Annotated in this window: 40 protein-coding genes; 3 read left to right on the forward strand and 37 right to left on the reverse strand. The window is 43.7% G+C overall.

Annotated elements, in window-relative coordinates; all coding sequences use genetic code 11:
* The 15 genes from rpsB to QZL69_RS06195 all read right to left on the reverse strand — a co-directional run.
* A partial coding sequence (gene rpsB / locus QZL69_RS06125) for a 30S ribosomal protein S2 (RefSeq protein WP_291518619.1) occupies positions 1 to 598 on the reverse strand: 598 nt, incomplete at its 3' end.
* Positions 599 to 810: 212 nt separating this feature from the next.
* A complete protein-coding gene (locus QZL69_RS06130) occupies positions 811 to 1,602 on the reverse strand; it encodes a pseudouridine synthase (protein WP_022214348.1) in 792 nt (263 codons plus the stop codon).
* Positions 1,603 to 1,621: 19 nt separating this feature from the next.
* Positions 1,622 to 3,823: a DUF6449 domain-containing protein gene (locus QZL69_RS06135; RefSeq protein WP_022214349.1), complete on the reverse strand. Its 2,202-nt coding sequence runs from the start codon at positions 3,821 to 3,823 to the stop codon at positions 1,622 to 1,624.
* On the reverse strand, positions 3,798 to 4,700 hold the full coding sequence (locus tag QZL69_RS06140; RefSeq protein WP_022214350.1) for an ABC transporter ATP-binding protein: 903 nt from the start codon (positions 4,698 to 4,700) through the stop codon (positions 3,798 to 3,800). Before QZL69_RS06140 ends, QZL69_RS06135 begins: the two co-directional genes overlap by 26 nt.
* The gene (locus QZL69_RS06145) at positions 4,697 to 5,068 is read right to left on the reverse strand and encodes a GntR family transcriptional regulator (RefSeq protein WP_022214351.1); all 372 of its coding nucleotides are present in this window, start codon (positions 5,066 to 5,068) and stop codon (positions 4,697 to 4,699) included. The genes QZL69_RS06140 and QZL69_RS06145 overlap by 4 nt, the downstream gene beginning before the upstream one ends.
* Positions 5,069 to 5,253: 185 nt before the next feature.
* Positions 5,254 to 6,018: a CPBP family intramembrane glutamic endopeptidase gene (locus QZL69_RS06150; protein ID WP_291518624.1), complete on the reverse strand. Its 765-nt coding sequence runs from the start codon at positions 6,016 to 6,018 to the stop codon at positions 5,254 to 5,256.
* Positions 6,019 to 6,086: 68 nt separating this feature from the next.
* Complete coding sequence (locus tag QZL69_RS06155) at positions 6,087 to 6,734, reverse strand: HAD-IA family hydrolase (RefSeq protein ID WP_022214353.1); 648 nt, start codon at positions 6,732 to 6,734, stop codon at positions 6,087 to 6,089.
* A 15-nt stretch (positions 6,735 to 6,749) separates the two neighbouring features.
* Complete coding sequence (locus QZL69_RS06160; protein ID WP_022214354.1) at positions 6,750 to 7,595, reverse strand: hypothetical protein; 846 nt, start codon at positions 7,593 to 7,595, stop codon at positions 6,750 to 6,752.
* Between the two features lie 29 nt (positions 7,596 to 7,624).
* A complete protein-coding gene (locus QZL69_RS06165; protein WP_330361750.1) occupies positions 7,625 to 8,866 on the reverse strand; it encodes a serine/threonine protein kinase in 1,242 nt (413 codons plus the stop codon).
* 147 nt (positions 8,867 to 9,013) lie between these two features.
* On the reverse strand, positions 9,014 to 10,780 hold the full coding sequence (argS, locus tag QZL69_RS06170; protein WP_022214356.1) for an arginine--tRNA ligase: 1,767 nt from the start codon (positions 10,778 to 10,780) through the stop codon (positions 9,014 to 9,016).
* Positions 10,781 to 10,792: 12 nt separating this feature from the next.
* A complete protein-coding gene (locus QZL69_RS06175) occupies positions 10,793 to 11,665 on the reverse strand; it encodes a DegV family protein (RefSeq protein WP_022214357.1) in 873 nt (290 codons plus the stop codon).
* Positions 11,666 to 11,934: 269 nt separating this feature from the next.
* Entirely contained in the window at positions 11,935 to 13,191 is a 1,257-nt protein-coding gene (locus tag QZL69_RS06180; RefSeq protein WP_022214358.1) for an ABC transporter permease, read from the reverse strand.
* Positions 13,192 to 13,205: 14 nt separating this feature from the next.
* On the reverse strand, positions 13,206 to 15,170 hold the full coding sequence (locus QZL69_RS06185) for an efflux RND transporter periplasmic adaptor subunit (RefSeq protein ID WP_022214359.1): 1,965 nt from the start codon (positions 15,168 to 15,170) through the stop codon (positions 13,206 to 13,208).
* Positions 15,167 to 15,847 carry an ABC transporter ATP-binding protein gene (locus tag QZL69_RS06190; protein WP_022214360.1) on the reverse strand — a complete coding sequence of 227 codons (681 nt, stop codon included), beginning with the start codon at positions 15,845 to 15,847 and terminating at the stop codon, positions 15,167 to 15,169. Before QZL69_RS06190 ends, QZL69_RS06185 begins: the two co-directional genes overlap by 4 nt.
* Positions 15,847 to 17,292, reverse strand: coding sequence for an efflux RND transporter periplasmic adaptor subunit (locus tag QZL69_RS06195; protein ID WP_022214361.1), 1,446 nt, complete (start codon positions 17,290 to 17,292; stop codon positions 15,847 to 15,849). Before QZL69_RS06195 ends, QZL69_RS06190 begins: the two co-directional genes overlap by 1 nt.
* A gap of 299 nt (positions 17,293 to 17,591) precedes the next feature.
* Between QZL69_RS06195 and QZL69_RS06200 the strand changes: the two genes are divergently transcribed.
* Positions 17,592 to 18,890, forward strand: a complete 1,299-nt coding sequence (locus tag QZL69_RS06200) for a hypothetical protein (RefSeq protein WP_022214362.1) — start codon at positions 17,592 to 17,594, stop codon at positions 18,888 to 18,890.
* 80 nt (positions 18,891 to 18,970) lie between these two features.
* Here QZL69_RS06200 and aspS read toward each other — a convergent pair whose 3' ends face one another.
* From aspS to QZL69_RS06305, 21 genes are all read right to left on the reverse strand, one after another.
* Positions 18,971 to 20,767, reverse strand: a complete 1,797-nt coding sequence (gene aspS / locus QZL69_RS06205) for an aspartate--tRNA ligase (protein ID WP_022214363.1) — start codon at positions 20,765 to 20,767, stop codon at positions 18,971 to 18,973.
* 27 nt (positions 20,768 to 20,794) lie between these two features.
* Positions 20,795 to 22,045, reverse strand: coding sequence for a histidine--tRNA ligase (hisS, locus tag QZL69_RS06210; protein ID WP_022214364.1), 1,251 nt, complete (start codon positions 22,043 to 22,045; stop codon positions 20,795 to 20,797).
* A 12-nt stretch (positions 22,046 to 22,057) separates the two neighbouring features.
* Positions 22,058 to 22,618, reverse strand: coding sequence for an HD-GYP domain-containing protein (locus QZL69_RS06215; protein WP_118252671.1), 561 nt, complete (start codon positions 22,616 to 22,618; stop codon positions 22,058 to 22,060).
* A gap of 22 nt (positions 22,619 to 22,640) precedes the next feature.
* Positions 22,641 to 24,191 carry a coproporphyrinogen dehydrogenase HemZ gene (gene hemZ, locus QZL69_RS06220; protein ID WP_118252654.1) on the reverse strand — a complete coding sequence of 517 codons (1,551 nt, stop codon included), beginning with the start codon at positions 24,189 to 24,191 and terminating at the stop codon, positions 22,641 to 22,643.
* Positions 24,163 to 24,792 carry an MBL fold metallo-hydrolase gene (locus QZL69_RS06225; protein ID WP_022214367.1) on the reverse strand — a complete coding sequence of 210 codons (630 nt, stop codon included), beginning with the start codon at positions 24,790 to 24,792 and terminating at the stop codon, positions 24,163 to 24,165. The genes hemZ and QZL69_RS06225 overlap by 29 nt, the downstream gene beginning before the upstream one ends.
* 26 nt (positions 24,793 to 24,818) lie before the next feature.
* Positions 24,819 to 27,152 carry a RelA/SpoT family protein gene (locus QZL69_RS06230; protein ID WP_022214368.1) on the reverse strand — a complete coding sequence of 778 codons (2,334 nt, stop codon included), beginning with the start codon at positions 27,150 to 27,152 and terminating at the stop codon, positions 24,819 to 24,821.
* Between the two features lie 65 nt (positions 27,153 to 27,217).
* The gene (locus tag QZL69_RS06235) at positions 27,218 to 27,742 is read right to left on the reverse strand and encodes an adenine phosphoribosyltransferase (RefSeq protein WP_022214369.1); all 525 of its coding nucleotides are present in this window, start codon (positions 27,740 to 27,742) and stop codon (positions 27,218 to 27,220) included.
* Between the two features lie 114 nt (positions 27,743 to 27,856).
* Positions 27,857 to 29,569, reverse strand: coding sequence for a single-stranded-DNA-specific exonuclease RecJ (recJ, locus tag QZL69_RS06240; protein WP_022214370.1), 1,713 nt, complete (start codon positions 29,567 to 29,569; stop codon positions 27,857 to 27,859).
* An 83-nt stretch (positions 29,570 to 29,652) separates the two neighbouring features.
* Positions 29,653 to 32,079, reverse strand: a complete 2,427-nt coding sequence (locus tag QZL69_RS06245; protein ID WP_022214371.1) for a protein translocase subunit SecDF — start codon at positions 32,077 to 32,079, stop codon at positions 29,653 to 29,655.
* Positions 32,080 to 32,103: 24 nt separating this feature from the next.
* Positions 32,104 to 33,468: a thioether cross-link-forming SCIFF peptide maturase gene (gene scfB, locus QZL69_RS06250; protein ID WP_022214372.1), complete on the reverse strand. Its 1,365-nt coding sequence runs from the start codon at positions 33,466 to 33,468 to the stop codon at positions 32,104 to 32,106.
* A 94-nt stretch (positions 33,469 to 33,562) separates the two neighbouring features.
* Positions 33,563 to 33,703, reverse strand: coding sequence for a six-cysteine ranthipeptide SCIFF (gene scfA, locus QZL69_RS06255; RefSeq protein WP_015541285.1), 141 nt, complete (start codon positions 33,701 to 33,703; stop codon positions 33,563 to 33,565).
* A 76-nt stretch (positions 33,704 to 33,779) separates the two neighbouring features.
* A complete protein-coding gene (locus QZL69_RS06260; RefSeq protein ID WP_022214373.1) occupies positions 33,780 to 34,130 on the reverse strand; it encodes a TIGR04086 family membrane protein in 351 nt (116 codons plus the stop codon).
* 64 nt (positions 34,131 to 34,194) lie between these two features.
* Positions 34,195 to 35,856: a hypothetical protein gene (locus QZL69_RS06265; RefSeq protein WP_022214374.1), complete on the reverse strand. Its 1,662-nt coding sequence runs from the start codon at positions 35,854 to 35,856 to the stop codon at positions 34,195 to 34,197.
* Positions 35,857 to 36,172: 316 nt separating this feature from the next.
* Positions 36,173 to 36,763, reverse strand: a complete 591-nt coding sequence (locus QZL69_RS06270; RefSeq protein ID WP_022214375.1) for a YdcF family protein — start codon at positions 36,761 to 36,763, stop codon at positions 36,173 to 36,175.
* 20 nt (positions 36,764 to 36,783) lie between these two features.
* On the reverse strand, positions 36,784 to 37,548 hold the full coding sequence (locus QZL69_RS06275) for an N-acetylmuramoyl-L-alanine amidase (protein ID WP_022214376.1): 765 nt from the start codon (positions 37,546 to 37,548) through the stop codon (positions 36,784 to 36,786).
* Between the two features lie 69 nt (positions 37,549 to 37,617).
* Complete coding sequence (locus tag QZL69_RS06280; protein WP_022214377.1) at positions 37,618 to 38,544, reverse strand: DUF5688 family protein; 927 nt, start codon at positions 38,542 to 38,544, stop codon at positions 37,618 to 37,620.
* A 249-nt stretch (positions 38,545 to 38,793) separates the two neighbouring features.
* Positions 38,794 to 39,270, reverse strand: coding sequence for a low molecular weight protein-tyrosine-phosphatase (locus QZL69_RS06285; RefSeq protein WP_022214378.1), 477 nt, complete (start codon positions 39,268 to 39,270; stop codon positions 38,794 to 38,796).
* Between the two features lie 215 nt (positions 39,271 to 39,485).
* Positions 39,486 to 40,700 carry a site-specific integrase gene (locus tag QZL69_RS06290; RefSeq protein ID WP_022214379.1) on the reverse strand — a complete coding sequence of 405 codons (1,215 nt, stop codon included), beginning with the start codon at positions 40,698 to 40,700 and terminating at the stop codon, positions 39,486 to 39,488.
* A 104-nt stretch (positions 40,701 to 40,804) separates the two neighbouring features.
* Positions 40,805 to 41,026 carry an excisionase gene (locus QZL69_RS06295; protein ID WP_021650362.1) on the reverse strand — a complete coding sequence of 74 codons (222 nt, stop codon included), beginning with the start codon at positions 41,024 to 41,026 and terminating at the stop codon, positions 40,805 to 40,807.
* A 424-nt stretch (positions 41,027 to 41,450) separates the two neighbouring features.
* Positions 41,451 to 41,723: a helix-turn-helix domain-containing protein gene (locus QZL69_RS06300; protein ID WP_015541278.1), complete on the reverse strand. Its 273-nt coding sequence runs from the start codon at positions 41,721 to 41,723 to the stop codon at positions 41,451 to 41,453.
* A complete protein-coding gene (locus tag QZL69_RS06305) occupies positions 41,710 to 42,147 on the reverse strand; it encodes an RNA polymerase sigma factor (protein WP_015541277.1) in 438 nt (145 codons plus the stop codon). Before QZL69_RS06305 ends, QZL69_RS06300 begins: the two co-directional genes overlap by 14 nt.
* A gap of 504 nt (positions 42,148 to 42,651) precedes the next feature.
* Here QZL69_RS06305 and QZL69_RS06310 point away from each other — a divergent pair.
* The gene (locus QZL69_RS06310) at positions 42,652 to 43,011 is read left to right on the forward strand and encodes a helix-turn-helix domain-containing protein (RefSeq protein ID WP_015524620.1); all 360 of its coding nucleotides are present in this window, start codon (positions 42,652 to 42,654) and stop codon (positions 43,009 to 43,011) included.
* 63 nt (positions 43,012 to 43,074) lie between these two features.
* On the opposite strand, the gene QZL69_RS06315 is transcribed toward QZL69_RS06310, so the two are convergent.
* Positions 43,075 to 43,410 carry a hypothetical protein gene (locus QZL69_RS06315; RefSeq protein ID WP_022214380.1) on the reverse strand — a complete coding sequence of 112 codons (336 nt, stop codon included), beginning with the start codon at positions 43,408 to 43,410 and terminating at the stop codon, positions 43,075 to 43,077.
* A gap of 171 nt (positions 43,411 to 43,581) precedes the next feature.
* On the opposite strand from QZL69_RS06315, the gene QZL69_RS06320 reads away from it, so the two are divergent.
* Complete coding sequence (locus tag QZL69_RS06320) at positions 43,582 to 43,845, forward strand: helix-turn-helix domain-containing protein (RefSeq protein WP_015541275.1); 264 nt, start codon at positions 43,582 to 43,584, stop codon at positions 43,843 to 43,845.
* Positions 43,846 to 43,906: the final 61 nt, after the last annotated feature.

Consider the following 43,906-nt stretch of genomic DNA (forward strand, 5'->3'; position numbering starts at 1 on the left):
TTACATAGTCAAGTTCTTCCGGATCACAGTTAGTATCGCAGATACCGATAAGCGGAATACCTAATGTATGAGCTTCCTGAACGCAGATTCTCTCTTTCTTAGGGTCAACGATGAAAATTGCATCTGGGAGACGTTTCATCTCTTTGATACCGCCAAGGTTCTTCTGCAGTTTAGCAAGTTCTTTTCTTAATTCAATAACTTCTTTCTTTGGAAGTACTTCGAAAGTTCCGTCAGCTTCCATAGCTTCGATCTGTTTCAGTCTTGCGATACGGCTCTGGATTGTCTTGAAGTTTGTAAGCATACCACCAAGCCATCTCTCGTTTACATAGTACTGTCCGCAACGCTCTGCTTCAACTCTGATAGCGTCCTGAGCCTGTTTCTTAGTACCAACGAAAAGGATGTTTCCGCCGTTAGCTACGATATCAGCTACTGCATTGTAAGCATCGTCAACCATACCTACAGACTGCTGAAGGTCGATGATATAGATACCATTTCTTTCTGTGTAGATGTACGGAGCCATTTTAGGGTTCCATCTTCTTGTCTGATGTCCGAAATGAACACCTGCTTCCAAAAGCTGTTTCATTGAAATAACGCTCATGATTTTTCTCCTTTTTGGTTAAATTCTTCCGCACAGATCACTTTCTATCCGGACCCAACCTCACACCGTAAGGGCACCATCCATCGGAATCTCTGTACGTGACTTTTTATTTGTGCGTCTTTACGCACATTGCAACTTCTAGAGTATAGCATAAGAAAACCCTCCGTGTAAAGAGGGTTTTCGCACTTTTTCTTATGAATTTTACTGATTCTTTAACATTTTACGCTTTCTTTCAGTTCTGTTACTTCTTTCTCTGTCAGCGGACGGCATTCGCCTTTTTTGAGATCATCCGGGAGGGTGAGAGTTCCCATGGAGATCCTTTTGAGGTAGATGACCGGTGTTCCGACTGCTTCCATCATCCGTTTGACCTGGTGGAATTTGCCCTCGTGGATCGTCAGATGGAGTTCTGTGTAGACTTCCGGGAGATTTTCTCTGCGGACACGTGCTGTCTGTCCGAAAGATCCGTCTGTCTCTTCAAAGCTTCCGCCTACGATTTCTGCTTTTGCCGGCATGGTCAGTTTCGCTTCTCCGATATCCACGCCTTCTTCAAGTTTCGCGACTGCTTCCGGTGTCACATTCCCCTCTACTCTGACAAAATAGGTCTTGTCCACATGTTTTCCCGGGGCAAGCAGTTCGTGCGCCAGCATTCCGTCGTCGGTGATCAGGAGAAGTCCTTCTGTATCTTTGTCAAGACGGCCTACCGGAAAAAGTCCCTTCCTGTCAGATGGTACATATTCCATGACAGTTCTGTCGTTTCTGTCTTCTGTTGCACTGACGCAGCCCGCCGGCTTATTCAGAAGATAATAGACAAACTCCGGTGCCGCACCAACCGTCTCACCTGCAAGCACGACTACGTCTTTGTCCTGATCGACTTTAAGCTCCGGTTTCTTCGCCGGTGTTCCGTTGACCTGAACCTGACCTTTCTGTATAAATTTCTTTACTTCACTTCTGGTTCCCTTCCCTGCATCCGCAAGAAATTTATCCAGTCTTACTGCTTTTGCCATAATCACTCCTCATTCTGTCTCACTTTCCAAACCAGGCGAGCCACCTGCCCGAACTGTTTATGGTCTTCTGGTAGGTTGTCATTGTATCTCCGTCATCGTCACTGTTATCAGAAAACTCCGGGCTGATTCCAAGTTCCTGCATTTTGTCCAGTACGAAATCTGGTACATCTGCTCTCTTTAGAAACAGGGAATTCATCATCTCCCCCTGTTCCATGTAAACGGCAACAGCTACATTGGAAACTGTCTCCGTATCACCGCCCGCATATGCATTCCGTTCCAGGACCAGTGCATTCTGGATTGCTTTTATTTCCTCTGGTTTCGTATAAAAAAACTCTTCCTGTTCGGAAATGTTTTCCTCTTCATAATAAGTCAGTGAGATCTTGTTGATATCCAGTTCTTCTATTGTCAGAGGATATCCTGTTTTCTTAAGAATTGCAAGTGTATTTTTGAAAGAAGGTGGAACTCCAAGGTTCCAGTCCACATACGTAACTTCTTCATTGTTCTTGCCCGGCACAAGACTGTTGATATTACTTCTGACCGGAAGTGCATAATTAAAGTCAAGCTGGATTATTATTTCTTCCATCATATCTTCTGCTGATGCGGACTCGATGTCTTTTTTCAGTGCATCGAGAAGTTCCTGTTTCTGTCTGTCATCATTCTGGAAGATACTGTACCCCATTCCACATGCATCTGTCATTCCTATGGTCGTCAGATATTTTTCATCCAGATCCAGAAATTCGTATTTTTTCTCTTTGAGATTTTCTTCTGCGTACAATCCTTTCATGAGAGTTCTCAGATTCTTCACATCAGCCCAGTAACCTCTGCATACAACACGCCCGGATTTCAATGTATATTTCACAGAGATAAAATAAGATCTCTTTTTTGCTTTATCAACATTCAGGCTGTCTTTCACGATATTTTCAAGAGCCTCGTATGTCTCGTCTCCGATCCCGTCTGCCCCTGTCAGAGCATTTGCCGGATCGTACCAGTTATAATTATCTGTCAGATCATAAAATTCTCCATCTGCTGCTTTCTCTATATGAGCATAATAATCCTGATCATATCCGTTACTGATATTCACAGATGCAAGCTCCTCCTGTTTCGGAAGATAGCTGTCAAAATGAAGAAGGTCTTTCTGATAGATCATCGCACATCCGAACACAAGCACTCCTGCCAGTACAAGCTGCATTTTTTTTGCAAAAAATTTCTGGAAGCTCATATGGTAGATAATTTCTATCATACCATGTGAAAGTACCGTTCCCAGGATCAGGCCGAACACCCACCAGATCAGTTTTGTCCTTCCATCTGCCTGCGGATAAAAGATCCAGCCCACTGCCAGTCCTGTCGGGATCACGACCATAAATTTCACCAGTACTGCTACCCATCTGTATACCATGGATCTTCCTGCTGCCTCAGAAGGTCTTTTTTCATAGGCGATCCAGGAAAGAACTGCCAGTACAACGATAAGGATCACAAGTGCCACAAGATATTTCGCCGCGTGTCCGGCTGAGTAGGCATCTGCCAGACTGAACGCAAATGCCGCAGGCGAAGCATCCTTCAAAAGAAATGCCATGATCCCATATCTCTTATCTATAAAAGTATCCAGAAAAGTAAGTCCGCATGCCGCCAGGACAAGTTCCAGTGCGATCCCGTACAGATATATTCCACCCAAAGTCAGGATTCCCATCAGCATATTTCCCGTTATACATAAGACCAGTACAACGCTGAAGTAGATCATCAGATAAACGAGCAGGTGAAGGCACAGCATTTTTACTGCCATTCCCATAAGTTCCAGGCTGAAAAGCCCCCTCGCTGCCCCAACACAGACTGTCAGAAATTCTATAACGATATATGACACCAGATAGTAGATCAGTCCCATTACTGCCTTTTCTGCAAAAAGTTCTGACCGTTTCATTGGAAGAGTGTGATAAAAATTCGTTTTCTTTCTGGAATACAGATACAGGAATCCATTTACTGCATTCATAAATCCTGCCGCCATCGCAACAGCCATTCCTGTCAGGACAAATCCATCCTTCCACAAACGATAATACAAAAGTGTGATCTGATCCTGCGTATATCCCAGATTTCTCCAGGATCCCAGTTTCTCCAGTCCTATCACCGGAAATGCCAGGATAAATCCAAGTGTCAGAAACGCCGGTATCCATGCCTGTCCTTTGGATACCGTTTTGATATATTTAGAAGAAAAGATTCTGGATCTCATAACCAGCCACCTCCGTTTCACTGATAAAAATTTCTTCCAGACTCAGTGGAAGTACCTCGCAGAACAGTGGATTTTTTTCCTGGATCCTGTGCATGATCTCTGTCCTTGTCCCCCTTGCAGTGATAAGCGTGAGGGATCCCTGATGATCGATTTTGAGGACATCCAGTTCTTTCCTGAGTGCGTCTTCCAGTTTCTTATCCTGTAATACACACTGGATCTTGTGGATATGGAATTTCATGTCTTCCAGATCTTTACTGAGGATCATGCCGCCCTTATGCAAAAGACCCACATGGTCACAGATATCCTCGAGTTCCCTCAAGTTATGTGATGCGAGGACCGGTGTGAATTCCCGGCTCAGGATCTCTGCTGCAAAAAGGCTCTTGACACCCTGCCGCACCACCGGATCCAGTCCGTCAAAAGTTTCATCGCAGAGAAGATATTTCGTTCCTGCACTGATTCCCAGAAGTACCATGAGCAGCTTCTTCATTCCTTTCGAAAAACTGCTGATCCGCTGTTTCTCATCAAGCCGGAACTGCCGCATCAGTTTGGAAAAACGCTGGATCTCAAACTTCGGATAATGAAGCCTGTAAAAAGCCGCCATATCTGCCGGTGTAAAATTTGTCGGAAAATAGCAGTCATCAGATATGTAAAAAAACAGCTCTTTCGCAGTTTCATTGTCATAGACTTCCATATCGTCAACGGTGATGCTGCCTTTATCTGGCTTCAGGATTCCTGCTACCATTCGAAGCAGGGTACTTTTTCCTGCTCCATTGCTTCCAACCAGTCCGAACACTTCCCTCTCTCCAATATCCATGGAAACGTTATTGACCGCCTGAAGTGCTCCAAATGCCTTGCTGCACTCTCTGATCTCTATCATTTCTGTTCCTCCTTGTACCCTCTCTGTACTAATGTGAGCAGTTCCTTTTCTTCAAATCCACTTCGACAGCCTCGCTTTACCAGTTCGAGAAATTCGCTGCGAAAATCTTCTTTGTATTTTTCCTGTATCTTCTGTGTGTCTGCCACGAAATTCCCCTTGCCTTTCACCGGGTAGATCAGTCCTTCCTGCTCCAGCGTCATATACGCTCTCTGGATCGTGTTTGGGTTGACCGACAGTTCTATTGCCAGCTGCCGTACAGATGGAAGTCTGGAATCAGCCGGCAGTGCGCCCTGATAGATCAGCGTCCGGAATTTCTCTGTTACCTGTTCGTACAACGGCCGCCTGTCCTGATAGTCTAAAACGATCATAGGTCCTCCTTTCCTGCATTTTCTATGTGTATATAGTGTACTAATTGTTTTAATACGCTCATTCTAGCATATCCATGCCTTTCAGACAATACTTTCAAATCTAAAATTTCCACAAAGCCGGTTTGAGCCGTTCGGGCAATAAAAAAACTCCCGGAATAAAATCTCATTCCAGAAGTTTCTTTTTCTTATATGATCCTTCGCTGTTCTGTATCCGTACGGTTTCGGAAATAGCTGATCCCGGCGCACATTCCAGTCAGAAGCAGAACCAGCATCACGGCAATTCCCATCGGATATCTATCAAGCAGCCATGCCGCCAGTTCAGGAAGGACCAGCGACCATATATTGGCACCCATGTGGAGCAGGACACTTGTCCACAGGCTGCCTGTCTGTTCAAGAAAATACGCGAAAAGACATCCGAGTATACTTGCATAGACACCCTGCACCAGATTTCCATGATAAATGCCAAAGAACAGACCGGAGATCACGATCGCCTCACCGGAGCGCATATAATCCCGGAGTCTCAGATAGATCAGCCAGCGGAACACGATCTCCTCCGCAAGTGGTGCTATGATTCCCATGCACACGATCAGGAAAAACATGCTCTTGCCATCCGTCAACTGGCTCATCGTCTCCTGATATTCCTCTGTATTGAGAAAGGAACCTATCATATTGACGAACATATTTGCAAACTGCGCAAAACCAGCTCCCATGACCAGGATCAGTCCGCATTCGCCAATGCTTAACCGATTCGGTTTCTGTCCTGTTACCAGCCCGCCAGCTATTCTCGCCCGACGGTCCTTCTTGTAAAAGTACAGACAGGGAATCATAGTGATAAGTCCGGTAAGCCCTGTGAGCAGGATCGCATTATTATAATAAGCCTCCGTTCCCCCTTCGCCCAAAAGCTGCATCGCAAGCCAGATTCCTGCATACCCTATGATCTGTGAGATCAAGAAATGGATTCCGCATGGATAAAGAACTCTCCATATCCGGCGGATGCGGCTTTGTTTACGCCGAGGGCTCAGTCGAAAAAATGAAGCAGTTCATCGACAGAATCAACGATCTTGAGAGGATTCGCCTCTGTCAGTTCTTCCTGTGTTCCATAACCATATGCAACTGCCACACAGTCAAGTCCTGCCGCACGCGCGCCAAGAACATCGTGCTCTTTGTCACCTACCATGAGAACTTCGTTTCGTTTATCGCTCATGTTGATGCGTTTCAATGCTTCCTCGATCACCTCTGATTTGCTTGTTCTGGCACCGTTCATTTCACTTCCTACAACCACATCAAAATAAGAACTCAGCTTGAAATAATCAAGGATCTGCGTTACATAGTACTCTGGTTTTGAGGAAGCGACTGCCAGAATGTAACCTTTGCGTTTCAGTTCCTGAAGCATCTCCTCCACACCCTCATATGGATGATTCTCGTAAATTCCCTTTACTTCATATCGTTCTCTGTAAAATTCTACTGCCTTGCGTCCAGTAGCCTCGTCCACACCGGCGTATTTCATGAACTGTTCCATGAGCGGCGGTCCGACAAAGACTTTCAGTTTCTCCAGGTCTTCTTCTGGTTTTCCGATCTTTTCCAGTGCATACTGAACGGATTTGGTGATTCCCTCGCCAGACTCTGTCAGTGTTCCATCCAGATCAAAAAAAATTGCTTTATACATAAATTTCCTCCATTGTCAAAAAATATTATACGTTAGTATAGCATTCTTTTTTGCTTCCGTCCACGACAATTCTTTCCTGCACATTATGGCTGTCTCGATTTCTGTCTGCATTTCCTGTGGGTTCAGTTTCAGCAGGATCCTGCTGCTCCTCCAGTGCCAGTCTGCTTCTTTTCCATTTATCCGGATCGAGACAACTGCGATCACACGTGATCGATCCGGGATGATTTCTGCCTCTGCTGCATTCCGGATCTCTTTTCTGCAGTAAATGAGCTGCATTTTCTGGCGGCATTCTTCTTCGGTAAGCTCTTCTTCTTTTTGTGGAACTGTCAGGATATTTTTCTGGATTTCTGAGACCGGGGTTGGAGTGGGACTGATGGATGGGATTGGTGTCATTGTTGGTGTGGGGGAAGGAATTGGTGTTGGAGATATGTCTGCGATCTGTTGTTCTGTATTTTCAATATTGTAAAGGGTATCATTACTGTTCTGATGGTCTGCGGCCCTGGCGGTTTCTGAGCTGTTATTTTGAGACACGGTGTTGTTGTTTGAAGTTCCATCTTCATACGAGTCTGCTGAGAAAAAATCGTTCCAGTCTGTTTCTGGCTGTGCGGTATTGGTGTTTCCTGTCGTGTAACTTCCTGCACCTGCGCCAGAGGAATCGTCTCCTGTATTCCAGGAATCTTCTGTGCTGCTCCAATTGTTGTTACTGTCATAATTATCATTGTCGGACGATGTCGTCCCGCCTGTGGTTTCTTCCTGATCCCAACTGGAATCATCCTCGAAACTTCCTGTTCCCATATCAACATCAAAGCCGCCCAGTTCGATTGCCTGGACAACCTTTACTGCGAGCAGTAAAAATATCAACAGCGAAACTCCTGCCAGAAAGTTCTTTTTTATTTTGAGGATGCTTCTTTTTTCCATGCTTCTATCTGATTCTGCGTTATCCGACTGTTGTCTGTTTTCTTTTCTGATGTCTGTTTTTCCCATTCTCTGTATACCTCCATACTCTGTTCATATCGCCCCTGTCTGTTGAGAAAGTTTCCAAACTCCAGATAGCCTGCTCCGTATTCCGGTTCGTATGTGATCAGCTGTCTGTAATAAAACTCTGCTTTGTTTGCTTTGCCAAACAGTTCTCCGTTCCACGCCAGTAATTCCAGGAGGCGGATCTGCTCTTCACTTTTTCTGTAGAGTTTGAGCATCTGCTGTAATCTGTGTTCCGTATCCAGGCAGAAAAGTTCTCTGGATTTTTTATCGCTGCTTTGATATTCCATGCTATAAAATCTGGCTGTCACGGCTGCCAGTGCGTTCTGGAATTCTGGAAGTACCGGCTGCTGTTCTGCGCCGTGGATAACTGCCAGGAGGGTGAGGAGTGCAGCACAGACCGGAACCAGGACGGATTTCAGGGAGAATGGTTTCCAATTGATCTTTGCAAGATATTTTTCTGCTTCTTCTGCATTCTGCCAGCGTTTGTCCGGGTCCTGGCGGCAGCATTTGTGAATGAATTTTGCGAATTGCGGGGAGCGGATATAATAGTGGTATTTCTTTTTTCCGCAAAGTTTTTGCAGTGTTTTGCCGAGGGCGTAGAAATCGCTGGGTGCGGTCAGGATGCCTTCGTATTGTTCCGGGGCGGCGTAGCCTTTTGTTCCCTTTATCGTTTTTCTTGCAGTTTTGTAACTGCACAGGGCGCTTCCAAAATCTATGAGGTAGATTTTTCCATTTTCATCTAAGATTAAGTTGTCTGGTTTTAAGTCGCCATAATAAATGGGGGGTTTTTGTGAATGCAGGTATTGAAAAATTTGAAGAATTGTATGGGTGATCGTTAAGATTTGGTCAAAAGAAAATTGATAAGATTCTTTTAGATGGGATTCAAGGGATTTGCCTTTGATGTATTCCATGACGAGGTAGCAGGAATCGTCTTGTTCGGTGTAGTCTGTCATTCTTGGGAGGGATGGGTGGTTGAGATGTTTTAGAAGTTTTGCTTCGGTTTTCTTTGAGATGGGGAGTTGTTTGATGGTCCAGAAGGTGCCCAGGTCCATATCGCGGGAGAGGTAAGTGGTTCCCTCCCCGCCCTCTCCTATCTTGGATATGATGCAGTAGCGGTTTTTTAGGATTTTGCCTGTTAAATCTATAACTATTCTCCTTTCTGCTCTCTATTCTTTAACCCCAAAACCTCCGAGGGGGAACGCACTCGAAGTTGCGAAGGCCGTTTTTTCCCCCTCGGGCTCCCCCTTTTTCGACCACGCTTTGTGTGAACAAAAGGGGAAAGGTGAGGGACGGAAACTTTACATGCGGTCTGGGGCTGAGAAGCCCAGGAGGTCGATGCTGGTTTCGAGGATGTTTTTGGTGAGGCTCAGGAGTTTGAGGAAGGATTCTTTCTGGCCCTGGTTTTCTTCGCTCAGGATCTTGGTCTCGTGGTAGAAGCTGTTGAAGGCGTTGGAGACTTCGTAGATGTAAGCGCAGATTTTGTGTGGTGCTTTTTCTTCGAAGGCGTTTTCGATGGTGCTTCCGAATTTGGTCAGTTCCAGCATGAGGTTTTTCTGGCTGGTGTTTACTGCCGGGAGGAGTTCTCCGGATTCGAGGTTTCCGCCTTCTTCTTTGTAACGGTTCAGGATGGATTTGATTCGTACAATTGTGTAGAGGATGTACGGACCTGTGTTTCCTTCGAAGGAGGTGAAGCGGTCGATGTCGAAGACGTAGTCTTTGGTTGCCTGGTTGGAGAGGTCACCGTATTTGATTGCGGAGAGGCCTACTACTTTGGCTGTTTCCTGCGCATCCTGGTCTTTGACGCTTCTGTTTTCGACAATCTTGTGGAACATTTCTTCGTCGATGTCTGCGATCAGGTTTTCAAGACGCATAACGCCGCCGTCTCTTGTCTTGAATGGTTTGCCGTCTTTTCCGTTCATGGTACCGAAGCCAAGGAAGGAAAGTTCTGTCTCTGGTTTTACGAGACCGGTCTTTCTTGCGCAGCGGAATACCTGGATGAAGTGGAGTTCCTGGCGTTTGTCTACGACGTAGAGGATCTCATCCGGATCGAAGAGTTTTACTCGTTCTACGATCGTTGCAAGGTCTGTTGTTGTATAAAGGGATGCTCCGTCGGATTTGAGAAGCATGCATGGCGGGATTTCTTTGGTGTCTGTGTCTTCTTTGACATCTACAACGAGTGCTCCCTGATCTTCGTATGCGAAGCCCTGGTCTTTCATCATCTGGACCATATCCGGGATGTATGGCTGTGCGTCGGATTCCTTTTTCCAGAGGTCGAAGGATACATTTAAATTGCTGTAGTTTCTCTTGAGGTCAGTTACGGAAACCTGCATGATGTGGTTCCAGAGAGCCATGTAGCCTGGTTTGCCCTGCTGTAACTGATGTGTTGCCTCAAGTGCCTCGTTACGGTATTCCTCATCTACTTTGGATTTACCGCTTGCACATGGATAGATCTCTTCCAGTTCGCTGATGGTGAACGGTGCTTCCTGCGGGTATTCTCCCTGATAGCTGTCGTCAAAGTAAACAAGCTCCGGTTTGCGGTGTTTGAGTTCTGTGATGATAAGTCCCATCTGGAGTCCCCAGTCACCGAGATGTACGTCACCGATCACCTTGTGTCCTACATATCTGCCGATACGTTTGATACTCTCTCCGATGATCGCGGAACGAAGATGTCCTACGTGGAGCGGTTTTGCTACGTTCGGTCCGCCGTAGTCGATGATGATGGTCTTTGGTGTCTCTGCAGTCCTGACAGAGTATTTCGGGTCTGCTTCCATTTCCTTAAGGTAGTCTGCAAGGAATTCTTCTCTGACTCTGAGGTTGATAAAACCTGGTTTTACAACCTCTGCCATAGAAAAGATCTTGCTGTCCTTGAGATATACAACTACATCATCTGCGATCATGAACGGTGCTTTCTTGTAAGCTTTGGCTCCTGCCATTGCTCCGTTGCACTGATATTCACATAAGTCAGGACGGTTGGAAACGGTTACTTTGCCGTATGACGGATCATATCCGGCTTTTTCAAAAGCAGAAGCAAGTTCCTCTGCCATTAATTCCATAAGTTTTTTCATTATCATATCTCCTTATTTTACAGTTACTTTTTTGGAGCAGGCTACGGCGAGTGCTCCGTGTCCGATGTGGCAGGCTACACTTAAAGAAAGCGGATCCATATGGATGTCCAGACCCGGGAATGCTGCCTGAACTTCATTCTTGAATTCCTCTGCTTCTTCTTTGTTTCCTGTATATGCCATCTGGAGGCACATTTCTCCTGCTTCTGCATATTCCTTAAAACGGCTGTCCCAGTCTTCTCTCATTGCTTTGAGCATGACTTTCTTTGCCTGTTTCTTACCTCTTACCTTGGCATAGGCATCCAATTTCTCTCCCTGGATCTGAAGAACCGGTTTCAGGTTGAGAACAGTTCCGATCGCTGCTGCTGCCGGAGTGATCCTGCCGCCTTTTTTGAGATATTTCAGTGTTTCCAGTGTGATGTAGATGCTGGATTCCATTTTTTCCGCTTCGAGAACTTCTTTGATCTCTGCGGCTGTCTTGCCTACATCACGCAGTGCCAGTGCATCCAGAACGGACTGACGCTGTGTTACGGAAATCCTCTGGTTGTTGACAACCTGTACTTTGCCGCCATATTCTCTGGAAAGTGCTGTTGCAGTATCGCATGCTGCACTTAATCCGCTGGACATCGGAATGTGCACAACCTCATCATACTCCTCCAGAAGATTGTCCCACAGTCCGCAGACTTCTGCCGGGCCTGGCTGTGAAGTAGAGATTGCTTCATCGTTCTTGAGCTTCTCATAAAATTCTTCCTGAGAAAGTGTGATCCCCTCAAGATACATAACATCATTAATATAAAAAGGCATCGGGAGGACAGAAATTCCAAGCTCTCGTCCTTCATCCTGTGTAATGCCACTGTTACTGTCTGTTACAATCGCAATTTTTCCCATACTGTATCTCCTCATGTGTTTTTCTGTTTTCAGATAACAATACTCATATCCTTATTGAATCATTGCATACTGTTTATAGTTTAGCACATCTCACCCGGTATCTCAATTAAAAATATAAAAGCCGGATATTTTTTACATTTTATATAAAAAAACCTCTATGGTTCCCGGGAACCATAGAGGTTTTTTTATATAAAATGTAAAAAATATCCGGCTTTTATATTTTTAATTGAGATACCGGGTGAGATGTTTCACAGTAACAGATTTTTGACTTATTCACTTCGCAGTGCATCGATCGGGTTCAGGTCTGCTGCCTTAACAGATGGGAGCAGTCCAAAGATAACTCCGATCAGCATGGAAAATATTACTGATCCGATGATCGCCGGAATACTGATCGCCGTCGGTGCTCCCGAAAGCTTGGAGACCACTTTCGACAGGACAATTCCGACAATAACTCCAATGATACCGCCAATACTTGTCAGCATGGCCGCTTCTGTCAGAAACTGGAAAAGAATGACCTTTTTTCTTGCTCCGATCGCTTTCTTTAGACCGATCTCACTCGTTCGCTCTGTGACAGATACCAGCATGATGTTCATAACACCGATACCTCCTACCAGCAGAGAAATACTTGCGATCCAGATCAGCTGTGTATTGGTGCTTTCGCTGAGTTTCTGCATATTTCTTACCTGCTGCATCACATCGTCAGCCTTGTATTTGAACTTGGAAGAATTTGTATCAATTCCCTGATTCATAACTTCCGCTGCTGCATTTCCGGCAGAACTCATATTGTCTGTAGAATCCGCACGGATCACTGCATTCTGCGGCTCGTCAAACTGAAAAGCTGTCGGCCAGGTGGTTTCCGGGATCATAACTGTTCCCATGATGGTCTGATAATATTCATTGAACTCGTCAATCGTCTTGATGTTCGGAAGATAGTCGTCACTCTGCTGAACAACCCCGACAACGGTAAACGGTTCTGATCCAATCTCAATCGTCTTACCTACCGGGTTCTCTCCTGCAAACAGATTCTCTGCTGCATTATCATCCACAAGAACGACCTTTCTCATCTCATTGAGATCTTTCTGTACAAAACCTCTACCCGCTCTGACCATATACCCGCGAGTTTCCAGATACTCCATGTCTATTCCATAAATGCTTCCGCCCTGGAAACTGACATTCTGATAATAAACGTTGCTCGCATAAGAACGACTGTAAAAAAATGTCGCATTCTCTACATGATCCAGTTTCCGTACTTCTTCTTTCTGTTCATCTGAAAGAAGCGGTGCAGCTTTCCCATCACTCATTCCGTAATCCTGGTCATAAGCACTGTCTCCATAATTAAGCGTAATGGAAACCGTGTTATTACCCGCACCGATCAGGTCTTCCTTGATCTGTTCATTTGTTCCCTTCAAAGTTGAAACGATTGCAATAATGGAGGCAATACCGATAATGATACCAAGCATTGTCAGAAAGGATCGCATTTTGTGAGACCAGATTCCCTGAATGGATATTCTGATATTTTCAAGCATAAATTCCCACCTTCCTAGTAGCCATACATTTCGTCTGCTGAAACTTCTTTTGTTTTGACACCATCTGCAACATCATCGCCATAAGGAAAAGCAATTTTGTCTTCTCTGGTGATTCCTCCTGTTACGAGAACACTGTATCCACTGTTTACATTGCCTCCCACTTTCAGAATCTGTTTTTTCAGCACACCATTATCATCCTTGTAGACATAGCTGACTCCATTTTCAGTGCGGACAAATGCTCTGTCCAGAACAATTCCATTGCTGACCACATTTCCTGCCAGCATAACCGTAAGCCAGTCGTCATCTGATACTTTAACGGAACTGTCCTCTATAGTAGCTGTATATTCGTAGTAAGAAGCATTCGGATTCCCACTTCCATAATAGGAAGAATCGCCCGAAACAGGATACTCGGACACGTATGCCACCTTTGCATTAAAGTCACCATTTGAAGTGGAACATTTCAATTCTGTGCCTTCCTTTATCTGATCCAGCATCAGTTCACTTACCGTTCCTTTAACATAGTATCCTTCTTTGCTCTTAACTGTCATAAAAGTGCTTCCATCAGAAGATGAAGTTGTGGAATCTCCAACCTTTGCCACAGTTCCATCCAGTCTGCTGTAAATCGTTTCTTTCTGAACCTTCTTTTCCAGTTTACTGATATTCAGTTTGCTTTCCCGAATATCCAGACTCAGACTCTGAATTCTTGATTTCTGGATTTTGATTGCTTCATCTCTGGTAATTGAAGCGTTTCCTGAATCATCCGCATTATCATAATCTCCACCATCATCTGGTAATTCATCCTCATACTGACTTGCACCATCCAGTGTATATTCAATTTCCGAATCATTATCTACACGTTTGTCAAGAAGATTTCCATCAATGAGATAATACCCAATACAGGATGACTTTCTGTCCTGATAATCTGTCACCTGATTATTCTGATGAAATTCCAGCTGATACCAGTATCCTGTCTTTCCCGCATCCCTTGTACCGTCACTGTTAAACTGTGCCATTTTGTTAAGGAAAGAACCTTTTGCAACTACATATCCTTCGGACGAGTCACACAGGAACACAAACGGATCATCCTTCGTACCAGTTCCGGTAATAGGTTCTGTTTCATCATTCAGGATCTTCACAAACTGTGATTCTCCATCCATCAGTTTATCTTTATTCTCACCTGGTGCTATATCCACAATTTTTACATCATCCACAAAATCGTCCTGCGGCTGATCTGCTCCCGGTGTTTCCGTTGGTGTTGGTATCGGTGTCTCTTCCGGTGTTTCTGTTTGTTCAGGAATCGGCGTAGGTTCCGTATCATCTTCCCCTGTATCATCAGAACCAAAATCCACATCTGCGCTCGTATCTGCTTCCTCAGAGGAAGCTTCCTGCTGCGTATCCGTAAAATCCTCGGTCGAAGCTGTGCTTTCCAGCATGGCTGCCGCCAGAATTGGATTCATTACTGCTGCCAGATAAACTCCGTTCAGGGAACTTCCAGCCGAAGCCAGCTCATCTCCGGTGCTGCTTGTATCTGTGTCCGATGGCTGGTCTGCATTCAGAGAATCACTGCCTGCATCGCTTTCCTCAACAGGACCTCCATTCTGAAGACTCGCAAGTCGTTTCTGTGCCTTTGCCAGATTTTGTTCCTGCTGTTCCTGCTTCAGTTTCGCGATCTTGAGTTCCATCTGCACCAGTGTCATATCAAAAGAAACCAGTTTGTCTCCTTTTTTTACTGTATCGCCTTTTGATACATAAACATCCTGAACGATCATGTCTTTGTCTATGGTAATACTTTGAACTGCACTTGTAGCGATATTTCCCTCCAGGCTGGTATCATCCGTATAATACTGACTCGCCAGGCTGTCCACACTTACAACTGACACTTCACTCTGATGTGATTTTCTGTAATAAACTGCACCACCGGCAGTACCGCCCGCTATCAATGCAGCGATCAGAACTCCTATGATGATTTTTTTCTTCATGAATTCACCTCTTTTTCCCTGAGTTCACCGTCACGGATCGTTACTACACGTTTCGCATGTGCTGCGATTTCCGGATCATGCGTGATCATCAGGACTGTTACCCCCTCATCATTTAACTTCTGAAAAAGCTCCATGACCTGTGCTCCGGACTTACTGTCCAGTGCTCCTGTGGGTTCATCTGCAAGAAGCAGTTTCGGACTGTTTACGATTGCCCTGGCGATCGCCACTCTCTGCATCTGTCCTCCGGAAAGCTGGTTCGGCTTAAAGTCAACTCGATCAGCAAGTCCTACACGATCCAGTGCTTTGAGGGCTCTCTGTCTGCGTTCTTTCTTTGAAACTTTGGCATAGTTAAGCGGAAGTTCCACATTTGCTGCTGCTGACTGCCGCGGAAGAAGATGAAAACTCTGAAAAACAAAACCGATCTTGTTCAGACGGATATCTGACATGTCATTTTCGGAACAGGTTCCAATCTCCTGACCATCCAGAAAAAATTCTCCCTTTGTCGGTTTGTCAAGACATCCTATGATATTCATAAGTGTTGTCTTGCCTGAACCGGACGGTCCCATGATTGCCACATATTCTCCCTCTTCCATGGAAAAGTTGATATCTTTCAGTACCGGAACGCTCATTTTGCCCTGCTGGTAATCCTTATAGATTCCTTTTAATTCCAAGATCATTACTCTGCCTCCGTATCATCCTGTATCGGGACCAGATCTTCGTCCGGGAGATCACCATCGGTCATATCACCCGTATCGTAATCACTTATCATGGTGTCGTCTGTTCCGTCATACCCGTAGTCAATGCTATCCATATTATCATCTGCCGGAAGTTCATCAGAACTCATATCAGAAACAGGCTCCATATCTACATTATCTGACTCAACAGCTTCTTCTCTGTTTTTGGTCGTTGCCATTCCCTCTTTGAGATTTTCTGCCGGGTAAGCAATATAATCATCCTTCGTAAGTCCGTCTGCGATCTCATATTCTCCCAGTTCTTCATCATACTGTCCAAGAATCACGCTGCGCTTCTCAAGTTTCTTGTCCTTACCCATTGCCCAGACATACGGCTGGTCAGTATCTGTATCTGAAATATACACTTCACTCAGCCACAGGCCTGCTTTCTGATCTTCCTGTCCTTCGTCATTTTCTATGTAAACATGCTGTCCAAGCATGAGACCGTCAGAAGAATCAAGATTCACATAAAATGGATAGGTACTTGAAGAAGTCTGGGAATCTCCACTTGCATCCATCATACCGAAGCTGTTGCTGTTACTGTTGGTAGTTGCACTGTCCTTATCAATAGTACCCATGGTCCCATGCCAGATCTGACTGCTGTCCACACGAGACCGGACAATTACCGGTTCTCCTTCTACAATGTTCTGGATATTCAGTTCATTTACAGTTCCTTTGACTCTGTACGAACCAGTACTCAGAATCGTAATAAATGCATTGCTGCTTCCACTTCCTGTATCAGAATAAGAAGACATATCGTCAGCACTGTCATCCAGACTGTCTCCATCATCTGTTGATAATTTAGATGTGTCAATCTTCTGAATTACACCATCAATCGAACTTCTCACCTCAGTATTACCTGTTGCGCTCTGCAGTTTATCAATTTCTGCCTGCTTGCTTTTCTGATTATATTCATTTTTTTTGAGATTCATTTTGTTTGTCTCAATTTCAATTGTATAAGACAGCTGATTGTCCTGAGATGCCTGTTTCTTTTCTTTCTCGAGAGTAGCAATCTGATCATTCAGGCTGGACTCCTCATTCTTGAGACGGTCCAGTTCCAGCTGCGCTTCCTCCAGGCTGTCCTGAATACTGCTGAGATCATATTCAAACAAAAGCTGTCCTTTTTTGACCTGGTCTCCTGTCTTGACCTGGACTTTCTTGACAGATCTTCCACTCTCCAGTTCCACCTCAACCGTTTCCTGCGGTTCTACCGTGCCTGCATATCTGTTGGATACACCTGCAGCATCTCCATTGATCTCACTGATCAGTGTTACATATACAACATCTCCGCTGACTTCCTGCTGTCCAAACACTCCTGTTTTCCAGCAGACTCCCGCTGCGCCTCCTCCTATTATCAGGATCCCCAAAAGGATCAGAATTCTTTTTTTCATAATATGAAGTTTCCTCCTTACAGCCCTTCGCCATCGGACATTCTGACATATTCCTGTCGTTTTTTGTTTCTTAATTTATGTTACATGATTACTGCTACAATTCTGTAACAGCTACTTTTTTATCTTACCTATCATAGCAGATTGTTTCCAAAAAAGAAAGTCTTCCACAAAATCATTAAGATTTTCACATTTTTTTCACGTTTTCTTTCCAAAAACAGAGTAAAATATCCATTTTTTTGACTTTTGAGCTGATTTTTGGTAAAATGTATAAGAATATTTTTTTGAAAGGAAAGATACTTATGAAGATTGCCAAAAATCTGATCTCTCTTTTCGTTTTTATCCTTGCAGTTGTCTGTTTTGGCGGCTGTTCCCACCTCGATAAAACCGATGTAAAAACAGTGATCAGCAACGAACTGAATCTCCTCAAGAATCTGGACTCCGATACTGCCCAGAAATATGTATCCTATAAAGAACTGTTCCCCGACGCAACGACGGAAACTTCTCTTTCCCAGGAAGTAGAAGAAGTTTTTTCTCTCTTCTTTCAGGATTTTGATTATCAAATTCTTGATCTTGACGTCGACGAAGATAAAAAAGAAGCCACAGCAAAGATAAAGCTGACTACCATAGATGCTCAGACCTTAGCTTCCGATTACGCCGAAGCTTCCCTCAAAGCAGCAATCCTCAAGGCAGCCAGTTCTGATTCAGCAGACACCGAAGAAACTACAACTTCCATGGAGGACCGTTATCTGATCCTTGATGATCTGTTGAAGCAGAATCACTATGAAACTATGGAAACGGAATGTACCATCAGGCTCACAGACAAAGGTACTTCCAAACAGGAATGGGAGATCATACGGACCCATTCTCTGGAAAATGATCTTGTCGGCGGTCTTATGACTTATCTGTCCGACAGTGATCTCATGTCTCCAGAAGAAACACTGTCCGTCTATTTAGATACCCTCAAAACCATGGATTCTAAACAAATGGGAAATTATCTTGGTCTGGAAAGTCTTTTGAACACTTCAGATTCTGCCAAGAATTCCATTGCATCAGCTCTTGTCGATCAGGTTCACAAAACTCTTGATTATCAGATCACCAGTTGCAATATTCAAAGTTACAATGCTGTCGTAACTACAGAAATTACAACTTTTGACAGTGCAGCCATACTTTCTGATTATCAGAGCAGCCGGGATACTTATCTCTCCTCTGTTGATGCCGTCATTGATGGTTCTTCCAAAAGATATGAGCATTCTCTGGAACTTCTCCTTAACAGCATTAAGGAAAACACAGATACCGTCACTTCTTCTGTTACTTTTCATCTTACCAACGACGGTGCATCCTGGAAACTCCTGGAAAACAGTGAAGCCATCGGAAATGCTATATTTGGAACGCTCAGCACCACACCTGTCCCAGATGAAAACAGCGAACTTTCAAATGATGAAAGTAACTCCGAACCATCTGACGAAACACTGTCTGATTCTTCCGAATATATCGATGAAGAAGATTTCGATTCCGGCTACGATTTTTCGGATGATGACGCAAATGCTGATAATTATGAAGATGACACTGCATCCGATGACAGTTCCTACGAAGAATAAACTTTCGTCCTTCTCCAGATCAAAAAACTCCTGCCAGACCTTTATATCACAGGCTGGCGGGAGTTTTTGTATATAATTAATTATTCAGCTTCTTCCGGAGCTGTCTCAAGTCCAAGTTCTTCAAGCTGCTGCTCGCTTACTCTGCTCGGCGATTCTGTCATCAGGCAGGAAGCATCTTTTACCTTCGGGAAAGCGATGACGTCACGGATGCTGTCAACTTTTGCCATCAGCATTACGAGACGGTCAAGTCCGTAAGCCAGTCCAGCGTGAGGCGGAACTCCGTATTTGAATGCATTCAGGAGGAATCCGAACTGTTCATAAGCAGCTTCTTTGGTGAAGCCAAGCATCTCAAACATCTTCTCCTGGATATCATTCTGGTGGATTCGAACACTACCACCACCGATCTCGTTACCATTCAGTACGATATCGTATGCTTTTGCACGGATCTTTCCAAGATCTCCGCTCTCGATCAGCGGGATATCTTCATCCATCAGCATGGTGAATGGATGGTGCATTGCTGTGTAACGGTTTTCTTCTTCGTTCCACTCAAGAAGCGGGAACTCTGTTACCCATACGAAACGATATTCATTCTTATCAAGAAGATCCATCTGTTTTGCAAGTTCTACACGGAGAGCTCCGAGAACATCGTATACAACTTTGTTCTTGTCTGCTGCAAAGAGAAGCAGGTCCCCCGGCTTACCTTCCATAGCCTGAACAAGTGCATCCATCTCTTCTTCTGTCATAAATTTGGCGAAAGAAGATTTGCGGGTGCCGTCTTCTGCGATCGCGATGTAAGCAAGACCTTTTGCACCATAAGTCTTTGCAAACTCAACGAGTTTGTCGATCTTCTTACGCGGCATGCTGCCCTGGCCTTCTGCGTTGATACCACGAACACTTCCGCCTGCCTCAAGAGCACCCTTGAATACTACAAATCCGCAATCCTTAACTACTTCGCTTACGTCATGCAGTTCCATTCCAAAACGCATATCCGGCTTGTCAGAACCGAAACGGTCCATAGCTTCCTGCCAGGTGATTCTCTGGATCGGAAGTTTAACATCTACATTAAGAACTTCTTTGAACAGGTATGCAAGGAATCTCTCATTTACGTCGATGACATCATCAACATCTACGAAAGAAAGCTCCATATCGATCTGCGTAAATTCCGGCTGACGGTCCGCACGAAGGTCCTCATCACGGAAGCAGCGTGCGATCTGGATATAACGGTCATATCCAGAGCACATCAGAAGCTGTTTGTAAAGCTGCGGAGACTGTGGAAGTCCGTAGAAAGAACCTGGATGGATTCTGGACGGAACAAGGTAATCTCTTGCACCTTCCGGTGTACTCTTACCAAGCATTGGTGTCTCAACTTCAAGGAATCCTTCGTCTGTGAAGAATTTACGGGTGAGCATCATAACTTTGCTCTTCATCATCAGATTTCTCTGAAGGTCCGGTCTTCTCAGGTCAAGGTAACGGTATTTCAGACGGATCTCGTCTTTTGTCTTGCTGTTTTCCTCGATCGGGAAAGGCGGAACATCGGACTCTGCCAGGATTCTTAAGGATTCTGCACGAAGTTCGAGTGCACCTGTAGCAAGGTTTTCATTTACAGCGCCGCCACGGTTCTCAACAGTACCTGTAACTGCGATCACAAACTCACTTCTCAGTTTGCCGGCTTTTTCGAATCCCTCTTCATCAATGCCGCCATTTTCAAAAATAACCTGCATGATTCCGGAACGGTCACGAAGATCAACAAAGACAAGTCCCCCTTTGTTGCGGGCCTTCTGAACCCATCCCATCAGAGTTACTTTGCTGCCGACCATATCGTTTGTTACTTCTGCACATCGGCATGTCCTGTGCAGACCTTTCATACTTTCAGCCATGATTTTTCTCCTTTTGAAGCATTTATATTATTTATTAAAGAATTCTACAAATTCTGTATATCCTTCTGCGGTCATCTGTTCCTTCTGGAATTTCTTGTTTTTCTTCATGATAGAAATATTGACCTGAACGCCGTTCTTACGCTCTTCTTCTGCCTGTTTCAGAATTGGAAGAAGTTTGTCTGCCGGCATGTTTTTCTCGATCAGATATGCTTTCTTGGCTGCGCTTGTCGGGATCTCATATCCTCTCTCCAGAAGCAGCATAACGATTCTCTCAAATCCGATGGAAAATCCACATGCAGATGTATTCTGACCTGTAAATTTACCGATCATCTCATCATAACGTCCGCCGCCGCCGACAGAGCCGCCAAATTCATCCATTGCGATCTCAAAGATTGGACCTGTGTAGTAAGACATTCCACGAACCAGAGTCGGATCGAAGGAGATCTTGAAATCTGCGTTCTTTACAGAATCTACTGCTGTGATGATAGTTTCCAGATCTTCTGCAACCTTCGGATCAAGGACATCTCTCAGTTTCTCCTTGCAGTAGCGTACGCCCTCAATGTCAGAAGTAATTTCTTTGAACATACCAAGGTATGTATCAATGCTTTCTTTGCTGAAGCCTTCTTTTTCGAGTTCTTCTGCTACGCCTTCAAGACCGATCTTGTCCATCTTGTCAAGAATGATAAATACAGTATCAAAGCTTTCTTCCGGGAAGCCGCTGTACTGTGCCATAGCCTTGAGGATCTTTCTGTCGTTGATACGGATCGTGAAGTTATGGAAATCCAGTTTGCCAAGCAGTGTGGTAGTCACCATGACCAGCTCGATCTCTGCAAGGTATGTGGACTCACCAAGAATATCGATGTCACACTGCATGAACTGACGGAAACGGCCTCTCTGCGGACGGTCTGCTCTCCATACATTTCCCATCTGCAGTGCCTTGAATGGTGCCGGAAGCTGGCTGGCATTGTTGGAATAATATCTGGAAAGCGGTACAGTCAGGTCATAACGAAGTCCGGAGTCTACCAGATCTGCCTCACACTCTGCTGTATCAAGTTTCAGTTTTTCTCCACGTTTGAGGATCTTGAAGATCAGTTTCTCATTTTCCCCACCCTGTTTGCTGCTGAGATTCTCGATGTGCTCCACGCACGGAGTCTCAATTGCTGTAAATCCGAATTTGCCGTAAGTTTCACGGATCATGTTCATCACATAATTACGGATCTCCATTTCCTTTGGTAAAATATCTTTCATACCGGTTACCGGTTTTTTCTTTAATGCCATGCTGTCCTCCTGTTATTTGTTATCATGTACCACTCTCTGAAATGCAAGAAAAACTTCCATATCAAAGTTTTTGATCTCATCGATCATCAGCTCTATCACACTGCTTACATCAAATGCCTTGCGGTAAGGTCTGTCTGAGATCAGTGCTGCATATACATCACAGACTCTCAGGATCCTGGCGCCCAGGGGAATACTGTCACCGGACAGATTGGATGGATATCCACTTCCGTCATAATTCTCATGGTGATAAAGGATACTCTGAAGAACTGTTTCCGAATAATCCTGATCTTTCAGTTCTTCATAACCAAGTGTCGAATGCATCCTGACATATTTCAGTTCCTCGATCAGAAGCGGATCGTTTTCCTGTCCGTTAATGTATCCTGTAAGTTTCAGTTTGCCAATATCATGAAGTATTCCTGCAATGGCAAGCTGATAACAGAACTCCTCATCCTGCCCCAGCTCCTTCGCTACCGCATACGCAAGATTACTGACCGCAATTCCGTGATTCAGTTCGGCAGACAGATCAAATTCCAGAAGCCTGTCCGGGGACTTTATCTCTTCTTCTTGTGTCATTTCCAACGTATATACCTCCTGCCTAGAGCCATTTCTGTATTCCTGCACGTTTTCTTTCTATCATTTCATCGATACGGGAAATATAATTAGTTACGTCTTTGACATTCTCTGCACGCTCGATGCGTCTGCCATGGTCAAAGACCAGTTTGGATGAGCCGCCTGCGCCAAGGGCAATGATCGGCTGTTTTTCTTCCATAATTAGTATATTGTAAATCCCGGCTTTGTCAACCTTTGCATAGCCTACATTTTCAAAATTACCCTTCATATTCTTCTGTCTGTACAGATAATAAGGTCCCATTTCCATTTCATAGGCTGTTTTCATGGTCATATCCATGATCTCCTGGTTGTTCTCAAACGTCATTTCCTGATATTTGTCTTTGAACATATTCAGGCGCGCTGCTCTCTTTACCGCCAGGGAATGTACCGTCAGGCTGTCAGGTGCAAGCCGTCTGACTTCCTCTAATGTATGCTCCACCATCGCTTTGTCCTCACCTGGAAGTCCCACGATCAGGTCCATATTGATATTATCAAAGCCACACTCTCTTGCAAGTTTAAACGCCTGCTCTGTTTCCTGTACCGTATGTCTGCGTCCGATGATATCCAGTGTCTCCTGGTTCATGGTCTGTGGATTTACAGAAATCCTCGTGACAGGGTAATTTCGGATCATCATCAGTTTTTCTCTGGTGATACTGTCCGGTCTTCCTGCCTCGATCGTAAATTCCACAAGGTGCTCGCAGTCAAAATGTTCCATAAGGGAATCAAACAGGACTTTCAGCTGTTCTGGTTCCAGAGTAGTCGGTGTTCCGCCTCCGATGTAGACAGTGTCCAGTTTTTTACCCTTTTGTCTCATAATCTCAGAGACAGCTTTGATTTCTTTGCACAAAGCCTCAAGATACAGATCTACCCTGTCCTTCCACTGTTTCAGCGGATAAGAGCTAAAAGAACAGTAAAGGCAGATACTCGGGCAGAACGGGATTCCGACATAAAGACTGTAACCATTCTCATAATCAATGTCCTTCAGGATTTCCCGCTCTCTGTTTGCGATCGTGATCGCCAGTGCAGTTTTCTGGGGGCTGACCATGTAGCGGTCTCTCATTTCCTGCGCTGCTTCTGTGTTTTTCATTCCGGACTCAATAAGTCCCATTGCCAGCTTCGCCGGACGGATCCCGGTCAGGTTTCCCCATGGAAGGGTTTTGCCCGTCAGGCTGACCAATAACCTGTACAGTGCCAGTTTCACGATGTCCTTGCGTTCTTTACGGATTGCATGTGCCTGTTCTTTCGCATCAGCATCTTCTGACGCCGAACAAGAAACAAGGGCATCCGAAGACTGCCCTTCTACAAATTCTGCACTTGTCACACCTTTGTTCTCATGATCCTCATAGCGGATCATGCAGGACTCATCCTGCTTTTCGATCCGGAAATAAAGATCACAGCCTTCCTTTCTCTCATCATAGGAAGAAGTGATTTCACTTCCTGGATAAAAAGCACGGATCAGTTCATAAATATCATGTTCAAATTCTTTATCAAGAAAAAGTATATCAATCTTATACAAATGGATTGTACCTCTTTTCATAACCGATTGTTGTCGATGCATCATGCCCCGGATATACCTCTGTCTCATCCGGCAGTGCATCCAGAAGACGATGAAGGCTTCTGACGATTGCTGCTGTGCTGCCCTCCGGAAAATCCGTTCTTCCTACTGATCCCTGAAATACGGTGTCGCCACTGAAAAGCACACCCTCATCCTTGAGATAATAACAGCAGCTTCCAACAGTATGTCCCGGTGTCTCGATCATCTGTACTGAAAATCCGGCCAGTTCTACGGTCTGAAGATCCTTAAGATAAACATCCGCATCCAGTGTACAGCTTCCATGACCAAACACTGACAGATTCACCTTCGGATTCAGAAGTGTTGTCTCTTCTTTTTCACTTGCATAGATTGGAATATTGTATTTCTTTCTTACCTCATCTGCTGCCATGATATGATCAAAATGACCATGCGTCAGAAGGATTCCGACAGGCTTGCCCTGCATCTCGGAAACTTTGCGCTCGATCGTATCCGCCGCATCTCCCGGATCCACGATCAGCAGTTCACCATTTTCTTTATTTTTGAGGAAGTAGCAGTTTGTGTATACACTTCCGACAATGCATTTTTGTAATTCCAGTTTTTTCATGCACTCTTTCTCCTATATATCGTTCATCAGCCTGGAGTTCCACGTTCTACATCAAGTACGCTCTCGATCTGACGGAGTTTCTCAATGAGAGACGCCAGTTCTTCCTTGCTTCCGATCTCAAAGCTGATGGAAATTGTGGCTTTCTCCTGCTTGTTGGTACGGCTGTTGATCGTTCGCATATCAATCTTACGTTCTGTGAACACTTTAGAAAGGTCTACCAGAAGACCTGTACGGTTATTGGCAAATACCTGAATATCTGCCATATATTTCTCAGAGCTTTTGTTCTCTGTTGGCTGCCATTCTGCCTCGATCAGACGGGAACGGTCTGTCTCTGACATGTTCAGAACGTTTACACAGTCCGTCCTGTGGATCGTGATTCCACGGCCTCTTGTGACAAAACCTACGATCTCATCTCCCGGAATCGGACTGCAGCACTTGGAAAAACGGACTGCAACATCATGGATACCCTTTACTACGATTCCGCCCTTGTTCTTGGTTATATGAAGCTTCTCCTGCTGTTCACCGGCCGCCTCAAGGACCTGCTCATCAGTAAGATGCTTCTGATTTTCCTTCTCATAAGCTTCCAGTAGTTTATTGAAGACCTGGCCTTCCTTAAGTCCGCCATGTCCGATTGCTGCCAGCACAGAATCCCAGTCACGGAAACCATACTTGCGCATAACAGATTCCAGAAACTGTGATTTGGTATAATTACTGATCTTATATCCCTTGGACTTCGCATACTGTGTCAGCATTTCCTTGCCCTTGAGGATATTGTCTTCTTTAAGTTCTTTCTTGAACCACTGATTGATCTTGTTCTTTGCCTGTGTACTCTTGACGATCTTGAGCCAGTCACGGCTCGGTCCCTGGGAATTCATCGAAGTGATGATCTCAATACGGTCACCATTCTTGATCTGATACTCGATCGGGACAAGCTTGCCGTTTACTCTCGCACCTACCATACGGTTTCCTACCGCACTGTGTACACTGTACGCAAAATCGATCGGTGTGGAACCATTCGGCAGAGTCTTGACATCTCCCTGCGGAGTAAAGCAGTAAACACTGTCCGCAAAAAGGTCCAGGTCATTCTTGAGAAGGCTCATGAACTCCCTGTTATCGGACATGTCCTTCTGCCATTCAAGGATCTGACGGAGCCAGTTCAGCTTCTCCTCCTCGCGCTTATCTACCGGCAGTTTGCCATCGGAAGATTCCTTATATTTCCAGTGTGCAGCGATACCATATTCTGCTGTCTTGTGCATTTCGAAAGTACGGATCTGGATCTCAAATGGCTGTCCATTTGGTCCGATCAGTGTGGTATGCAGGGACTGGTACATATTTGGCTTCGGCATGGCAATGTAATCCTTGAATCTGCCCGGGATCGGTTTGTACATCTCATGGATGACGCCAAGGGCTGCATAACAGTCCTTGACTGTATCTACCAGAATACGGACTGCAAACAGATCATAAATCTGATCGATCGTCTTGTCCTGATTGACCATCTTCTTGTAAATACTGAAGAAATGCTTGATTCTTCCATCCACCTGTGCCTTGATTCCGGCATCGTCCATATGCTGCTTGACCTGGCTTACGATATTATTGACAAATTTCTGGCGTTCACTCTTACGAAGAGCGACCTTGTCCACAAGATCATAATATACATCCGGTTTGAGATATTTCAGTGACAGGTCATCCAGCTCCACCTTGATCTTGGAAATACCAAGACGCATGGCGATCGGTGCATAGATGTCCATGGTCTCTCTTGCCTTTTCCTGCTGTTTCTCCGGTCTCATATACTGCAGGGTACGCATATTATGAAGTCGGTCAGCAAGTTTGATCAGGATTACACGGATATCCTTTGCCATGGCAAGAAACATCTTACGAAGGTTCTCTGCCTGCTGTTCTACCTTGTCTGAGGAATAGCTCAACTGTCCCAGTTTTGTTACACCATCTACAAGAAGCGCAACCTCTGCGCCAAATTCCTTCTCCAGTTCCTCGCAGGTCATCCAGGTATCTTCTACAGAATCATGAAGAAGACCTGCAACAATTGTTTCCTTGTCCAGTTCGAGATCGGCAAGGATGATCGCAACGCACAGCGGATGAATGATATACGACTCTCCTGACTTTCGCTTCTGATCCTTATGTGCCTCTCTTGCAACTTCGTATGCCTTCTCTATCATAGAAATATCCGTAGAAGGATGATATTTCTTTACGCTGGAGATCAGCTCATCGTATAAGACTTCCGGGCTTGTAAAATCATTCATGGATTTTACTGCCGCATCTGCCCGTTTTACAGATTCCAGTTTTTCTTTTTCTACCTGATCCGGATTCTTCTCAGGCTGTGCATTTTGTTTCTTCTCTGCCATTCTCTCCCACCTGCCTGCCATCGTTTAGATTTTGTATCTGTGCTTCTTATCGGGTTACTTCTACATTATTTGCCATCGTATTTGATGACAGAAGCTACATCATAGCCTGCAAGTTTTTCTCTGCCTTTCAGTCCGGCAAGTTCCATAAGGAAAACAACCTTGACTACTTCACCGCCAAGTTCCTCTACCAGTTTGATCGCAGCTTCGATAGTACCGCCCGTTGCGATCAGGTCATCTACGATTGCAACCTTCTGTCCTGGTTTGATGGAATCCTTATGCATCTCGATCGTGGCACTGCCATATTCCAGATCATAGCTCTGTGAGACAGTTTCGCACGGAAGTTTGCCCTTCTTACGGATCGGTACAAATGGTTTGTGAAGATTGTATGCAATCGGCACGCCAAAGATAAATCCTCTGGATTCTGTTCCTGCGATCACATCTACCTCTGTATCCTTAAGACAGGCCTGCATGGAATCAATTGCAAGCTGTAAACCATCCGCATCCTGAAGAACACTTGTTATATCACGAAAAATAATGCCCGGTTCCGGAAAATCCGGAATGCTTCTTACATAATCCTCTACTCTTTTCATATATGCGTACCTCCGACTTTTCGTATAAATCTAGGTAATCAGTATATCACTTTTTTTTGATGGAATCAATGTCTAACCCGACAAGAGTCGTGAAAATACAGGGATTTTCGACTTTTAACAGTAGTTGCGAATGACAACCTGCAGGGTTTCACGTCCCTGATATACATTGATCTCCGGGTAATATGTCACGGAAATCTCCTCCTGCTGCCGTACAAAATCCGCAAATTTCTCCGCTTCTCCGAAGTACACCGCATCCATCTGCATGCCGGTCTGATCCTCCAGTTTCATCTTTGCCACATTCTGATTCTTCCCAAAAATCCTTAAGTTTAAAACCCGTAACCCCTTTTGTGCAAAAATCGGCTTGGTGTTTCCTTTGCCAAACGGCTCCAGAATTTTTAACTGCTCTGTAAGTTCCCTGGAAAGATAAGAAACCGGCATTGGTACATCGATCACGATCTTTGGACGGAGTTCTTCTTCTGTCAGAGTACAGTTTGCATTCAGCTGTTTTCGGAACAGTTCAACATTTTTTTCTTCGATAGAAAGTCCTGCTGCCATCGGATGTCCGCCAAACTGGATCAGAAGATCTCCGCATTTGACCATTTCTTCGTACATTGAATACGCTTCTATGGAACGGCCGCTTCCCTTGACAGAGTTTTCACCCTTTGTGAGAACAAAGACCGGTTTATGATACTTTTCACGGATCCTGCCCGCAATGATACCTGCAAGACTTTCGTGACAGTCCGGAAGATAGACCACCAGCACACGATCCTCATTTAAGCCCGTCTCTTCGATCAGGCGGATGGCTTCTTCTTTTCCTTTTTCTGTCATTGCCTTTCTGCTCTGGTTCAGGGCAAGAAGATCTCCCGCCAGCTCTGCTGCCTTTTCTTCGTTTGTTTCGCAGAGAAGTTCCAGTGACCTCGCAGCCGTGTCAAGACGTCCGCTGGCATTGATGCATGGTCCAAGCACAAAACCTACATGATATGCCGTGATCTCCGCACCATCCAGATTATTCGCACGGATCAGTGCCCGAAGTCCCGGTGTATGTGTCGCCGAAAGCTGTCTCAGACCTTCTTTTACGATGATCCTGTTTTCTCCCTGCAGATCCATGACATCGCCAACGGTCGCAACAGCTGCCAGTTCTGTAAAATCCAGAACTTCACTTTGTGAGATTCCATTTTTTTCATATAATGCCCAGATCAGTTTCCATGCAACGACTGCCCCGCAGAGGTTTTTGTTCGGATACGCACAGTCTGCCTGTTTCGGATTGATCACCGCATCTGCCGGCGGTATGATCCATTCTTTTCCATTTTCTGTCTCTTGGAATGGAATGTCATGGTGGTCAGTGATAACTACCGTCAGGCCACGTTCCTTTGCATCCGCGATCTCTGCCGAAGCTGCAATTCCATTATCACAGGTGACGATCGTATCAATCCCATCCTCCACTGCTTTCTGGATAAGCTGTTCATGGATTCCATATCCATCTTTGATCCTGTCCGGAATATAGGTGTCCGCATCCGCCCCCAGTCTCTGGAATCCTTTGAGCAGAATACAGGTCGAGGTAACGCCGTCTATATCATAATCCCCGATAATCCTGATTTTTCTGTGTTCTTTTATTTTTTCCTGAAGGATCTCCACTGCTTTGTCCATGTCTTTCAAAAGCCACGGTGATGGAAGTTCCTTTAATGTCCCATAAAGATAGGAACGGATATTTTCTGTTCCTTCTACATCCCTGTTCCTGATCAGTCTTGCGATCACCGGATCGATCCCGAATTCCTGGCTGATCTTCTGAAAATCTGCACGTTTCGCGCAGACTACCCATTTTTCCATAGTTCTTTCTCCCTGTGTCTTCTTCCATAAAATACATATTCCCGGAACAGATATCCTGCCCGGGAATATGGTTTATTTATTGATTATTCTGTTTTGTTTTCGTTATCTGCCGCTTCTTTTGCCGCTGCTTCCTGAGCTGCGAGACGTTCTGCAACTCTCTTGCGGTTTTTCTTCTTCGGCTGATTCTTATCCTTCTTGGAAGGCTGATTGTTCTGTGCTGTATTGGTCGGCTGTTTTGCAGAAGATTTGCTGGAACCTGCTGTCTTGCCAGCCAGCGCTGCCTGTGCCACAGCTTTGCCCTGGCGGCGCTTCATTACCAGCCACAGTGCACCTGTAATGCATACAGAAGAATATGCACCGCAGATCACACCTGCCATCAGAGGAGCTGCAAACTCACGGATGGAGGATACTCCAAGGATGTACAGTACTGCAACCATTACGAAGGTTGTAAAGGAAGTATAAATACTTCTTGTCAGTGTCTGTGTGATACTATCGTTTACGATCTGCTCCAGATTATCCGGATTCTTTCTTCCATGCATGTTCTCACGGATTCGGTCAAAAATGACGATCGTTGCGTTAATAGAATAACCAACAATTGTCAGCATGCAGGCAATAAAGGTATTACCTACAGAAATTCTGGAGATCGCATAGAATGCAAGAACAACCAGAACGTCATGGAGAAGTGCAAGTACCGCACTGCTCGCAAAACGGATATCCTTGAAACGAAACCAGATGTATACCAGCATGCAGAGTGTTGCAACAAGAACTGCAACGATCGCATCTCTTCTCATCTCAGAACTTACAGTAGCAGAAATACTTTCTGTTGTGATCAGGCTGTCATCTACATCGAAGTTCTCAACCAGGGCCTGATCCAGTTTCTCACGTTCTTCCTGTGACAGAGTACGTGTCTTGATCACTACCTGATTTGTTCCTGATACCTTGGTCGGCTGTACATTCTTGTCTCCTGTAACCTCTTCTACAACTGGTGTAACTTCAGAATCGATCTGCTTGATATCCATATCTTCGTTGAATGTTACTGTTGTAGCTGTACCACCGGAGAAGTCAAGTGCATAGTTTAATGCTGTTCCGCCAGTCTGATGATGAACCACCATTGCAACCGGACCGCTCAGGATCAGGATAATGGAAATAATGAAAAATACTTTACGCTTTCCAACAAAATCAACAAATTTACGCTGTTTTGCACTTCCGTAGAATTTCGGATCACGGACACCTACTGCATACAGTGCATTTACGATCAGTCTTGACACAACCAGTGCGGTAAACATAGAAACTATGATACCAATAGCCAGTGTGTATGCAAATCCCTTAACCGTACCGGAACCTAACCACATCAGGACCAGTGACGCGATCAGAGTTGTAACATTACCATCAAGGATTGCGCTGAACGCTTTGGCAAAACCTGCTTTGATGGAAGTTCTCACGGAGCTTCCTGCTGCGATCTCCTCCTGGATACGTGCGTAAATGATAACGTTGGCATCCACCGCCATACCGATACCAAGGATGATACCCGCGATACCTGGAAGAGTAAGTGTGATATCAAATGCATTCAGTGTGATCAGCACGATCGCTGTATACAGAACCAGTGCTACACCTGCAACCACACCAGGAACACGATACATCAGGATCATAAAGATGATGACGATCACAAGTCCGATCAAACCTGCCATAACGCTGGTGGAAATTGCTTCCTCACCAAGCTGTGCTGCTACTACGCTGGAACGGAGTTCTTTAAGTTCGATACTCAGAGAACCGATGCGGATATAGGAAGCAAGATTCTGTGCTTCTTCTACACCTGACATACCGGTGATCTGTGCCTGTCCTCCTGTGATTGCTTCATTTACCTTCGGAGCACTTAAGATCTGGTTATCATAAACGATTGCAATCTGTTTTCCGACATTTGCTTCTGTTGCTTCTGCAAATTTCGTCTTACCTTCATCTGTAAGAGTCAGGCTGACAGCATATTCTCTGGAACTGTTTTTGTCAGACTGGAAAGCGCCTCCCTGGGCATCCTTTACATCTGTACCTTCTAGTACTACTGATCCTGCTTCGCGGATCTCATCCAGACTTCTTGCAAGCGCATAACCGCTTCCTGTGCTTGAGAAGTTTGCATTACCGTCATCGTCTGTCTGTGTGATAAAACACAGAGAACCAGGTTTACCAAGATCATTGAGGATCTGGTCTGCATCTGTTACTCCTGGGATTTCTACTGCGATACGGTCGCTTCCTTCTTTGTACACCTGTGCTTCTGTACTGTACTGTTCTACACGCTTCTGGAGCTTGTATACAGTATCTGACATGTCTTCAGCACTTGGGTTGCTGTCTTTTGCCTGATAGGTAATGCTGACACCACCTGACAGGTCCAGACCGGTCTTGATGTTCTTTGCTGCACCGGTTCCTGTTGGTCCGAGGCCAATCCCAGCCGTGTAACACAGAAAGACTGTGATAATGGCGGTCAGGAGCAGCGCAACGATTGCTCTGTTTTTCTTCATCGTTCTTTCCTTTCCTGAATTATTTTATTCCGCTAATGCGGCCTTTATCATGATCGCGCACTCCACTCTCTTACGCTGAAGTTCGCATCCGATATCATAATTGCCATTAATATCTTTCTGGAAATGATAAGCATTGGCAGCACATCCGCCACTGCAGTAAAATCTTGCAAAGCAGTCCTTGCAGGATTCCTTTGTATATACATTACATTTGCTGAAATCGCAGCGGATCTCCGGTCTTGTGATTCCCTCGTCCACATTTCCCATAAGGAACTGTTCCTCACCAACAAACTGATGACATGGATAAAAATCACCCCACGGAGTTACCGCCAGATATTCGGTTCCTGAACCACATCCGGACAGACGCTTGTACACACAAGGACCACCGGTAAGGTCGATCATAAAGTGGAAGAAATTGAAGCCCTTGCCGGCCTTTTCCCTGGCGATCATTTCCTTTGCCAGTTTATCATATTCTTCCTTGATCTGCGGGATATCTTCTTCTCTGATCGCATAATCCTCTGTGTCAGCCGCAACTACAGGCTCTACAGAAATCTGCTTGAATCCGAGATCTGCCAGATGCAGAACGTCATTGGAGAAATCAAGATTATGATGAGTAAAAGTACCTCTTACATAATACTTGTCCTGATTTCTGGATTCTGCGAATTTCTGGAATTTCGGAATGACCAGGTCATAGCTTCCGGCTCCCTTGCGGAACGGACGCATGAAGTCATGGACTTCCTTACGGCCATCTACGCTGAGAACAACATTTCCCATCTCACGGTTACAGAACTCCATCACTTCGTCGTTGAGAAGGACACCATTCGTGGTAAGTGTGAAACGGAACTTCTTATTATGAAGTTTCTCCTGTTCTCTTCCGTAGGCAACCAGGTCCTTGACCACCTGCCAGTTCATCAGCGGCTCACCGCCAAAGAAATCAACTTCCAGGTTTCTTCTTGAACCGGAATTTGCGATCAGGAAATCCAGTGCTTTCTTTCCAACCTCGAAGGACATCAGCGCACGTCTTCCGTGATATTCTCCTTCTTCGGCAAAACAATATCGACAGGCCAGATTACAGTCATGGGCAATGTGCAGGCACAGAGCCTTAACTACGGTCTGTCGATTCTTGGTAAATTCTTCTATTACATTCTCATATGCATCTCTGGTAAAGAGCATTCCCTGCTCCTTAAGTTTCTCGCACTCGGAAACAGAAGTACGGATATCTTCTTCCGGGAAACGATCCTTTAATTTGGAAACAATTTCCTCTGCGTTCAATCCTTCTTCCATATATGGAAGCACTTCGTATGTAACCAGGTCTACCAGATGGATGCATCCACTGTTTATGTCCAGAACAATATTGTATCCATTGTTCTGATATCTGTGAATCAGACTCATCTCTCTGAAAATCCTTTCATTATAAAAACTTTTTAATCATAAGAATAAGCAGCGGATTTCACTCCGCTGCTTAACTGATTGCTTTGAACTTGCTTTATTTGTTCTCGCAGCTCTGATTTCCTACAGTACAGGAAGTTTTGCAAGCAGACTGGCAAGATGTCTGACATTCACCACATCCACCTTTTTTCACTGTGTTCTGCAGATTCTTTGTATTTAATGTTTTGATATGTTCCATATTATCATACCTCCTTATGTATAGTTATCTGGGCATAGTATAGCATAAATCCTGCTCAATTAAAAGCATTTTTTTCTTAAGATAGCATGCCTCCAAGAGTACCTCCTCCAAGGCACATACAAAGCGTTGTTATCATATGTCCCGGGCTCATATCCCAGCTTCCGCTCACGATAAAAGAAACAGTTCCCAAAAGTATGAAATAAGAGAGACCTACCAGGGCGCCCCAGCGGTATTTCTCTCTCCTGGTGATCTTTCCCGCCAGAAATCCACCAGCCATGCAGGAGATCACATAAATCACGATAATCCCAACCGTGACCGGACCTGTCCCGATATCCATCTGGAATACAAGAAATGCAAGAAGCAAAAGACATATTCCTGTCAGCGCATACGCCAGAAACAAAGATCTGAGTACTGCTTTTATTTTCATGCAGGCAACCCTCCCATATAGATTATATGAGAGGATCACCTGTATATTCCCTCGGATTTATTTATTATTTTTTTCTTTTTCTCAGATAAACGATCACACCAACGATAGCTGCTGCTGCAATTGCAAGGATCACAAATGGAAGAATGTTGGTCGGATCTCCTGTATGTACCGCTTTAACAGAACTACTGTTATCTTCCTCACTGTTCTCATCTTCGTCAGAAGAATCTGAAGAAGTCTGTGCAGTACTGTCCTCCGGTGCAGATGTAACTTCTGTATTCGTGGTATCTGCTGCTGAACTGTCTGTAGTCGTAGTTGTATCTGCTGTATCAGCGGCTGCTGAATCATTTGTATCATCTGCTACTGGTGTGAGATCCGCTGAACCGGCAGCATCCGGAGTTTCTGTCACTACTGCTGTGTCGTAGCCATCTTCCTCAATTTCCTCACCAACCAGTGTCTTACTTCCTGCAATTCCAAACGGACTGAAAGAATGTGTGCTGAAAATCATGGTACTTCCATCTACACTCGGCATAATTGTTTCCATTGCTCCGCTGTCCAAAAGATGTTCGATCGTATAGCTGTAGCCGGCTTTAACCGGAACTGTCACACTGACGTACTCTCCATCCGGAACCTCATATTCTGTATCATTCTTGAGATCCCACAGTTCAAACTCGTAGGACTGGAAGACATTTGCCTCAGATTCATTGGTAAATTCATAATCATCTCCACTGGCAACACGGAACTGAACATAGTACGGCAGGTCGATTCCTGATACGGTAATTCCATTTGCACTGTGATTTTCTTCAGCAAGTGCAGCCTTCTGAGCATCAGTCAGATTTTCCTCAAAGTCTGTAGAACGGTTATCCTCTTTGATATCCTTGTCTGCACCATCAAAGATATTGTCCTTGTCAGCTTCCGGAGTCACTGTTGCCTCTGGTGTCTCGGTTGTTTCCGGTGTTTCTGTTACTTCTGGTGTCTCAGTTACCTCCGGTGTCTCAGATGGAGTGACCTTCGCATCTTCTTCGGCAGTATCTTCTGTTTTGTTGTTTTCTTCGGATTTCTGCTCTTCCTTTGTATCTGTTTTGGTTGTTTCTGACTCACCATCAGCTTCTTCTGACGGCTCCTCAGTGATTTCTGCTTCTTTCTCAGAGCTTTCTTCTTCAGCCGGAGCTGCTGTTACCTCTGGTGCTGCTTTCTGGTCATCCTCTGCTGAATCTTCCTTCTGCCCCTCATTTGCGTCGGAAGAATCCTGGTTTTCGTCATAATTATCCTGATTTTCGTCATTTTCTGTTTCGGGATCGTTATAATTTTCGTCATAATTCTCCGAAGAATCTTCATTCCACTCATCAGATTCCTCTGAATTTGATTCCATTCCACTTACAACCACTGTCACAGTGCTGTAAATTGCGTCAGATTCTCCATCCCATCCGGAAATTTTTGACAACACAGAAGAATCGTATGGTTTGAATACGACATCATACGACTGCACCCTTTCAGACGGCACGCTGGATGAATCTACCCAGGAAAGTGTTCCATACTCACTGTCCGGAAGTGAAATATCAGAAAGCGGCATTGGCTGTTCTACGGTCACGTTATCCGGGATCAGACTGCTTAACACCACAGATGTGCTCTCAGCATAAGCCGGTGAAACTGAAACCTGTCCTGCCATAAGAGTTGCTGCAAGAGCTGCAATTGCAAAAAGATGTATATTTTTATTATTATTTTTCATAATTATTCTACCTCAATCTATTCTAAACATTATATAAATGATCAACAATTTATCCTGACCAGATGTGCTTATGTTATAGTTCATTTCATTGCCCGTCCATAAAATCCGCTCAGTTATATTCTATCTATAAGTAAATTTAATTCAAATATTCTGACATTACTTTTTTCAAGATATGCCAAACTCCAATATACCAAACTTTTACCTTTTTGTAAATATTTCGTAACATAATATTTTCTTTTACGACACACGTATTATATCACAGTTCTGCTTTTTTCGACACCCCTAAATTATTTTTAGAATTTACAAATTATGGGGTTTATTTTCGCATCATTATCTGAAATTGGCTGATAATTCGTTTTATCTCTGCCAGCACTTCATCAATTCCATGCTGAGTCAGTTTCCAGTTTTCTTTTGTAATTTCATCCACAGAGCAAGGGCATACCAGAAATTCTGTTTCCGGATACGCCCTCTGATAATACATAAATGCTCTTCTGGCATGATAATTCTTGCAGCACAAAATTGCTTTTTTCACTTTTAATCCGGCCTGATCTGTCACTTTTCTCGAAAAAAGTGCATTCTGCCATGTAAAAGTTGCCTCGTCTTCCCTTAAAACGGCATTCTCCGGCACGCCGTTTTTCATCAGTACATCCTTCAGGAATTCCCATTCCGTCTGGTAGGCTCCATTATATTTCTCTGCCTCCCCTGTCACTCCGGAAAACTTTCCTGCAGAAATACTGTATCTTCCACTTGGAAGAACCATCGGCGCCAGCCCCAGTCGATAAAGCTCTGCCGCTTTTTCTGCCATATAAGGGTAACTGTTTCCCGGAACAAAAATAATATCCGCCGATTCCGGCTGATTCTCCATAAAAACAAAGTTTCCTACTTCCTCCAAAAATTTCTCGTACATAACTTTCTCCTGTCTGTGTTTTATTTTGTAACGATTATCGTACTGTATCCCGCGTCCCGGAGTCTCTGTTCCATCTGGATCGCATTGCCGATCTGCTGAAAAGCTCCTACCTGAACCTTATACAGATCACCTTCATAGAGCAAAAATGCAGGAAATCCCTGATCTGTCAGCTGATACAGCATCCTGTCTGCATTTTCGCGACGCCGGAAAACTCCTGTCTGAACCCGATAATACAATGGCTGTTCTATCGTCTCATCATTCAGGGTTCCAAGAATAGATGTCGCGATCGCCTCCGCAATTTCCTTCTGTTTCTCGTCATACAGCTTATTGTCCTCATCTGAATTCAGAAATCCTGTCTCCACCAGAAGTGCCGGCATCCTGGTCTTACGAAGAACGACAAGACCTGGCCGCGCATTGACCCCCAGTTCTTTGAATCCAAGTTCACCCAGGGCTCCCACAATATTCTGCGCCATATCATATTTGATTCCACTCTTATCATATACCAGCACTTCTACTCCCTGATACTGATTCTCCTCCGGGCTGCTGTTTCTATGGAAAGAAATAAAATAATCTGCACCCGCCTCGTTTGCAATCTTCGCTTTCTCAAAAGGTGTCTGATAAATATCTGTAGTTCTAGTATACACCACATCTATCCCATTGTCTTCCAGGATCTTGCCCACTGCCAGCGTCAATTCCAGATTATCATCTTTTTCTTTTCTTTCCTTATATATAGCACCTGGGTCTGTACCACCATGACCTGCATCCAGCACAATTTTATACGCCAAAGTCTTTCCTCCAGAAATCCTTTCTTAATATTATATGCATCCACCCGGCATTTGGCACTGTCGTTTGTATCACAAGACACTAAATGATCCTGTCTCAAGATCATAATGATAAATCTGATATGTCAGAAAATCTTCTGGCGGAGTCGTTTCATTCACGGTATCCTCCAGAACCTTTTTTAATTCTTCCGGATCTGCACTCTTTTCATTGTGGATCATCACCTCATGAATGCTGGTAAACACCATATAAAATCCTCCCCCCATCAGCTGCCCGATCCGCTCTGCCACACCGGGCAGAAAAATTGCCACAGCTCCATTCGTCCGGATTGTCGTACTGAGACAGTTCCCCAGTACATCTTTCTTCAGCTTGTAATCACATAACAGGTTCATGAAATTCTCTCCTGCATAATCCGGATCAAAAATCAGCTTTTCCCAGCAATAGATCCTTGGTGGCGAAATAAAATATGTATTCAGCAAAGCTTCCTCAAAAACCTGTTTTGGCTCCTGCTCCCACTTTTCCAACATGTGTCGTTTAATCTTAATGCTTGCACTGCTGCCATTCAGTTCTCCCATTCTCGCGTAAAGCACCAGTGCAATGTCGCCAATCGTTCTGTAAATACAGTCTTCAAGTTCTACCTGATTTTTTTCTATATTTAAAAGACGGATAAACAAGTCCTCTTTTATCTTATCATAATCCTCAAGATTTCTGGAGTGCTGAAAACATTCTGATCTTGCGATCGCATCCAGCCGCTCAACGATCTCCCGCACAATCGCTTCCATGCTCCAGCCATTTTGATATTCCCTGTACAGGTCCTGCACATACAACGCACAGACTTCCATGATTTCCTCATTCCGCTGTCTCTTCAATAGAAGCCGATCCCCCGATGTAGGTGGATATTCCGTTTCCTGCTTATAACAGATCATCTCCTCATCGTATCCTGTCGCTTCAAGTAACTCTGAACGAAGTGTTTCTGCAAAACTTTCGTATGTCATTTCCATATTTAATTTCCTCGTCTTTCTGAATGTTCGGGCGAACGCCCCTGATAAATGATAGATAGAAAGGGAGCCTGACTGCTCCCTTTTAAGAGTTGCTGTATGAACAGTATATACAGATTTGAAATGTGTGTAAAGAAGTTTTCATCGACAAATTCTCCCCGTCGATGTTGAATGTCGTTGAATAAAAAAGAATCTAAACTTATTTCGAAGGTATTTGTCCATTCTGCATACTGACAAATATTACTGTTTATTTTATATAGAGCCTTTGCGCCTCAGATATTCCAGAAATTTCTCGCATCCTTCTACAATATCTCTGTATGTCAGCTCAAAGTTTCCCGTATACCACGGATCTGCAATATCCCTCGGCCGGTCTGAATAATCCAGCAGAAGACTTACTTTGTGTTCCGGATCACTGCCAAGGATCCGCAGCATGTTTCTCCTGTTCACGCCTTCCATCCCGATCAGATAATCATATTTATCATAATCCGATTTCTTAAGCTGCACCGCCCGCTTGCCCTCACAGGAAATCCCATGCTTTGCAAGCTCCCTCTGCGCCGGCGGATAAACCGGATTCCCGATTCCATTCCAGATCTCCTCCGTACTCGTCGCAGCAGACGCAATATAGAAATCAGACTGCAGTTGTTTTTTGTTGATCATGTCTTTGAAGACGAATTCTGCCATTGGGGAACGGCAGATGTTGCCGTGGCAGACAAATAACACTCTTATCATTGCTTAAAACTCCTTGAAATGCTGTATTTACGCTGTTTACAGGTATTTTCCGATAATCTTCAATCCTGTCATTTTCCTGTATATCACAGCATAAATTCGTATATTTTCTTATCCAAATTTAGTAACTTCTTAGTAATAATCAGCCTGGAAAACAGGCTTTCTAAGAACCTTATAATCAGATTATTTTTAATTCTTTTTTCTATTATTTTATCATACTATGCCAGTTTTGCAATCCTATTCATCTCTTCTTTTGCATCAATTAATCCCAGATGCGTATATACATTTAACGTAACCCCTATATCAGAATGTCCCATTAAATATTGGAGTGCTTTCGGATTCATTCCAGCTTTCGCCATATTGGAACAATATGTATGCCTGCATACATGAGGCGTGATCTTTGGCATTTGTTTCTCATGAGTACGATTATACTTTCCTAACGCCCATTGAAAATGTTTTTCCCAATGGAGTGCTACCTCAGGCATATCTTTTTTATCCAGGAATAGAAATCGACTATATCCATCTATAATCGGCTCAACCCTTACTTTTTTACGGTTTTTCACAATCTGTTCAAAACATTCATAAACTTCATCTGTCATCGGTAACATTCGTGTTCCACTTGAAGTTTTGGTATCTTCAATGACGTACTGCATTCCTCTGGTTCTCTGAAGCTGATGATTCACATTGATTTTTCTCTCCTGAAGATCAATATCTTTCACTGTCAATCCACAAAACTCAGAAATACGCAGTCCAGTCTTAAACAAAATAAACATTCCATTATAGTATTTTGAGTAATGGTCATCATTTCGGATAAACTCCAGAAATAACTCTTCCTGTTCTTTTGTAATTGCCTGTCTTGTAACACTGTCATTTACGACAACTGTACATAATTGAAATTCAAAAGGATTCTTGCGCAGTAAATCATCTTCAACTGCCATCTGAAATGCAGGTCTTACAATTCCACGCACACTGTGAATGGAACTGTATCCTCTTCCATCTGCTTGCAGCTTAATAAACCATGCTTTTGCATCCGACAATTTTATTTTATCTATTCTTCTGGTTCCGAATTCTTCTTTTTTTATTATATTGATCACAAAATCATAGTTCGCCTGAGTGTTATGACGAACCCCCTTTTTTTGTCCAATGTATTTTTGAACCAAATCTAAAACTGTTAAATTTCCTCCGTAAGGTACTATACCATCATGTAAATCTCTTTGGATATTTTTTTCTTTTTCCCTTAGAGCTAAGCATGGTCTGCATCCAGTTGGCAGAGAATCTGTTGGCTCTAATTTCCAACTATACAAAAACTTCTGCTTTCCATAACAATCTGTATATACAAACGCATATCTTCCATCTTTTCTCTGACTTTCTCCGTTTCGTAAAATTCGACCTTTTTTATCCCGTCGTTTTTGGTCACGTTTTGTTTTACCCAAACGTCTTCGCCCCTTTCCACGAAGAAGCCCTAGCACGATATAGGTATTATATCATACCAGGGCTAGCATTTCCACTTTAAAGTGCTAAATTGTTCGTATATTTTTTACAAAGACGTAGTCTGATCCAGAAAGGCCTCAAATTTCTTACGGTTAATCAATGACTTACACCCCACCTGGACTGTAAAGCAACATTCTGAATTTAGATGTTCCGAAATAAGCATCCTTATTTTCTTTTCACCTATTCCAAAATATTGCACTGCTTCATCCACCGTAAGCATATATTTTTCCCAAATTGGAATCTTACCTTTTTCAATTTTAATCGCCACTCTTCTCTCCTCCTTTTCTCTTTGGACAAAACATTTTTATCTGCCCATGACAATTTACAATTTTATACACTGTCATCGGCAGATAAAATTACAATACAGGTGGCAGTTCAGTACTCTGCCCACATCGGTTTTGCACCGTCATTATATATGACCAGATTTTTTCTGGAAGTATCATTATCACAGATATGCTTCGTCGCCCTGTGCAGCTGCTGCACATTTTGTCAAATTCTTCTCGCTCCATACCTTTACTTCAATGTTATATTTCAGCATTTCCTCGTATTTACTCCATTAACAGAGCAGATATATCATGGCGGATTTACCTAGTGGCTCTACATATCTTCACGTCCTGTATGTAAAACAATATACAATTTTCAAGGTACAAAAATTCCTGAAGGGGAAAAGGAATCTATATTAAATACTCCCTTTACTGATTACTTTTCCTTACATATGATTTCGTATCAAATCCCAAGGTCTTAGTAATCAGTTTTGCTTCCAGGCGTTGACGCAGAGTTTCATCTACACAGTAATGCACCTGTCCAAATTCGTCAAACATTTTTCTGGTAGCCAAAACTGTTATGTACCCTTCATAATGCTTCAACACTGCCTGGATTGCCTCAGTATCACCAGTTGATGCTGCCTCAATAACATGGAATGGCAGCAAATCAAATGCGCATTTCTGTTTTTTACTTTTTTTCATTTGCAGATTCCTCCATATTTTTTCTCATCAGTTCCAGTGATCGTCTACGATGCTCATTAATTGTGCTGCGTACAAGATTCATTTCTCTGGCAATGTCTGCATCACTCATATCCATAAAATATGATAATAACACAACATTCCTTTTCTTTTCAGTAAGTGTCTGCAGTGCTTCAGCAATCAATGCATCTTTGACTTCTATGTCGTAACCCAGGACCTGAAAACGATGTGTTTCCATTTCATGCTCTTCCATTATAAAAAGTCTGCTCAACTCCTTTTCTGATAATTCTGACAACATCACTTCATACTTCTGGCGATATGCCATATGCTTTTCATAATTAATAACTTCACTTTTCAATGCCAGCTTGCACAGAGAATCAAACTGATGTCTGACTGTCTGCTCATCTTGAAAAGAGGATTGCTCCATAAGAGTTCACCTCCTTCCCCGCCGGTAGGCAATAAGCAAAGTTCTTGCTTCCCCTTCACACATATCCCAAACGGATGAGTGCATTTGTCGGGGTGTGGGAAGAAATTTTTAAAAAATTTCTTAATAAATACGAGAAAATTGTTTTTCCTGTATTTTGAGGTATATAAAAAACGTCCTAATGGGTAGTTTTTAGCCCATCGGACGCTATTTATATCAAAAGATAATATTTTGCCATCATTTTTTGTGGCATATAATTCACTTTTTGAGGTAAAGAAATTTATTTGCTTTTTTGAACTATTTATCTATTTCATCCGTCACGTAATGACGGATATGATACCAGACAATAAAATTCTTAATCTTTCCTATACCTCCGGATCTGTTTTACGGAAATTCAGAATTTTATATGTCTTTTAAAAAGTGAAATATCACCCTCTTTTTTAGTGAAATATTAGTTCATTTTCTTTCAAGAAAGGGAACTATACACTAAACATGGAGGTGTATCATATGCCAAAACAAACAGATAAAGAACTGGGATTGTTTTTTAAGAACGCCCGACACGAGCAAAAATTGACTTATGAAGAATTAGCTGAAAAAGCAGAAATGTCCAGCCGATATTTAAAGGAAATTGAAAATGGGGGCCGAGTTCCCAGTTTTCATAAAATCAGAAAACTGGTACGCGCTTTAAATGTTCCTCCTGAACCATTGTTTTATCCAAACAATCATACAGATAATCTTGATTATCAACGCCTGCTCATGTACCTGTCAAAATGCAACGATGAGCAAATTACCGCTATCCTTGCCATCGTAGAAGCATACCTGCGCACATACAAAATTCCTACAGACCACGATAAACAAGATCCCTGAAATTCATTTGAATTCTATCTGAATTATTCTGAAGAAGCGGTATGGTTTCCCATACCGCCACTCTTAACGTGCATATTTTTCTATCATTCTCTTAACATTCGTGGATTTCTTTATTGCCCCTATATTAATAAGAAACTCAACTACATCCATCATTCCCTGGTAATAAGCCCGCTGCTCCTCTTCATAATGGAAATGTTCTAACTGATCCAGATATTTATTCCAGAAATTCTGCTCACGCTCTGGGATTTTTTCCAGATGTAGTGGCAGCTTCTTTTGTATTTGTTTCAAATTCTTCTCTGCTTCTTTCCATTCTTCCGGCTGTACTGTATATTCTCTTTCTCCGAAGTCACAGCGCAATTCCTCAAATAAATTCGATACTGCTTCATAAAATTCATTCATCTTCTTTCCACCTCTCATTAGAATTATTTCTCATTACAGGCAGCATTATCATTTTCTTATTTCAAAAATCAAATAAACTTTCCAAAAACTTCATCTTTAGAAGTATAGTAACAATATTTTTCCTTAAAATCAATAATAATACTTCATCTTTAGAAACTTTTGAGGATCAGAATGATTATTTATTGGGATAAAAAAACGAACAGTAAAAACAGAATAGGACAACGGGTAAAAGAATTACGAAAGGCTCATAATCTTACTCAGAAAACACTCGCTGCCAAATTACAACTTGCAGGATATGATTTTAATGATCTGGCAATCCTGCGAATTGAACAAGGCACACGTTTCGTTCCCGACTACGAAGTTGTCGCACTGGCCGAAGTATTTAATGTTTCCTGCGAATATCTTCTTGGTCTGACGGACGCTCCTGCAAAATAATTCAATTGTATTGCTGCCCATTCTATGCTAAACTATGGATAGATACTTCTGAACAACATAC

Source organism: Blautia sp. CAG:237 (genome assembly GCF_000436615.1).
Classification (GTDB): Bacteria; Bacillota; Clostridia; order Lachnospirales; family Lachnospiraceae; genus Blautia_A; species Blautia_A intestinihominis.

Excerpts from the sequence above, each read along its gene's own strand:
- QZL69_RS06155 (WP_022214353.1), bottom strand. The coding sequence starts at position 6,734 with ATGTATAAAGCAATTTTTTTTGATCTGGATGGAACACTGACAGAGTCT.
- QZL69_RS06320 (WP_015541275.1), top strand. The coding sequence starts at position 43,582 with ATGATTATTTATTGGGATAAAAAAACGAACAGTAAAAACAGAATAGGA.
- QZL69_RS06215 (WP_118252671.1), bottom strand. The coding sequence starts at position 22,618 with ATGACACAAGAAGAAGAGATAAAGTCCCCGGACAGGCTTCTGGAATTT.
- QZL69_RS06235 (WP_022214369.1), bottom strand. The coding sequence starts at position 27,742 with ATGAAAAGAGTAGAGGATTATGTAAGAAGCATTCCGGATTTTCCGGAA.
- QZL69_RS06300 (WP_015541278.1), bottom strand. The coding sequence starts at position 41,723 with ATGAAAAAAAGTAAAAAACAGAAATGCGCATTTGATTTGCTGCCATTC.
- QZL69_RS06260 (WP_022214373.1), bottom strand. The coding sequence starts at position 34,130 with ATGAAAATAAAAGCAGTACTCAGATCTTTGTTTCTGGCGTATGCGCTG.
- QZL69_RS06185 (WP_022214359.1), bottom strand. The coding sequence starts at position 15,170 with ATGAAGAAAAAAATCATCATAGGAGTTCTGATCGCTGCATTGATAGCG.
- recJ (WP_022214370.1), bottom strand. The coding sequence starts at position 29,569 with ATGGAAAAATGGGTAGTCTGCGCGAAACGTGCAGATTTTCAGAAGATC.
- QZL69_RS06230 (WP_022214368.1), bottom strand. The coding sequence starts at position 27,152 with ATGGCAGAGAAGAAACAAAATGCACAGCCTGAGAAGAATCCGGATCAG.
- argS (WP_022214356.1), bottom strand. The coding sequence starts at position 10,780 with ATGAAAAAACTTATGGAATTAATGGCAGAGGAACTTGCTTCTGCTTTT.
- QZL69_RS06285 (WP_022214378.1), bottom strand. The coding sequence starts at position 39,270 with ATGATAAGAGTGTTATTTGTCTGCCACGGCAACATCTGCCGTTCCCCA.
- QZL69_RS06140 (WP_022214350.1), bottom strand. The coding sequence starts at position 4,700 with ATGATAGAGATCAGAGAGTGCAGCAAGGCATTTGGAGCACTTCAGGCG.
- scfB (WP_022214372.1), bottom strand. The coding sequence starts at position 33,468 with ATGAGTCTGATTCACAGATATCAGAACAATGGATACAATATTGTTCTG.
- QZL69_RS06180 (WP_022214358.1), bottom strand. The coding sequence starts at position 13,191 with ATGCTTGAAAATATCAGAATATCCATTCAGGGAATCTGGTCTCACAAA.
- QZL69_RS06265 (WP_022214374.1), bottom strand. The coding sequence starts at position 35,856 with ATGAAAAATAATAATAAAAATATACATCTTTTTGCAATTGCAGCTCTT.
- hemZ (WP_118252654.1), bottom strand. The coding sequence starts at position 24,191 with ATGAAAAGAGGTACAATCCATTTGTATAAGATTGATATACTTTTTCTT.
- QZL69_RS06225 (WP_022214367.1), bottom strand. The coding sequence starts at position 24,792 with ATGAAAAAACTGGAATTACAAAAATGCATTGTCGGAAGTGTATACACA.
- QZL69_RS06310 (WP_015524620.1), top strand. The coding sequence starts at position 42,652 with ATGCCAAAACAAACAGATAAAGAACTGGGATTGTTTTTTAAGAACGCC.
- QZL69_RS06270 (WP_022214375.1), bottom strand. The coding sequence starts at position 36,763 with ATGTACGAGAAATTTTTGGAGGAAGTAGGAAACTTTGTTTTTATGGAG.
- QZL69_RS06315 (WP_022214380.1), bottom strand. The coding sequence starts at position 43,410 with ATGAATGAATTTTATGAAGCAGTATCGAATTTATTTGAGGAATTGCGC.
- QZL69_RS06200 (WP_022214362.1), top strand. The coding sequence starts at position 17,592 with ATGAAGATTGCCAAAAATCTGATCTCTCTTTTCGTTTTTATCCTTGCA.
- QZL69_RS06190 (WP_022214360.1), bottom strand. The coding sequence starts at position 15,847 with ATGATCTTGGAATTAAAAGGAATCTATAAGGATTACCAGCAGGGCAAA.
- QZL69_RS06175 (WP_022214357.1), bottom strand. The coding sequence starts at position 11,665 with ATGGGAAAAATTGCGATTGTAACAGACAGTAACAGTGGCATTACACAG.
- aspS (WP_022214363.1), bottom strand. The coding sequence starts at position 20,767 with ATGGCTGAAAGTATGAAAGGTCTGCACAGGACATGCCGATGTGCAGAA.
- QZL69_RS06280 (WP_022214377.1), bottom strand. The coding sequence starts at position 38,544 with ATGGAAATGACATACGAAAGTTTTGCAGAAACACTTCGTTCAGAGTTA.
- scfA (WP_015541285.1), bottom strand. The coding sequence starts at position 33,703 with ATGGAACATATCAAAACATTAAATACAAAGAATCTGCAGAACACAGTG.
- QZL69_RS06245 (WP_022214371.1), bottom strand. The coding sequence starts at position 32,079 with ATGAAGAAAAACAGAGCAATCGTTGCGCTGCTCCTGACCGCCATTATC.
- QZL69_RS06130 (WP_022214348.1), bottom strand. The coding sequence starts at position 1,602 with ATGGCAAAAGCAGTAAGACTGGATAAATTTCTTGCGGATGCAGGGAAG.
- QZL69_RS06195 (WP_022214361.1), bottom strand. The coding sequence starts at position 17,292 with ATGAAAAAAAGAATTCTGATCCTTTTGGGGATCCTGATAATAGGAGGA.
- QZL69_RS06135 (WP_022214349.1), bottom strand. The coding sequence starts at position 3,823 with ATGAGATCCAGAATCTTTTCTTCTAAATATATCAAAACGGTATCCAAA.
- QZL69_RS06145 (WP_022214351.1), bottom strand. The coding sequence starts at position 5,068 with ATGATCGTTTTAGACTATCAGGACAGGCGGCCGTTGTACGAACAGGTA.
- QZL69_RS06305 (WP_015541277.1), bottom strand. The coding sequence starts at position 42,147 with ATGGAGCAATCCTCTTTTCAAGATGAGCAGACAGTCAGACATCAGTTT.
- hisS (WP_022214364.1), bottom strand. The coding sequence starts at position 22,045 with ATGGCATTAAAGAAAAAACCGGTAACCGGTATGAAAGATATTTTACCA.